At 63.5% G+C, this 57,671-nt stretch carries 46 protein-coding genes and 2 pseudogenes (2 of these 48 only partly in view); 28 read left to right on the forward strand and 20 right to left on the reverse strand.

Annotation, left to right across the window (positions count from 1 at the left end; genetic code table 11):
- Positions 1–573, forward strand: the 3' portion of a protein-coding gene (zapE, locus tag AC15MQ_RS01810) for a cell division protein ZapE (protein ID WP_287653094.1). The gene continues 540 nt to the left of window position 1, outside the view; the window shows 573 of its 1,113 coding nt (coding positions 541–1,113); its start codon lies beyond the left edge, outside the window; its stop codon occupies positions 571–573.
- Between the two features lie 24 nt (positions 574–597).
- Here the strand turns inward: zapE and AC15MQ_RS01815 are convergent, their stop codons facing one another.
- The 3 genes from AC15MQ_RS01815 to AC15MQ_RS01825 form a co-directional block, all read right to left on the reverse strand.
- The gene (locus AC15MQ_RS01815) at positions 598–1,509 is read right to left on the reverse strand and encodes a GGDEF domain-containing protein (protein ID WP_483079136.1); all 912 of its coding nucleotides are present in this window, start codon (positions 1,507–1,509) and stop codon (positions 598–600) included.
- A 115-nt stretch (positions 1,510–1,624) separates the two neighbouring features.
- Complete coding sequence (locus tag AC15MQ_RS01820; RefSeq protein ID WP_287670698.1) at positions 1,625–2,908, reverse strand: O-acetylhomoserine aminocarboxypropyltransferase/cysteine synthase family protein; 1,284 nt, start codon at positions 2,906–2,908, stop codon at positions 1,625–1,627.
- A gap of 142 nt (positions 2,909–3,050) precedes the next feature.
- A complete protein-coding gene (locus AC15MQ_RS01825) occupies positions 3,051–3,251 on the reverse strand; it encodes a CopG family transcriptional regulator (RefSeq protein WP_287653089.1) in 201 nt (66 codons plus the stop codon).
- 213 nt (positions 3,252–3,464) lie between these two features.
- Here AC15MQ_RS01825 and hyfB point away from each other — a divergent pair, with 213 nt between their 5' ends.
- From hyfB to AC15MQ_RS01905, 16 genes are all read left to right on the forward strand, one after another.
- Positions 3,465–5,495 (forward strand): hydrogenase 4 subunit B, encoded by a 2,031-nt coding sequence (gene hyfB, locus AC15MQ_RS01830; protein WP_483079137.1) that lies wholly within the window; start codon positions 3,465–3,467, stop codon positions 5,493–5,495.
- Positions 5,492–6,439, forward strand: coding sequence for a respiratory chain complex I subunit 1 family protein (locus AC15MQ_RS01835; RefSeq protein WP_483079138.1), 948 nt, complete (start codon positions 5,492–5,494; stop codon positions 6,437–6,439). Before hyfB ends, AC15MQ_RS01835 begins: the two co-directional genes overlap by 4 nt.
- Before the next feature lies 1 nt (position 6,440).
- Positions 6,441–7,100 carry a formate hydrogenlyase gene (locus AC15MQ_RS01840; protein WP_483079139.1) on the forward strand — a complete coding sequence of 220 codons (660 nt, stop codon included), beginning with the start codon at positions 6,441–6,443 and terminating at the stop codon, positions 7,098–7,100.
- Between the two features lies 1 nt (position 7,101).
- Entirely contained in the window at positions 7,102–8,556 is a 1,455-nt protein-coding gene (locus tag AC15MQ_RS01845; protein ID WP_483079140.1) for a hydrogenase 4 subunit F, read from the forward strand.
- Positions 8,557–8,613: 57 nt separating this feature from the next.
- The gene (locus AC15MQ_RS01850) at positions 8,614–10,128 is read left to right on the forward strand and encodes a hydrogenase large subunit (RefSeq protein WP_483079228.1); all 1,515 of its coding nucleotides are present in this window, start codon (positions 8,614–8,616) and stop codon (positions 10,126–10,128) included.
- Complete coding sequence (locus AC15MQ_RS01855) at positions 10,128–10,652, forward strand: NADH-quinone oxidoreductase subunit B family protein (RefSeq protein ID WP_287670703.1); 525 nt, start codon at positions 10,128–10,130, stop codon at positions 10,650–10,652. The genes AC15MQ_RS01850 and AC15MQ_RS01855 overlap by 1 nt, the downstream gene beginning before the upstream one ends.
- Positions 10,653–11,468: 816 nt before the next feature.
- The gene (locus AC15MQ_RS01860; RefSeq protein ID WP_483079141.1) at positions 11,469–12,269 is read left to right on the forward strand and encodes a hypothetical protein; all 801 of its coding nucleotides are present in this window, start codon (positions 11,469–11,471) and stop codon (positions 12,267–12,269) included.
- A gap of 177 nt (positions 12,270–12,446) precedes the next feature.
- A complete protein-coding gene (locus AC15MQ_RS01865) occupies positions 12,447–12,872 on the forward strand; it encodes an EVE domain-containing protein (protein WP_483079142.1) in 426 nt (141 codons plus the stop codon).
- Positions 12,873–12,874: 2 nt separating this feature from the next.
- Positions 12,875–13,366: a hypothetical protein gene (locus tag AC15MQ_RS01870; RefSeq protein WP_483079143.1), complete on the forward strand. Its 492-nt coding sequence runs from the start codon at positions 12,875–12,877 to the stop codon at positions 13,364–13,366.
- 27 nt (positions 13,367–13,393) lie between these two features.
- Entirely contained in the window at positions 13,394–13,633 is a 240-nt protein-coding gene (locus AC15MQ_RS01875; protein ID WP_483079144.1) for a DUF4160 domain-containing protein, read from the forward strand.
- The gene (locus AC15MQ_RS01880) at positions 13,593–13,862 is read left to right on the forward strand and encodes a DUF2442 domain-containing protein (protein WP_332336278.1); all 270 of its coding nucleotides are present in this window, start codon (positions 13,593–13,595) and stop codon (positions 13,860–13,862) included. Before AC15MQ_RS01875 ends, AC15MQ_RS01880 begins: the two co-directional genes overlap by 41 nt.
- A gap of 408 nt (positions 13,863–14,270) precedes the next feature.
- On the forward strand, positions 14,271–14,585 hold the full coding sequence (locus AC15MQ_RS01885) for a type II toxin-antitoxin system Phd/YefM family antitoxin (protein WP_483079145.1): 315 nt from the start codon (positions 14,271–14,273) through the stop codon (positions 14,583–14,585).
- A gap of 3 nt (positions 14,586–14,588) precedes the next feature.
- On the forward strand, positions 14,589–14,870 hold the full coding sequence (locus AC15MQ_RS01890; RefSeq protein ID WP_287670725.1) for a type II toxin-antitoxin system RelE/ParE family toxin: 282 nt from the start codon (positions 14,589–14,591) through the stop codon (positions 14,868–14,870).
- 161 nt (positions 14,871–15,031) lie between these two features.
- The gene (locus tag AC15MQ_RS01895) at positions 15,032–16,984 is read left to right on the forward strand and encodes an acyl CoA:acetate/3-ketoacid CoA transferase (RefSeq protein WP_483079146.1); all 1,953 of its coding nucleotides are present in this window, start codon (positions 15,032–15,034) and stop codon (positions 16,982–16,984) included.
- Between the two features lie 33 nt (positions 16,985–17,017).
- On the forward strand, positions 17,018–18,211 hold the full coding sequence (locus AC15MQ_RS01900) for an MFS transporter (RefSeq protein WP_483079147.1): 1,194 nt from the start codon (positions 17,018–17,020) through the stop codon (positions 18,209–18,211).
- 201 nt (positions 18,212–18,412) lie between these two features.
- On the forward strand, positions 18,413–19,246 hold the full coding sequence (locus AC15MQ_RS01905; RefSeq protein WP_483079148.1) for a diguanylate cyclase domain-containing protein: 834 nt from the start codon (positions 18,413–18,415) through the stop codon (positions 19,244–19,246).
- Between the two features lie 23 nt (positions 19,247–19,269).
- On the opposite strand, the gene AC15MQ_RS01910 is transcribed toward AC15MQ_RS01905, so the two are convergent.
- Positions 19,270–19,485, reverse strand: a complete 216-nt coding sequence (locus AC15MQ_RS01910) for a hypothetical protein (protein ID WP_483079149.1) — start codon at positions 19,483–19,485, stop codon at positions 19,270–19,272.
- Positions 19,486–20,381: 896 nt separating this feature from the next.
- Here AC15MQ_RS01910 and AC15MQ_RS01915 point away from each other — a divergent pair.
- Complete coding sequence (locus AC15MQ_RS01915) at positions 20,382–22,178, forward strand: caspase family protein (protein WP_483079150.1); 1,797 nt, start codon at positions 20,382–20,384, stop codon at positions 22,176–22,178.
- A 132-nt stretch (positions 22,179–22,310) separates the two neighbouring features.
- Here AC15MQ_RS01915 and AC15MQ_RS01920 read toward each other — a convergent pair whose 3' ends face one another.
- Entirely contained in the window at positions 22,311–22,472 is a 162-nt protein-coding gene (locus tag AC15MQ_RS01920; RefSeq protein WP_483079151.1) for a DUF4347 domain-containing protein, read from the reverse strand.
- 172 nt (positions 22,473–22,644) lie between these two features.
- On the opposite strand from AC15MQ_RS01920, the gene AC15MQ_RS01925 reads away from it, so the two are divergent.
- The 3 genes from AC15MQ_RS01925 to AC15MQ_RS01935 all read left to right on the forward strand — a co-directional run bounded on the left by AC15MQ_RS01925 (position 22,645) and on the right by AC15MQ_RS01935 (position 27,630).
- On the forward strand, positions 22,645–23,340 hold the full coding sequence (locus AC15MQ_RS01925; protein WP_483079152.1) for a hypothetical protein: 696 nt from the start codon (positions 22,645–22,647) through the stop codon (positions 23,338–23,340).
- Positions 23,341–23,431: 91 nt separating this feature from the next.
- Positions 23,432–25,288, forward strand: coding sequence for a tetratricopeptide repeat protein (locus tag AC15MQ_RS01930; RefSeq protein ID WP_483079153.1), 1,857 nt, complete (start codon positions 23,432–23,434; stop codon positions 25,286–25,288).
- Positions 25,285–27,630: a tetratricopeptide repeat protein gene (locus tag AC15MQ_RS01935; protein ID WP_483079154.1), complete on the forward strand. Its 2,346-nt coding sequence runs from the start codon at positions 25,285–25,287 to the stop codon at positions 27,628–27,630. The genes AC15MQ_RS01930 and AC15MQ_RS01935 overlap by 4 nt, the downstream gene beginning before the upstream one ends.
- 78 nt (positions 27,631–27,708) lie before the next feature.
- On the opposite strand, the gene AC15MQ_RS01940 is transcribed toward AC15MQ_RS01935, so the two are convergent.
- Positions 27,709–28,677 (reverse strand): ParB/Srx family N-terminal domain-containing protein, encoded by a 969-nt coding sequence (locus AC15MQ_RS01940; protein ID WP_287670772.1) that lies wholly within the window; start codon positions 28,675–28,677, stop codon positions 27,709–27,711.
- A 275-nt stretch (positions 28,678–28,952) separates the two neighbouring features.
- Here AC15MQ_RS01940 and AC15MQ_RS01945 point away from each other — a divergent pair, with 275 nt between their 5' ends.
- A complete protein-coding gene (locus AC15MQ_RS01945) occupies positions 28,953–30,317 on the forward strand; it encodes an SWIM zinc finger family protein (protein ID WP_483079155.1) in 1,365 nt (454 codons plus the stop codon).
- Positions 30,314–33,478 (forward strand): DUF6493 family protein, encoded by a 3,165-nt coding sequence (locus tag AC15MQ_RS01950; RefSeq protein ID WP_483079156.1) that lies wholly within the window; start codon positions 30,314–30,316, stop codon positions 33,476–33,478. The genes AC15MQ_RS01945 and AC15MQ_RS01950 overlap by 4 nt, the downstream gene beginning before the upstream one ends.
- 84 nt (positions 33,479–33,562) lie before the next feature.
- On the opposite strand, the gene AC15MQ_RS01955 is transcribed toward AC15MQ_RS01950, so the two are convergent.
- The 12 genes from AC15MQ_RS01955 to AC15MQ_RS02010 form a co-directional block, all read right to left on the reverse strand.
- Positions 33,563–36,406, reverse strand: coding sequence for an ATP-binding protein (locus AC15MQ_RS01955; RefSeq protein ID WP_483079157.1), 2,844 nt, complete (start codon positions 36,404–36,406; stop codon positions 33,563–33,565).
- Positions 36,403–37,476 carry a PDDEXK nuclease domain-containing protein gene (locus AC15MQ_RS01960; RefSeq protein WP_483079158.1) on the reverse strand — a complete coding sequence of 358 codons (1,074 nt, stop codon included), beginning with the start codon at positions 37,474–37,476 and terminating at the stop codon, positions 36,403–36,405. The genes AC15MQ_RS01955 and AC15MQ_RS01960 overlap by 4 nt, the downstream gene beginning before the upstream one ends.
- Complete coding sequence (locus tag AC15MQ_RS01965) at positions 37,473–37,889, reverse strand: hypothetical protein (RefSeq protein WP_483079159.1); 417 nt, start codon at positions 37,887–37,889, stop codon at positions 37,473–37,475. The genes AC15MQ_RS01960 and AC15MQ_RS01965 overlap by 4 nt, the downstream gene beginning before the upstream one ends.
- A gap of 10 nt (positions 37,890–37,899) precedes the next feature.
- Entirely contained in the window at positions 37,900–39,642 is a 1,743-nt protein-coding gene (locus AC15MQ_RS01970; RefSeq protein WP_483079229.1) for a DUF1156 domain-containing protein, read from the reverse strand.
- Positions 39,643–39,930: 288 nt separating this feature from the next.
- Positions 39,931–41,184 carry an IS4 family transposase gene (locus AC15MQ_RS01975; protein ID WP_326529172.1) on the reverse strand — a complete coding sequence of 418 codons (1,254 nt, stop codon included), beginning with the start codon at positions 41,182–41,184 and terminating at the stop codon, positions 39,931–39,933.
- Positions 41,185–41,418: 234 nt separating this feature from the next.
- On the reverse strand, positions 41,419–42,462 hold the full coding sequence (locus tag AC15MQ_RS01980; RefSeq protein WP_483079160.1) for a hypothetical protein: 1,044 nt from the start codon (positions 42,460–42,462) through the stop codon (positions 41,419–41,421).
- Complete coding sequence (locus AC15MQ_RS01985; protein WP_483079161.1) at positions 42,459–45,983, reverse strand: helicase-related protein; 3,525 nt, start codon at positions 45,981–45,983, stop codon at positions 42,459–42,461. Before AC15MQ_RS01985 ends, AC15MQ_RS01980 begins: the two co-directional genes overlap by 4 nt.
- Positions 45,984–46,009: 26 nt before the next feature.
- A complete protein-coding gene (locus AC15MQ_RS01990; RefSeq protein WP_483079162.1) occupies positions 46,010–46,903 on the reverse strand; it encodes a WYL domain-containing protein in 894 nt (297 codons plus the stop codon).
- Between the two features lie 354 nt (positions 46,904–47,257).
- The gene (locus AC15MQ_RS01995; protein WP_483079163.1) at positions 47,258–48,211 is read right to left on the reverse strand and encodes a metal ABC transporter substrate-binding protein; all 954 of its coding nucleotides are present in this window, start codon (positions 48,209–48,211) and stop codon (positions 47,258–47,260) included.
- Between the two features lie 16 nt (positions 48,212–48,227).
- Positions 48,228–49,109, reverse strand: a complete 882-nt coding sequence (locus AC15MQ_RS02000) for a metal ABC transporter permease (RefSeq protein WP_483079164.1) — start codon at positions 49,107–49,109, stop codon at positions 48,228–48,230.
- Positions 49,106–49,885: a metal ABC transporter ATP-binding protein gene (locus tag AC15MQ_RS02005; RefSeq protein ID WP_287670781.1), complete on the reverse strand. Its 780-nt coding sequence runs from the start codon at positions 49,883–49,885 to the stop codon at positions 49,106–49,108. The genes AC15MQ_RS02000 and AC15MQ_RS02005 overlap by 4 nt, the downstream gene beginning before the upstream one ends.
- A 14-nt stretch (positions 49,886–49,899) precedes the next feature.
- Positions 49,900–50,043 carry a hypothetical protein gene (locus AC15MQ_RS02010; RefSeq protein ID WP_332336260.1) on the reverse strand — a complete coding sequence of 48 codons (144 nt, stop codon included), beginning with the start codon at positions 50,041–50,043 and terminating at the stop codon, positions 49,900–49,902.
- A gap of 264 nt (positions 50,044–50,307) precedes the next feature.
- Here AC15MQ_RS02010 and AC15MQ_RS02015 point away from each other — a divergent pair, with 264 nt between their 5' ends.
- On the forward strand, positions 50,308–52,221 hold the full coding sequence (locus AC15MQ_RS02015) for a PhoX family protein (protein ID WP_483079165.1): 1,914 nt from the start codon (positions 50,308–50,310) through the stop codon (positions 52,219–52,221).
- 51 nt (positions 52,222–52,272) lie between these two features.
- On the opposite strand, the gene AC15MQ_RS02020 is transcribed toward AC15MQ_RS02015, so the two are convergent.
- Together AC15MQ_RS02020 and AC15MQ_RS02025 are read right to left on the reverse strand one after the other, a co-directional pair.
- Positions 52,273–52,479, reverse strand: coding sequence for an anti-sigma factor family protein (locus AC15MQ_RS02020; RefSeq protein WP_287670787.1), 207 nt, complete (start codon positions 52,477–52,479; stop codon positions 52,273–52,275).
- Positions 52,476–53,126 (reverse strand): sigma-70 family RNA polymerase sigma factor, encoded by a 651-nt coding sequence (locus tag AC15MQ_RS02025; RefSeq protein WP_350496836.1) that lies wholly within the window; start codon positions 53,124–53,126, stop codon positions 52,476–52,478. The genes AC15MQ_RS02020 and AC15MQ_RS02025 overlap by 4 nt, the downstream gene beginning before the upstream one ends.
- A 379-nt stretch (positions 53,127–53,505) precedes the next feature.
- Here AC15MQ_RS02025 and ald point away from each other — a divergent pair, with 379 nt between their 5' ends.
- From ald to AC15MQ_RS02045, 4 genes and pseudogenes are all read left to right on the forward strand, one after another.
- Complete coding sequence (ald, locus tag AC15MQ_RS02030; RefSeq protein WP_287670791.1) at positions 53,506–54,624, forward strand: alanine dehydrogenase; 1,119 nt, start codon at positions 53,506–53,508, stop codon at positions 54,622–54,624.
- A gap of 187 nt (positions 54,625–54,811) precedes the next feature.
- Positions 54,812–55,531, forward strand: a complete 720-nt coding sequence (locus AC15MQ_RS02035; protein WP_483079166.1) for a phospholipase D-like domain-containing protein — start codon at positions 54,812–54,814, stop codon at positions 55,529–55,531.
- 98 nt (positions 55,532–55,629) lie between these two features.
- Positions 55,630–56,744: pseudogene (locus AC15MQ_RS02040) on the forward strand (ISAzo13 family transposase).
- 19 nt (positions 56,745–56,763) lie between these two features.
- Positions 56,764–57,671, forward strand: a pseudogene (locus tag AC15MQ_RS02045) (DUF3427 domain-containing protein) (its annotated part continues 1,600 nt past the right edge of the window); the annotation flags it as partial.

A 57,671-nucleotide genomic window follows, 5' to 3' on the forward strand; every position in this document is an offset into this window, starting at 1 on the left:
GGCCTGCAGCGTGAGAACTTCCTGCCGACGATCGCGCTGATCAAGTCACGCCTCGACGTGCTGGAAATCGACGCCGGCGTCGATTATCGCTTGCGGACGCTGGAGCAGGTCGAGATCTTCCACTATCCGGCGGATGCCGCTGCCGAGCTGAAAATGGCCGACTACTTCCTGGCCATGGCCGGCGGCGAAGGAGTGCAGGGCGGCAACATCGAGATCCTGGCACGTCCGATACCGACGCTGCGACGCGGCAACGGGGTGATCTGGTTCGATTTCAAGGCGCTGTGTGGTGGTCCGCGGTCGCAGAATGACTACCTCGAACTGGCGCGTGGCCATCACACGGTACTGTTGTCGGGGATTCCACGCATGTCGGCGAGCATGTCGTCCGAGGCGCGGCGCTTTACCTGGCTGGTCGACATCTTCTACGACCACAAGGTCAAGCTGATTGCCACCGCCGACTGTGGGCCCGCCGGCCTGTACACGCAGGGCACGCAGGCCAGCGAGTTCTTTCGCACCGCCAGCCGCCTCACCGAGATGCGTTCGCGCGAGTATCTCGGTTTGCCGCATCTGTCGTGAGCAACGGGACGCACCGCCCGCCGCTCAAAAAATCTCCAGATCGACGCACAGCCGGTTGCCACCGGCTTCGCACGCGTTGGCCAGCAATGAGCGTACACGCTCGATAAGCACCGCCGCATCCTCGCCGGTGCATTCGGTGACGCCGCCGCTGATCGTCAGTGCCGGCTCGCCATCGCCCGGATGGCTGCTTTCGACCATTTCGCGCAGTCGTTCCAGGCCGTGCATGGCGTCGTTGACGCGTACGTTGGGCAGAATCAGCAGGAACTCCGCTTCGCCAAGGCGGCCCACCATGTCGAATTCGCGCAGGCCCCTGCCGAGCACGCGTCCGACATGGGCCAGTACGCTCTCAGCCGCCTGCGCTCCGTGTCTCGCGCAGAAATCGGAATAATGGTCGGGGGTCACCAGGGCCAGAGCAAACGGCGTGCCGTAACGCCGTGCCCGGCGATCCTCGTCGTCGAGCAGGAGTGAGATGTAGCGCTCGCTGAACAGTCCTGTGAGCGGGTCGTGCGTCGGCAGCGGCGGGTTTTCGGTTGCCAGCCGGTTGTCCTGGCTGAGGTCGGCCAGGGTCAGGAGAACGCGGCGCAGGCTGCCTTTCCCGGAAAACACGGGAAAGGCGCTGGCCTTGCACCAGGTGCGTGCGCCCGCAGGATCACGCCGGATGCCGACGGCGCGCTGACGAACCGGCTGCCGGGTCTGTATGACCTGCCTTTCGAGGCGGTCGCCGGCGGCCAGCGGCTGGCCGTTTTCATCTTCCCAGATGCCTGGCCCGGCGCCCAGCAGGTGGTCGGCGTGCGCATTGCGCAGGCGCAACGCGCCGTCGTCGTCGAACACGAGCAAGCCGATGTTCAGGCTGTCGAGCAGCGCTGCGTAGTTTCCGATTTCCGCATCATCGGCACGCAGGTCGACGAGCGGCAGGCGGTATGGACTGGTGGACATCGACTGAAACGACCCGTACAGGACGATGGTCGCATCCTAACCCAAAACTTGGCCGTGCGCTCGCCGCGACGCCCCTGGTGCGTTGCTGCCCCGGAAGAATCCAGGACAGCGCCGGTCAGGCGGCGGCCAGCGCCTGTTCCAGGTCGGCGACCAGATCGTCGATATGCTCGATACCGACGGAGAGGCGAATCATCTCCTCGGAGACGCCCGCCTTGGCCATTTCCGCCGCTCCCAACTGGCGATGCGTGGTCGATGCCGGATGGCAGGCGAGCGACTTGGCGTCGCCGATGTTGACCAGCCGGGTGAACAACTGCAGTGCATCCTGAAAGCGCGCGCCCGCCTCCGCGCCGCTGCAGTCGCTACCCTTGACGCCAAAGGTGAGGATCCCGGAAGCCTTGCCCTCCATGTACTTCTGGACCAGCGCATGGTCCGGATGATCGGGCAAACCGGCGTAATTGACCCATGCCACCTTGGCGTGGCCCTGCAGGTAAGCGGCGATCCTTTCGGTGTTGGCGCAGATGCGATCCATGCGCAGCGGCAGCGTCTCCAGGCCCTGCAGAATCAGGAAGCTGTTCAGCGGCGAGATGGCGGCGCCCATGTTGCGCAGCGGTACCACGCGCGCGCGCCCGATGAAGGCCGCCGGGCCCAGGGCTTCGGTATAGACGACGCCGTGGTAGGAGACGTCGGGCTCGTTGAGGCGCTTGAACTTCAGCTTGTGCTCGGCCCATGGGAAGCGGCCGCTGTCGACGATCATGCCGCCGATCGAGTTGCCATGGCCGCCGATATACTTGGTCAGCGAGTGTACGACGATATCGGCGCCATGCTCGAAGGGGCGGCACAAATACGGTGAGGGAACGGTGTTGTCGACGATCAGCGGCACGCCGTGGCGGTGCGCAATCTCGGCGAGTTGCTCGAAGTCGGTGATGTTGCCGAGCGGGTTGCCGACCGACTCACAGTACAGCGCCTTGGTCTTGCCGTTGATCAGTCTTTCGAAACTCGCCGGATCGGCGTGGTTGGCGAAGCGGACTTCGATGCCGTACTGCGGCAGGGTGTGGGCGAAGAGGTTGTAGGTGCCGCCATACAGCGTCGATGCCGAGACGATGTTGTCGCCGGCTTCGGAGATGGTCATGATCGCGTAGGTGATCGCCGCCTGACCCGAGGCCAGCGCGAGGCCAGCGATGCCGCCTTCCATCGCCGCCACGCGCTTTTCGAGCACATCCTGGGTCGGATTCATGATCCGGGTGTAGATGTTCCCGGCCACCTTGAGGTCGAACAGGTCGGCGCCGTGTTGCGTGCTGTCGAAGGCATAGGAGGTGGTCTGGTAGATCGGTACGGCGACCGCCTTGGTCGTCGGTTCGGGGCTGTAGCCGGCGTGGACGGCGAGCGTTTCGAGTTTCATGCAGCATCTCCCTTGGTGGTTGGCGCGGTGTCTGGACGAACGCGAATCTTAGCACTTCGAAATGTCGGTGTCGGCGGGCCAGGACGATAGTCGTCGTGTCGGGAAACCGCGCCGGCCCGGCCGGGCGCGCGCTTGGCGCCGCTCAGCCGTCGCGGTCGGCAGCAGGGCGTGCGCGCAGCCAGTCCGGCAGTTCACGGTCGCCGGCGTTGTCGATGACGTACTGGCGAATCAACTTGCGGACCACCTGTGACGGCGTCAGGTCATGCGCGGCGCAGATCTCCTCGAAGATTTGTTTCTTGCGAGGGTCGATGAGGATCGTGAGGCGTGCGGTGCGATTTTCCATGTGAGTGCGTTGTATGTTAATAAAAGTATCATCAGAATAGTATCAGGAACAAATGGTATTGCTCTCAAATTAAAACGGTAGCAGAATACGGGTCGGTTCGGCCGGGTTCGGTCAGGACAAACACTTGACAAGCCTCGTCTTCCTCGACTGCAAGCGGGTTTTTTCGGGAGGTCTGAACGGCATGATCCTTACCACCAGCGGGTGCCGCCGATCGTGACGGCCGGTGGGCTGCACGCCGCGACACTTTGGGTACATCTGGACTGGGTGCTGCTGGTCGTTGCCGCGTGGCTGCTGATCGCGGTGGTCGGCGTGTTTGCCTTGCGCCGTTTGACGCTGGTGGCGAGGGTCCTGTTTCCGGTCGGCGGCGCCGGCGGCCTGGCGCTGCTCGGCATTGCCCTGAGTGCGCTGCAGGGTGCTCCAGAAGTCGCCGTGCTGCCGATCGGATTGCCGCAGTTGCCGTTCCATTTTCGCCTCGACAGCCTGTCGGCGTTCTTCCTGATGGTCATCGGCGGCATTTCGGTGGGCGTGTCGGCGTTTGCCGCCGGCTACTTCCGCAAGGGCGAAGGCACGCCGCCCGGTTTGCTGGCCTTCGAGTATCACCTCTTTCTGGCGAGCATGGTGCTGGTGGTGCTCGCCGACGACGCCTACGCCTTCATGGTGATGTGGGAGACGATGGCCCTGTCCTCGTTCTTCCTGGTCACCGCCAATCACCGCATCGTCGAGATCCAGCGTGCCGGTTACCTCTATCTGCTGGTCGCGCATATCGGCGCCATCGGCATCCTGTTGTGCTTTGGCGTGCTGCAGGCGAACAGCGGTGATTATACCTTCGCCAACATGCGCGCCCAGCAGCTTTCCCCGTTCTGGGCGTCGCTGGCCTTCCTGCTGGCGTTGTTCGGTTTCGGCGCCAAGGCCGGCATCCTGCCGCTGCACGTCTGGCTGCCCGAGGCGCATCCCGCCGCACCCTCGCCGGTGTCCGCGCTGATGAGCGGGGTGATGTTGAAGACCGCGATCTACGGTGTGCTGCGCGTTCTCTTCGACCTCCTGCAGACGCCGATCTGGTGGTGGGGCCTGCTGTTGCTGACGGTCGGACTGGCGACGGCGTTGTTCGGCGTCGTTTTCGCGGCGGTACAGGTCGATATGAAGCGCCTGCTGGCCTATTCGTCGATCGAGAACATCGGTCTGCTGTTCTCCGGCATCGGCCTCGCGGTCCTGTTTTCCGCCTACGGCATGCAGCCGATGGCGGCGCTGGCGCTGACCGCGGTGCTCTACCATGTCGCCGGTCACGCCTTCTTCAAGAGCCTGCTGTTTGTCGGCACCGGCGCGGTCCTGCATGCCACCGGCGAGCGCAATCTCGGCAAGCTGGGCGGGCTGATCCGTTACATGCCCTGGGTGGCCTGGCTGATGCTGCTCGGCGTTCTGGCCAGCGCCGGCCTGCCGCCGTTCGCCGGCTTCGTCTCCGAGTGGTTGCTGCTGCAGAGCTTCCTGTTCTCGCCGGGCTTGCCGAGTGCCTTCCTGAACATGCTGATCCCGGTGGTGGCGGCACTGATCGCGCTGATCGCCGCGCTCGCCGGCTATACCATGGTCAAGTTCTTCGGCGTCATCTTCCTCGGCCAGCCGCGCGAGGAGCGGCTGGCGCAGGCGCATGACGCCAGCGGCTGGGAGCGGCTGGGCATGCTCTGGCTGGCCGCGGGTTGCCTGGTGCTGGGATTGTGTCCGGTACAGTTCATTGCCGTCATCGATCCGGTGACGCAATTGCTGGTCGGCGCCGGCATGGGCGAGGCGATCGCTGCCGGCAGCTGGCTGCTGGTGCCGGTGGCCATCGAGCGCGCGAGCTACGGGCCGGCGATCTTCCTGCTCGGGGTCGCGGCGAGCTTCGCGCTGGCTTTCCTGCTGGTACGCCTGCTGTACCACGGCCGTCTGCGGCGCGCGGCGCCCTGGGACTGCGGCTATCCGTGGCAGAACGCGCGCATGCAGGACACCGCCGAGGGCTTCGGTCAACCCATACGGCAGATCTTCGAACCCTTCTTCCGCATGGAGCGGGAACTGCCGAGCCCGTTCGACGCGGCGCCGCATTATCGTGTCCACGTCGGTGACCACTTCTGGCACTGGCTGTACCTGCCACTGGCCGCTCTCGTCGAGCGCCTGGCGCGGCTGATCGGACTGCTGCAGCAGGGGCGGATCGCGGTGTACCTGCTCTACAGCTTCGTCACCCTGATGATCGTGCTGGCGGTGGTCAAACAATGACCGGCCTCGGAGCAGTCTCGCAGCTGCTGGAAATCGTCATGGCGCTGTTGCTGGCGCCCTTGCTCGGCGGCTGGATCAACCAGTGGCGCGCCTGGCTGCAGAACCGCTCGGCGCCGGGCCTGCTGCAGCCCTACCGGATGCTGCACAAGCTGTTCAACAAGGAATCGGTGGTTGCCGAGCACGCCTCGCCGCTGTTTCGCGGCGCACCGTACATCGTCTTCGGTTGCATGGCGCTGGCCTGCGCGATCATTCCGACGTTGTCAACGGATCTGCCGCTGTCGCCGGCGGCCGATGCGATTGCGCTGGTCGGCCTGTTTGCCCTGGCGCGGGTGTTCATTTCGCTGGCGGCGATGGATGTCGGCACCTCTTTCGGCACGCTCGGTGCCCGGCGCGAGATGCTGATCGGTTTCCTGGCCGAGCCGGCGTTGCTGATGGTGCTGTTTTCGGCTTCGCTGATCTCGAAATCGACCTCGCTGACGACCATCGTCGAGACCCTGGCGCATCGCGAACTGGCCATCTATCCGAGTCTGGCTCTCGCCGGCGTGGCGTTCACCATGGTCTCCCTGGCCGAAAACGCGCGCGTGCCGGTAGACAACCCGGCGACCCATCTCGAACTGACGATGATTCACGAGGCGCTGATCCTCGAATACTCGGGACGTCACCTGGCTCTGCTCGAATGGGCCGCGAGCCTGAAACTCTTCGCCTACTCGTGCATCGGTCTGGCGTTGTTCTTCCCCTGGGGTATTGCCGAGGCCGAGGCGCCACTGGCGCTGCTGCTGGCGATGCCGGTGCTGATCCTGAAGCTGGCGATCGGTGGCGCGCTGCTCGCCCTGCTCGAAACCCTCAGTGCCAAGATGCGCATCTTCCGCGTCCCGGAGTTTCTGGCCACCGCATTTCTCCTGGCGGTGATCGGCATGCTGGTCAACATCCTGCTGGGCGGCTGAGATGACCGAACTCGTCGGACAACTGATCAATCTCCTGGCGGCGATCCTGCTGATGCTGTCGTTCGCGATGATCTCGCAGCGGCGAATCCTGTCGCTGATTCACCTGTTTACGGCACAGGGGGCGACCCTGGTGGCGGCGACGGTGCTGGTCGGTTATGCCACGCAGCAACCCCACCTCTACATTTCGGCGGGCATCACGCTGCTGCTCAAGGTGATCGTCATCCCGCTGCTGCTGCATCGCGTCATCACCCGCCTCGATGTGCGCTGGGATGTCGAGACGCTGATCAATATCCCGATGACGATGATCATCGGCATCGCGCTGGTGATCTTTGCCTTCAACCTGGCGCTGCCGATCTCCAAGCTGTCGGTCAGCCTGGCCCGCGGCACGCTCGGCATTGCGCTCGCCTGCGTGCTGCTCTCGTTCATGATGATGATCACCCGTTCGAAAGCGGTGCCGCAGGTGATCGGCTTCCTGTCGATGGAGAACGGGCTGTTCTTCGCCGCCACCTCGGCCACCTACGGCATGCCGATGGTCGTCGAACTCGGCATCGCCCTCGACGTCCTGGTCGGGATCCTGATCCTCGGCGTGTTCCTGTTCCATATCCGTGAACAGTTCGACAGCCTGGACATCAGCCACCTCGAAAAGCTCAAGGAAGACTGAATTGGCGACGCTGTTTTTCGTTCTCGGCATTCCCTTGCTCGGCAGCGTCGTTCTCGCCCTGAGCGGGCACCGCGACGCCGGACGCGAGATCAATGTCGCCTTCAGCCTGGGGACCTTCGTCGCTACTTGTGTGCTCACCACCGAGGTCATTGCCGGCGGCCCGCTCTTCGCCTGGAATCGCGAGTTCTACATCGATCCGCTGAACGTGTTCCTGGTCACCCTGACCGCTTTCGTCGGCCTCACCACCGCCATCTTCTCGCGCCCCTACATGCGTGTCGAACGCGATCACGGCAAGATGACGCCGAATCGCATGCGCCTCTACCACAGCATGTATCAATTGTTCAGCTTCACCATGCTGATCGCGCTGACGACCAACAATCTGGGGATCCTGTGGGTGGCGATGGAGGCGGCGACGCTGACCACCGTTCTCCTGGTCAGCGTCTATCGCACACCGGCGAGCCTGGAGGCCGCCTGGAAATACTTCATCCTCTGCGGCGTCGGCATCGCGCAGGCGCTGTTCGGGACCGTGCTGCTGTACATGGCGGCGGAAAAGGTCATCGGCACCGAGGGGGGCGCGCTGCTATGGACCAATCTCGACGCCGTCAAGGCGCAACTCGACCCGGCGATCATCACCCTCGCGTTTGCCTTCCTGTTCATCGGCTACGGCACCAAGGTCGGTCTGGTGCCGATGCACAACTGGTTGCCCGACGCGCACGCCGAGGGACCGACGCCGGTTTCGGCGGTGCTCTCGGGCCTGCTGCTCAACGTCGCGGTGTATGCCCTGCTGCGCTGCAAGGTGCTTACCGACGGCGCGCTGCACAGCCCCCTCGCCGGTCAGTTGATGATCGCCTTCGGCCTGCTGTCGGTGGTCGTGGCGGCCTTCTTCCTGTCGCGGCAGAAGGACGTCAAGCGCATGTTCGCCTATTCGTCGATCGAACACATGGGGCTGATCACCTTCGCCTTCGGCATCGGCGGACCGATCGCCAACTACGCCTGGCTGCTGCACATGACCGTGCATTCGCTGATCAAGTCGGGCATCTTCTTCGCGGTCGGGCACGCGACGCAAAAGGCCGGGACGCAGAACATGGCCGACATCCGCGGCCTGATCAAGGTCAGCCCGACCGTCGGCTGGGGCTTGATGCTCGGCTCGCTGGCGATCCTCGGCATGCCGCCCTTCGGCGTCTTCGCCAGCGAATTCCTGATTCTCACCACCGCCATGCGCGAGCAGCCGTGGGCCACCCCCTTCCTGCTGCTGGCGCTGGGCGTCGCCTTCGCCGCCGTGTTCAGCCGCGTGCAGCCGATGGTCTTCGGTGAAACGTCGGTCCGGCCGCTGGCGCACCCACCGGCACTGCTGCCGGTGTTTGCGCACCTTGGTCTGGGCCTCATGCTGGGTCTGTATATCCCGCCGTACCTGGACGACTGGTATCGACAGGCGGCGCGAATGATGGGAGGTTGAGGGGTGCTGATCTCCGACCTGGGTCTGGATGTCGAACGCCTGCCGGTCGCGCTGCCGATGTGGCGTGCCTCGGTCCGCGCCGAGACCTGGCGGGCGGTCGCCCAGACGCTGTCCACGGCCGGCGGACGGCTGTTGTCCCTGTGGGGCTCCGATCGCCGCCGCGGCGCCGCCGGCGGACTGGTCGTCTCGGCGGCCTATGTCCTTGCCGACGGCCTGCTCTGGCTGGATCTGCCGCTTGGCGAACGGAACCCAGGCTATCCGGACCTGGCGCCGTTCTTTCCCTGCGCGGCACGCATGCAGCGGGCCACGGCCGACCTGCTGGGGGTGAGCGCCGAAGGGGCCGCCGACCGGCGCGGATGGCTGGACCACGGCGCCTGGCCGGTGCAGGGGTTTCCACTGCGTCGGGAAGGGGGCGCAGCAACTCCGCTGCCGGAAGACCCCCTGGGCACAAGCGAGTATGCATTCGTGCGTGTCGAAGGCGACGGTGTGCACGAGATCCCCGTCGGACCGGTACACGCCGGCATCATCGAACCGGGGCACTTCCGCTTTGCGGTGGTTGGCGAGAAAGTGCTGCGCCTGGAACAACGCCTGGGGTATACGCACAAGGGCGTCGAAAAGCGCTTCACCGAACTGCCGCCGCTGCAGGCGCATCGCCTGGCCGGACGGATTTCCGGCGATTCGACGGTGGCTTACGCCTGGGCCTTCTGCATGGCCCTGGAGTCGCTCGCGGGTTGCGAGATCTCCGAGCGGGCCGGCTCGTTGCGGGCGCTGCTGCTCGAGCGCGAACGCGTTGCCAACCATCTCGGCGATCTCGGCGCGCTCGGCAACGACGCCGCCTTCGCCTTCGGACTGGCGCAGTTCTCGCGACTCCGGGAAGACTGGCTGCGCCTGTCGCAGGAGGCCTTCGGACATCGCCTGATGATGGACTGCGTGCTCCCCGGCGGCGTCGCGTCGGACATTGACGGCGTGGTCGCCAACCGCCTGTCACGCCAGTGCGACGTGATCGAACGCGAAGTGCTGGAATTGCGCCAGGTGTACGACGGGCACGCCGGCTTGCAGGACCGCTTCATGACCACCGGGCGGGTGACGCCGGAACTGGCCGCCCAACTCGGGCTTACCGGCCTAGCCGGCCGCGCCAGCGCGCAGGCCGCCGACCTGCGCCGCGACCAGTACTGGCCACCGTACGACCGGCTGGCGGTACGCATCGCCACGCGTCGCGAGGGCGACGTCGCGGCGCGCGTCGGCGTGCGTTTTGACGAGCTACTCGAATCCCTGCGCCTGCTGCGCCTGCTGCTCGCCAGGCCTGGCGCCGGCGCGACACAGAGCCCACTGCGTCTGCCCGAGCAGGCCGCGTTTGGCGCCGGCTGGGTCGAAGGCTGGCGCGGCGAGGTCTTCGTCGCGCTCGAATGGGACGGCGAGCGTGGCGCGCAGGCCATCCGTCGCTGCCACGTCCACGATCCCTCCTGGCAGAACTGGCTGGTGCTCGAACACGCGGTGATCGGCAACATCGTCCCCGACTTTCCGCTGATCAACAAGTCCTTCAACCTCAGCTACTCGGGACACGACCTCTGATGTGGCGCATCCTCAGACAGATCGCACGCCACGGCATTTGCAGCGAGGCCGCGCCCGCGTGCAGCGACGCCCTGCGCGCGCAAGGCGCAGAGATTCAAGACGAACTGCTGGCCATTCTCGGCCAGGCGCTGACCATTCGCCAGGTCGATGCCGGTTCCTGCAACGGCTGCGAGCTGGAAATCAACGCCCTGAACAATCCCTACACCAACCTCGAAGGCCTGGGCATCAAGTTCGTCGCCAGCCCTCGCCACGCCGACCTGCTGCTGGTCACCGGACCCGTGACGCGCAACATGGCAGAGGCCTTGCGCCGGACCTATGACGCCACCCCGGCACCGAAACTGGTCGTCGCCGTCGGCGACTGCGGCTGCGACGGCGGCATCTTCGGCGAGAGCTACGCGACTTGCGGTCGCGTGGCCAATGTCATCCCGGTTGATGTCGCGGTGCCCGGCTGCCCGCCACCGCCGCTCGAGATCCTGCGCGGGATTCTGACGGCGGTGCGCCGCTGTCGAGCGCCGTCGGCCTGAAGACAGGCGGCTGACGCTCCCCTCAATTTCTTCGGGAGCGGACCTGCAGACGATGTCCTGCTCAGTGATGCACTGGGTCAACTCAACTTCGGTCCAGACTCGCTCGGTGACCTCTGCGGCGGCAACGCCAATCCCAACGCCCCGCCGTATTGGCTGGGCGCCTGGGATCTTGCGCAAGTTGCGGCATCGGTGCCTGAACCCGGCACGGGGTTATTGATGCTTCCCACCATGCTGCTGGCCGACGGTTTCAGAAGAGCTTCGGGTGTGGGCGGGTCTTGCGGAGGGTAGTCCGGTCTCCCTGTGCTCGGTTCTCTGTGCGCCGCATTCCTGGAGTCGGCATGGCGCCATCGCACAAGCAAGCCAATCAGGTTAGCCAGTGCACCGCATTGACGGATACTTGATGGAACCCCGTGGGCTGATCGGTTGGCAGCGATCGCAGTAGCTGGCTGGTTGGGAGTCCTGATGTGCCAGTATCCACTTCGAGCGGTGGCGATGTCGCCGCGAAGGGGTAGAGGCATTCGCAGGGGGCGCAATAACCACCATGTCGCCGTGCCGCTTTACGCGGTTTTTTAGTACAGTGTCGCAACGCGGGCACACGACGCCAGTGCTGCTACGGAGAGGCCTTCAACGCGAACCATGATGCAGCATCAGGGAGCCGGCGCCGGAGTTGTGGCGCAAACTTGTCTCCCGATAAGCGCTCTCGGATAAGTTTTTCGATCTTCAGAGGCTCCTAGCCAGGCAAATACGTTCCTAAAAACACGAAAGACTTCTTACCTTACAGATCGCTTCACAAAGATAGCCACAAACTACCACGCGATGACCACCAACCTCTCCAAATACAAGTCCGACCTCGATAAGCTGGTCGCGCTGGGCAGTAAGATGCACCTCGACTTGGTATTTCGACATCGCGCCGAGGTCGGAAAGCTGTCGAAAGAACATCAGGAGATGTACGAGAAGGTCAAAGATGCATTTGAAGATAACTATCAGGCATGGTACACAGAGGCAGGCTCGGTCATCCGCCAGCTGATCCCGGATCGGTCGTCTGAGTTTCAAGAACTCTACAAAGGGGACGGGAAACGAAAGACAACAGAACTTCAGACATACCACATTCAGGATTGGTTAAATGGGGTTCGTGCAAACACTGCGAAAGGAACAGCCGACAAAATATTCAACGATCTTGCAATTGTGTCCTTACGGTTCAATACGCAGACTTTAATACTTAGTGCGGTTCAGGCAAGGTTTAAGAGTTCGCTATTCGACATAAAGCAGCTAGTACAGGCGGATCTATTTGACTCTGAACTCGACGCGGCACGTGAGCTCTCTAAGAATGGGTTTCACCGAGCCGCCGGAGCAGTCGCTGGCGTCGTCCTTGAGAAGCATCTTGGTCAGGTTGTGGCGAACCACGCCATCGCCACGAAGAAGCAACATCCAACCATCAGCGACTTCAATGACTTGCTCAAGAACGGCGCTATCCTAGATGTTCCAGCTTGGCGAAACATCCAGCGCTTGGGGGATCTGCGCAATCTATGCGATCACAGTAAACACCGAGACCCGACGAAAGAGGAGATCGCCGAACTCATTGATGGTGTTGACAAGATCACCAAGACGCTCTTCTAGCTAGCCGGTGATGGCTGACCCCTCGCTCGCCTCCGCGGCCCGGTTACCTCGAACGTTTGGCCGCGCGCATGAACTATTTCAACACGAGCGACGGTTGAAGATAATAGTGATTAACCAGAAACAGATCAACCATTTCTCGCAACAGTCGCCAAATGGATTTTATCAAAGCCAAAAAATATGAACTACTGGATCTTCCAAGGAAACCCAACCCGTTTTGACGTCGCTGATCGCAGTAAAGTTGACGATGGCAAACAGGAGACTTGGCTTGTAAGCCGCTACCGCGAACTGATGCACGCTGGTGATGTTGTTTTCCTCTGGCGATCGGGAGAAACGAGCAGACGCGGCATCTACGCTTGGGGAATTATGCAGGGGGAGCCGGAATACCACGAAAACTGGGGAGCGGGGGTCAGGATATTATACAGGAAGCGCCTTCCAGAACACATCCCGGCCTCCGTGATGCAAGCCATTCCACTACTCCGGGATCATCTTATATTCCGGATGGCAATTGGTACAAACTTTGCACTTTCCAAGGCGGAGGCGGCTGCCATCGAGGAAATTATTGGTCGCCGTTTCGGCCCGGATTACACACCGGGGGGGCATTAATCATGCGCGGCTGGCTTTTTGGAGTCTTCTTAATCGCTCTTCTGGTTTCGATCATACTAACTGCTGTTGGACTTCTTGCCAATTGGGGCATCTGGATAACAACCCCTTTGGTCAAGCAGGGCGAGAAGCTACCACTGCTGGAAAATCTTGTAACGGGTGTTCTCTTGGCAATCGTTGCGCTCCTACTTGAGTTGGGGAGAAGATGGTTCATTGCAAGAAACGCGAAGGATCAATTGGCAGATGCTTACGTACGTTTGGTCGCTGCAGCAGTGATTCTTCCAACAACTACTAAGGAAGAATCGGATACCAACTACACTTACATTACCGATTATATCGACCAAAACCTCGAACTTGAAAACGAGGAGTTGAAATCGGTGGTCTCAACGGGCGTTAAGTCAGCAATGCTTGAAATGATGCGAATTCGATATGGAGGCGCAGCAAGACCCCAGCGACAAATTGAAGTGCTGCCCGTAGATGGGGCCAGCGCGGCCTAAAGCAAACATACGAATATTCTTTCACAAATGAGTCCAACCGTTTTTCGAGAAAGCGGCTTCCGTTTTTATTTCTTCTCGCGTGAAGAGCCCAGAATGCACGTCCATGTGCAGGGCCAGAATGGAGAGGCAAAATTTTGGGTTGAACCCACGATTGAACTTGCCCAGCACGTCGGGCTTTCCCGGAGCGAAATCAACGAAGCACTTCGCCTGGTTCAGGAACACCAAAATGAAATCCGCAGCGCCTGGCTTGAACACTTCCCCAGTTGAAGTAACCAATATCTCTCGGCATGGTTTCTGGCTGTTGCTGGAGGACGAAGAATTGTTTCTTCCGTTCTCTGACTTCCCCTGGTTTCAGCATGCCGCTGTCGGGAAGATTCTTCATGTCGAGCGTCCATCAGCAAACCATTTGTATTGGCCTGAGCTGGATGTGGACTTGGCGGTTGAGTCTATTCGTTATCCCGAGAGATTCCCTCTGGTCAGTAAACCCGATGCCTGAATTGGGATGGATCGTGCGAAGAAAAGATCCATCCAATTGTTCGAAGAACCCGGGCCGGAGCGCTGGGCCCGCCTTCTGCAAACATGTTTTCTGGATTTACCCCAGAGGCATGAGCGCCGGAGTGCCAGGAGCGGGAAATTTCGGCGCGTTGCGGACACCAATTTCTGCTCCCGGTTTTACTCCGATTCTCTCTGTTCGAACCGTCTCGGCTTCACCAGCAGACAGGCGCAATGTACGGCGAAGCCGTTATTCGCGCTTTGTTCCTGTGCCGCTGGCCGAACGGAGAGAGGCGTTCCGGGTGAAATGAGGGCGAGGCCCTTCCCGCCCGGTCTGGCGCAGATTCCCTTGCACAGATGGCTCTTGTAGCTACAATAGACACATTACCATCCATCAATCAAGGATATGTCGATGAAATCCATGAGTGCACGCGATGCGAAGAATCATTTCGGCGAGTTCCTGGATGCGTCACAGCGGGAGCCGGTCGTCATCACGAAGAACGGCCGGCCGGTCGGGATCATGATTTCGATCGAGGACGCCCTTGATACGGTGCTTCCGGAAATGATCATCGACCGAGAGTCCGGCTACGATGGCTGGCTCTTCGAGAAGGTGGCTGGCACGATCAAGCGCGTAGAGACAGGGGAAACGGAACTCATCGAGCACAGCGAAGCGGTGAAGCGCGTGCGGGAGCGTCTCAAGGCGCGATTCAGTGAGCGAACTGCATAGGCCGTGCGCATCACCTGGACGATCGAGGCGCTTGATGATCTCGAAAACATCCTCGCCTACTACTACGAGCAGTCTTGGCCGGTTACGGCCGAAGCGGTCGAAGCCCGGATCGCTTTGGTCATCGAAAAGCTACGGGACTTCCCGGAGCGGATTCGCGCGAGTGACCGGATTCCCGGAGCGCGAGAATTGGGGATTCACCGTCTTCCGTACATCGCATTTGTCTGCGTCACAGTAGATGAAATCCAGGTGCTCAACATCGTCCATTCGATGAGGAAATTTCCGTAATTTGAGGCGAAAACCTGCAAGGAAACCCCGAAGGGAAGGCTCGTGCATGTCACGGATGGCGGTGTCGCATCGCGGCCGGCGCGACGCAGGCGAGGCCGCCGGTCGCCTGGCGCATGCACACTGCGGCCAACAATCACCTGGATGATCGAGAGGAAACCACCATGCGCAGCAAGATTGTCACCGCCGACGAAGCGATCGCCCTGATCCGTGACGGCGATACCCTGGCCAGTACCGGCTTCGTCCAGACCGGCTTCGCCGAAGCCCTGCTGTCGGCGCTGGAGCGCCGCTTCCTGGCCACCGGCAGCCCGCGCAACCTGGCCTTGTTCGCCGCCGCCGGTCAGGGCGACGGCAAGACGCTGGGGCTCAACCACCTCGGCCACGAAGGCCTGCTGCGGCGGGTGGTGGCCGGCCACTGGGGGCGCATGCCGAAGGTCGCGCAACTGGCGCTCGACAATCGCATCCAGGCCTACAACCTGCCGCAGGGCATCATCTGCCAGTTGTTCCGGGACCTCGCCGCGGGCAAGCCGGGTTCGTTCTCCAAGGTCGGGCTGCATACCTTCGTCGACCCGCGCTACGGCGGTGGCCGGGTCAATGCCGGGACCACCAAGGACATCGTCAGCCTGGTCGAGGTCGATGGCGAGGAGTGGCTGTTCTACAAGGTTGGCCAGGTCAATGTCGCCTTCGTGCGCGGCACCACCGCCGATACCTTCGGCAACATCACCATGGAACGCGAAGCACTGACCCTGAACAACCTGGCGATGGCCATGGCGGTGAAGAACAGCAACGGCATCGTCATCGCCCAGGTCGAGCGGATCGCCGAGCGCAGCGGCCTGCCGCCACGGCAGGTCAGGATTCCGGGGATTCTGGTCGACTGCGTGGTGGTCGCCGAGCCGCTGCAGCACATGCAGACCCTGGCCACCCAGTACAGCGCCGCCTATGCCGGCGAATTCCGGGTGCCGCGCGCCAGTCTGGTGTCGACGCCGCTGACCGAGCGCAAGATCATCGCCCGGCGCGCAGCCTTCGAATTGCCGCCCAACGGGATCATCAACCTGGGCGTCGGGATGCCCGAAGGGGTGGCGGCGGTCGCCGACGAGGAGCGGATCTCGCATCTACTGACGCTGACCGTCGAATCCGGGCTGATCGGCGGCATTCCGTCGAGCGGCGGCAACTTCGGGACCGGGGTGAACATGGATGCGGTGCTCGACGAGAACCAGCAATTCGATTTCTACGACGGTGGCGGCCTCGACATGGCGTGTCTGGGCATGGCCGAGTGCGATGCCACCGGCAACGTCGGCGTCAGCCGCTACGGCGGCCGCCTGACCGGCGCCGGCGGCTTCATCAACATCAGCCAGAACGCTCGCCTGGTGGTCTTCGTCGGCACCTTCACCGGCCGCGGGCTGAAGGTCGAGGTGGTTGACGGCAAGCTGCGGATCGTCGAGGAGGGCCGGCAGCGGAAGTTCCTCAAAGAGGTCGAGCAGATCACCTTCAACGGCCAGTACGCCTACGATCGCGGCAAGCCGGTGTATTACATCACCGAACGCTGCGTTTTCCGTCGGGTGCGGCGGGGGCTGGCGCTGATCGAGGTGGCGCCGGGCATTGACGTCGAACGGGACATCCTGCCGTACATGGCGTTCGAGCCGATCATCGGCGAATATGGCGAAATGGACGCACGCATCTTCAATACCAACCCGATGGGCCTGGAGGCGGAACTGCTCAACCTGTCCTTGCCGGAACGGGTGATCTACGATCCGGAGCGCAACATCCTGTTCCTCAATTTCGAGGGCATGCACGTGCGCGGCGCCGATGACGTGAAGGCGATCTGGGATATCTGCGAACTGCGCTGCCGGGCGGCCGGCAAGCGCGTCGGGGTGATCATCAACTACGACCGTTTTCGCATCAACCAGGACATGTACGACGCCTATGCGGAGATGGACCGTTATTTTCTGGCCAATTACTTCAGTCAGATCACCCGCTACGCCACCAGCGCCTTCCTGCGCTCCAAGCTCGGCGAGGCGTTCTCCGCGCGCAGCATCGCGCCGCATGTCTTCGAACGCCGGGAGGAGGCGCAGGCGTTCCTGGCCGGGCGCAATGGCGACGCCGGCCGCCGCAACTGAGCCGGTGAGCAACACCCACACAGAGGAACCGCCGTGCTGCCCGTGAACCGCGACGCCGGCAGGATTCCCCCCGCGATCTGGGCGCTGGGCTTTGTCAGCCTGCTGATGGATGTGTCTTCGGAACTGATCCACAGCCTGCTGCCGGTGTTCCTGTTCACGGCTCTCGGCGTCAGCGCGCTGACGATCGGCCTGATCGAGGGCGCGGCGGAAGCGACGGCGTTGATCGTGAAGGTTTTCTCGGGCGTGCTCTCCGACTGGTGGGGCAAGCGCAAGCCGCTGGCCCTGCTCGGTTACGGCCTGGGGGCGATCGCCAAGCCGTTGTTCGCGCTGGCCGGGGACGCCGGGATGGTGGTGGCCGCCCGGCTCATCGACCGCGTCGGCAAGGGCATCCGGGGCGCGCCGCGCGATGCGCTGGTGGCCGACCTCGCACCGCCCGGCATACGCGGGGCGGCTTTCGGTCTGCGCCAGTCGCTCGACACCGTGGGCGCCTTTCTCGGGCCACTGCTGGCGATCGGGTTGATGTTCGCCTGCGCCAACGATTTTCGGGCCGTGTTCTGGGTGGCTACCCTCCCGGCAGGCCTCGCTGTCGCGCTGTTGTTCTTCGGCGTGCGCGAGCCCGCGGGCGGGCCGGTCGCCAGACGTGTCAACCCGATCCGTGGCGAGAACCTGCGTCGCCTCTCGGGCGACTACTGGTGGGTGGTGGGCATCGGCGCGGCATGCACGCTGGCGCGGTTTTCGGAAGCCTTTCTGGTCCTGCGCGCCGCGCAGGGCGGGCTGCCTGTCGCCCTGACGCCGCTGGTGCTGATCGGCATGAATCTGATCTACGCGGCCAGTGCCTACCCCTTCGGGAAGTTGTCGGACCGCCTGTCCCACACCGGGCTGCTGGCCTGGGGACTGGTCGTGCTGATCGCGGCCGATGTGCTCCTGGCGTACAGCAACCACTGGGTCTGGGTGTGGGCCGGCATCTCCTTCTGGGGCCTGCACCTGGGCATCACCCAGGGCCTGCTGGCGACGATGGTGGCGGCCACGGCGCCGGCCGATCTGCGCGGCACCGCCTATGGCTTCTTCAATCTCGTCAGCGGACTCGCGATGCTGGTGGCCAGCGCCCTGGCCGGGCTGCTCTGGGATCGCGCCGGGGCCACATTCACCTTTCTCGCCGGCGCGGGTTTCAGCGCCATGGCCCTGATCGCGATGGTCGTCCGCGGCACGCGGTGCACCGAGTCATGAGCGTGAGGGAGCAAGACCCGGTTTCCGGTACCGGCCGGTTTTCCTGGTAACTGGAGCAGTGCGCCCATGTTGGCGGGCGCACAGACGGCGATGGTCTTCCGGCGTACCCTGCTGAACTCGATCGGGCGCCACGCTGGCTGACGGCAGTACGCTCCGGGACGGTGCAAGGAAGCATTCGACAGCGCGCGGAGGGCACAGACCATGAAGAATGAACCCGGATCAGTAACTCCCGATGTCGCCGTACACGCCAAAGCCCTGACCCGGGTGCTCGGGCAGAGCGAGCACGTGAAGCTCCTGGTGGAGGAGTGCGCCGACGAGTTGTCGTCGGTCAATCTGGCGCTCAAGGAGGAAGTCGCTGGACAGCATCAACTCCCGGGAATCGAGGAGGCCCTGGAAAAGACCGAGGCTATCGAAGGGAAGGTGCTGGAAGCGGCGGACAAGCTCTCGGTCGTGAACCAGGCTCTCGAAGTCGAGGTGGAGGCGCGGCACGTTCTCGAAGAGCGGCTGGCCGAGTTGACGCAGGAGGAAGAAGCGGCGCGGCATGCCGCTTTTCACGATGCCCTGACCGGTCTGCCGAACCGCGCCCTCTTCGACAATCGGCTGGCGCACGCGCTGGCCCAGGCCAGACGCCGCGGCTGGAGCCTGGCGGTGATGTTCATGGACCTCGACGATTTCAAGAAGATCAACGACGTGCACGGCCACGATGTCGGCGACGCCGTGCTGAAAACCGTCGCCGCGCGCTTGCAGGAAAGCACGCGCGCGGACGACACGGTCTGCCGCCATGGCGGCGACGAGTTCCTGTACCTGTTGGTGGCGTCCGGCGAAGTGGGCGACGTGACTCTTGTCGCGGAAAAGATCGCCCGAGCGATTGCCGCGCCCTGTCGGCTCGGCATCGGTGAGTTCCGCATCAGGCCGAGCATCGGCATCTCGATTTTTCCGAAGGACGGAGCGACGGCCTTCGAGCTGATCAAGCGCGCAGATGCGGCAATGTACGAAGCCAAAAGAAACCGCTCAGGGCATGCTTTTGCTCGCTGATCAGGGTGGCTGTACGCATTCGGTCAGAGAAATAGATCAGCAGCGGTCAGGGTGGTCACCCCGACGAGCTGAATCGCGAACTCCGCGGCGGTGTCGGCGTCGTTGTTGCCGTAGAGGACATGCGCGGTGGTGTCGAAGTACAGATCGCCGGGGCTGGCGAAGACACCGGAGAACGTCCCCCCAGCACCGGAGCGGTGAACGCCTGGTCGCCGGCGAGCGCCTCGGCATACGTCTTCCACGAGGCTTCAGTAATCTCGGCAATGACCTGCAGGGTGGGGGTATCCAGCCGGCCGCCGATGGCGAAGGTCTTGCCCGTGTCTTTACAGTGATTGAAGAGGTCGGCCTGGGTACGTGAAGTTTGCGGCGCGCACTGCCCGGCTGCGGCATCTCGGTGGCCAGCCAGCGGCCCAAACCCACACCGCGGATGAACTCGCCGAACAGCGCCAGCCCGGCATTGGCCGTCAGCCGTTCTTCCGTCGCTTCGATCTTGAACGGAAGCACCGACTGTGCCAGATTCATCATCGCTTGGCCTCCCCTGTTCATCCAGCGGGTGCTCGTACCGATGCCGATAGTCTACCGGAAAGCCTATATATACCGGCCTTCAACAGGTTCTATGCGGTTCGAATCACGGAATTTGGGGACAAGGCTACCGCTTTACAGAGATAGGCATCAACGGGTACTATCGGACAAGGGGCTGACAGTGAAGATGTTTTAAGCAGCCTAAACAAGCTCCAAGTCACTGCGATAAACCACGAACTACCGACGAATGGGCCGATTGCTCAAGATCTGGCAACATTAAATAATCTATTCAGTAATTCTCATTATGACTAAAGCAATCGGGCGATCTGGTCGGATAACGCCTTTTTGCTGTCCATGAGAGAGAGGGGTTTGGCCCCTAAGTATTTCTGATTTTAACGTGCTCAATGGGGATGGCCACGTGCAAACTGTTAGTTTGAAAACGGCACTAGCCGTATACGGGTGCAGTCTGGGGCTGGCTGGTTGCGTAGCGAACAAAGCCCAAGTTACTATGCTTCAGGCTCCGGAAGTCGCCGAGGCCTCTGCTTTCAAATCGATGTCAGTGGCTCGCTTTTCGGGGCAGTACGGCGATAGCCTAGCCGTTGCCATGGAAAGCGCCATGATGAATGCACGGGTTCAAGAAAAGCCCGTTTATCGTTCGGTCAGCCGAGCATCGGAAGGACGCTCCGTTAGCAGCGACACCAAGTCGCTGGCCAGTGCAGCTCGTGCTCAGGGGGCAGATGCCATTCTTGTCGGGGAAGTCACACAGGCCGTCGTACAGGATCAACGTAGCACCACGACCCAGTTTGTCTGCGACCAGACGGCAGACCCCAAAAAGTTGGTGAGCAAGTGCGTTTCCGGTCGCAACGTGACCATTCCGTGCATTGATCGCAGGGCCAGTATGCAAGTGCAAGTCCGGCTAATCAATGCCAAGACCGGTAACGCCGTCTTCAGCCAGGCCATTACCAAACAGGAGGGCAGTCAGGCCTGCGGTAGTGATTCGCCGAAGGACGGCCGGATGCTGCTGGGTAGCCTGCAAGCTGCGGTAGTGGACGAGGTCATGCGCAAGATCGTCCCCCACGAGAAAAATATGTCGGTGTCCCTGATGGATCCGGATGATCGCATCCGATCCTCGGCCAACAAGGATCGCTTTGCCGGTGCCATCAAGTTTGCCAACGGTGGTCGGATGGACAGGGCATGCGAAATGATGAGGGATGTTTACGAACAGGAGAAAGAATCCGTCGCTCTCAATTATGATCTCGGCGTCTGCGAAGAAGCAGCTGGGGCCTTCTGGAAAGCGAGCGAGCACTACCGTATTGCTGATCGTCTGACCAACGAGCCAAATAGTCTCATTACAGCCGCGCTGACCCGCAACGATCAGAACATCAAGAAGGCCGGCGCAATGGCCAATATTCGATCGGATCTGGTAAAGACGGATCGCCTGGAGGCTGGCGCTTCACCGCAAACGATCAACAAGCGTGACTCCCGGCCGTCAGCTTCTCAGGCGATCCCGAATGCCCCGCAGAACATCAGTCCCGACGCACTATTTCTTGGTCAACGAACGGCTCTGGTCATGGGTAATTCGAAGTACCGGCGCGGAGCACTGCTCAACCCGGTCAACGATGCCAGAGCCATGGCGATCGAGTTGCGAAAATCCGGCTTCCAGGTCATTGCAGTGGAAGATGCCGGCCTGGATAGGATGAATTCTGCCATTGAAGAATTTGGCAGAGCCATCAAACGAGGCGGGGTGGCCCTGGTTTTCTATGCAGGTCATGGCATGCAGGTCAATGGAGAAAATTACCTGATCCCGATAGATGCTGACCTGAAAAAAGAAACCGACATTCAATCCAAGACCCTGAATTTGGGGCTGATCCTGACCAAGCTGGAGGATGCCAAGTCTCAAGTCAACGTCGTTGTCCTGGATGCCTGCCGCGACAACCCCTTTGCACGATCCTGGCGTTCGGCTGGTAAAGGAGGATTGGCTTCCATTGATGCGCCTACCGGGACGGTAATTGCCTTTGCCACGGCTCCAGGCAAGACCGCTGCCGACGGCTCAGGAGCAAATGGCCTGTTTACCACTCACTTTCTGAGGCAGCTGCGGATTCCCAACCAGAAGCTGGAGGACGTGCTGAAAAATACCCGTAAAGGCGTAGCCGCCGAATCTCAGAACGAGCAGATTCCCTGGGATTCGTCTTCTCTGACGGGTGATTTCTACTTCAAGGTCAGCAACAGCGTCATGACAGCCAAGGCGGGACAGCCTCCTGAAACCGGTGGAGCAGAACAAACCACTGTGGCCACACGCAGTATAAAGATTGACGGGGCGGCAGATAAGTCTCAACCGGATGGCACAGCATCTGACAGTCCGGTAGGCGGATTGTTTAACTCCCTCAAGGGGATGTTTAAACCCCAGGATTGACAGCACTTGCAGCGAGGTCGCGAGGTAGCGAGGCCCAGGCTGTTACCCAAGACGGGAAATCCCCCGGCTTTGCCGGGGGATGGTTACTGATCTTCCTGCACGCGCATGGGGTATTCACCTCCCGTGCGGTGCTCATCGACAAGACCTGCGGGCTGCTGGCAGCTGGGCAGCCATCTGAAGCAAACCATCCGAAGCGCTATCCAGAATATGGACTTCGCTGACGCCAGCCAGGCTATTGGCCAGCCTCTGGTAGTCGGCAACGCGGGAATCGATGAAAACAAGGTTTCTGGACATGATGAGGTTGTCGGCTGGAACGTCGGCACAGGGGATGCCAAAGGCGTATCGTGATTTCGTGGGGAAGGCGCGGATCGCTATAATGGGCCGATAGTACCGCAGGTGATGAGCATTCGTTCACACCCCGACGTTGCCCTTGGGCGCTTCCGCCAGTTCAGATGGACCTGACGCCATGACCGTTTCCGCTCCGCCAGGCCTCCTGAAGCGCTGGACCCTGCTCGTGGCCGGCAGCGTCGCCTGCGGCGCGCTGTCGGCCGTCGACCTTGCCGAATGCGAGCGGCTGCCGATGCCGGCGGTGAGCGTGCAGTTGATGGAGAACAAGGTCGGTTTCAACACCGAGTTCGGCTATCGCTCGCTGACCAGTATCGGCGGCGACAAGGTGCGCCCCGGCAGCCAGGTGCTCGGACTGACCCGGGCGAATGCCGTCGCCCGCTTCAATCTGAACATGCCCGCCTACCGCGACGCCGGCCAACGCTACGAGTGTGCGAGCCCGCAGATTACGCTGACGCTGGGTTTCAACCAGATCACGGTCTATGTCGGCAAGGAGTTTCCGAAGGGGAGCTGCGCGTACAAGGAAATCCTCGCGCACGAGATGCGGCATGTGAAGGCCTATCAGGCGCACCTGACCAGCGTGCAGAAGGAAGTGCAGGGCGGCATCAGCAATCGTTTTGCTACCGGCAGCGTGTGGCGCGGCGCGGTCGGCGCGAGCTACGCGCGCGTGCTCCAGGAACTCGACGAGCGTTGGCTTCCCTACGTCAATCGGGAAATCGGCAAGGTCGAGGAACCGCAAGCCCTGATCGATACCCCGGAAGAATATGAGCGCCTGCAGAATGCCTGCAATGGCGAGGTCAGGAAGGTGCTGCAGTGATCGTCGGCGACGAACGACGGGCTGTCGCGGTTGCCGGCAAACCGGCGATCGGTTATGGTGCGCGTCTCGTCAATGACAAGCGATTTCCCCGATGCTGCCTGTGCAGGTCTTCCCGCGTCGCCGCTGTCCCCGCTGTCCCCGCGCTTCCGGCTGGCCGGGCACGCGCGCGCTGCTGCTGTTCCTGAGCGTCGCGCAGCCGGCGTTCGCCGCTTCGCCGCAGGCCCTTTTCGAACCGCTTGCGGGGCAGGTGCGCGAACTCGAAGTGGCGGCAGCCGACGGTCGTCTGCTGGCCACGCACTCGGCGGTGATCGTCGATGCGGAACGGGTGGTCGTCCAGTGCGACCTCGTCGAAGGGGCGCCGCTGCTGCGTCTGCGCGCGGCGAGTCGAACCCTGGTCGCGCGCCCGCTGCACGCGGATGTGCGCCGCAATCTTTGCCTGCTCGACGTTCCCGGCTTGTCCGGGCGGCCGGTGGAACTGGCGACCGCGCTGCCGTCCGCCGGCGCGCGGGTGCTCGCGGTGAGCAACGCGCTCGGGCTCGGCATCGGCGTTTCCGACGGTGTCGTCGCCGCGATCCGCGAGAGCGGCGGCGAGGCGCTGATCCAGCACACGGCGCCGGTTGCCCCAGGGTCGGAAGGCGGCGGCCTGTTCGACGAATCCGGCCGGCTGCTGGGGGTGATTCGTTATCGCAGGCTGGATGGGCAGAACGTGAATTTTGCCGCGCCGGCCGCGTGGATCCCGGAGATCGCCGCGCGTGCCGCGGCACAGACCGAATTGCGGGAGTGGCGTGGCCAGGCGGCGGCTTTCGAACGTGACGCGCGCTGGGCTGAACTCGCCACGCATGCAGCCGAGCGTACCCGACGCGCGGCCGACGAACCGGAAGCCTGGTTCTGGCTGGCCTGGGCGAAAGAGGCGCAGCGCGACTGGCCGGCGGCCGAGCAGGCGTATCGCGAGGCGGCGCGGCGTGCTGCCGGCGACGTGACGGTGGGGCTGGGACTGGCGCGTGCGCGCATCAACCTCGATCGGCTCGACGAAGCGCTGGCCACGGCCCGCCAACTGCTCGCCGTGCAGGCCGAGGACACGCGCGTCTGGGCGATGATCGGCTGGATCGAGATACGCCGCAAACAACCGCAGGCGGCGGCCACGGCGCTCGACGAGGCGATCCGGCTGGCGCCCTGGAATACCACCGCGCTGTACCTGTCGGCGACGCTGGCGGCCGACCACGGCGACTGGCCGAAGGCCTTGCGGCTGTTCCGGCAACTGACCCGCGCCGAGCCGGCGAACGCCTTGTGGTGGATCAAGCTGGCCGAGGCCCAGTACCGCGCGCAGGATTACCAGCGGGCGCTGAACGCCGCCGAGAAGCTGCTGGCGCTATCGCCCGAGCATGCCGACGGCTGGCTCTGGAAGGGCGCCGCGCTGTCGGCGCTGGGGCGTCGCAAGGAGGGCATCGATGCGCTGCGGGCGGCACTGGCGCGCGGCCCGCTGAGTCCGGCCTGGGCGTGGATCTTCCTGGGCAACACCTATTACGCGTTGCGCCTGTATCCGGAGGCGATCCAGGCGTACCGCGAGGTGGCGAAATTCGAAGCGCAGGCCGAGTCAGTCCAGGACAGCCTCGGGGTCGCACTCAAGGACGGCGGCCAGTTCGATGAGGCGCTGCGCCTGTTCGAGGCGGCGAGGCTGAAGCGCCCAGAGGATCCTTTCGTCTGGCGGCAGGTCGGCTACGTCAATGGCCTCATGGGACGCAGCGAGCCGATGATTGCCGCCCTGGAACAATCGCTCCGGCTTGATCCCAAACAGGCCCGGGTGTGGCGGGCACTGCTCGAAGGCTACCATGCCGCCGGCCGGCCCGCGGATGTCCGCCGCGCGTATGCGAAGTTGCTCGAACTCGACCCCGGCCAGGCCGAAAGGGCCTATCACGATTACCTGCTGCCCTTCGAGGCCGGGCGATGAAGGCGCTCTGCTGCCTGTTGCTGGCGCTGGCCAGCGCCGTCGTCCACGCCGATCAGGCGCAGGAGGTGCTGGCCAGGGTGCGCACGCAGGTGCTGCTGGTTGCCGCCCTGAACGCGCGCGGCCTGGTCGAGAGCGAGGGCAGTGGGGTGCTTGTCGCCGCCGGGCGGGTGGTCACCAATTGTCATGTGGTGGCCGAGGCGCAAGCGGTGCGGCTGACCACCGCGGACGGGCGCCAGCTCGCCGCCCGCGTGCTGCGCGAAGATGTCGGCCGCGACTTGTGCCTGCTCGAGGTCGCCGATGTGCCCGCGCCGGCCTTGCCGATGCGGCCGCTGGCCGATGTCCGACAGGGCGAGGCGGCTTATGCCGTCGGCAATCCGCTCGGTCTCGGGGTGGCGGTCAGCGCCGGTCTGGTGTCGGCCATCGACCGGCGCAGCAGCGAGCCGAGAATCCTCACCAGCGCCGCGGTATCCCCGGGGTCGAGCGGTGGCGGGCTGTTCGACGGCAGTGGGCGCCTGCTCGGGATTACCAGCAGCGTGCTCGAACTGGGGCAGAACGTGAGCGTGGCGATTCCCGCCGAGGCGATCGCGCGTCTCGAGCGCGAGGGTCGCACGCCGTCGCCCCCGGCGCCGGTCACAGCCGAGCCGGACTGGCTGCAGATCGCCGAAGCGCTGCGCCTGCGCGCCGATTGGGCGGGTCTGCTGGCGCATGCCGAGCGCTGGCAGCAGTACTATCCGACTTCGGCGGATGCCGTGGCTGCGGCCGGGCTGGCCGAGGGCAATCTCGACCGCTGGCCGGCCGCGCGCGAGCACCTGCGCCGCGGTGTCGCGGCCGCCCCATGGCATGCGCCGAGCAGCGGCTATCTGGCGCGTACGCACCTGGCGCTCAATGACCCGGCGGCGGCCGAGGCCGAAGCGCGGCGTGCGACCCGTCTCAATCCGGCCGCGGGCTATTACTGGGGACTGCTCGGCGAGGCCCTGCGCGTCCTGGGGCGCAACGACGAGGCGGCGAGCGCCTTCGCCACCGCTTTGCGTTTCTCGCCGGGCGAAGCCTCGGTGTGGGAAGGCTGGGGCGATCTGGCGGCCACCGCCGGCCGCGGCGACGACGCGGCGGCGCGCTATCGGGTTGCCGCGCGCCTGGCGCCCGAGTCGGACGGCCTGCGCCGCAAGCTGGCGCAAGCGCTGGCGCTGCGTGGCGAAGGCGCGGCCGCCGGCCGGGAACTGGCGGCCATCAAGGACCGTGGCCAGTCCGACGACGCCAAAGTGTGGAACACCGTCGGCGCCGGCGAGGAGAAGGCCGGTCGCTACCGCGAGGCGGAGCAGGCGTTCCGCAAGGCGCTGGCGATCGATCCGGCGCAGCCCGAGGCCTGGTTCAACCTTGGCCTGGTCCTGCGGCGCTCCGGGCGTGACGCGGAAGCCACACAGGCCTTCGAGCGGGCCCTGGAGCTGAATCCGCAAATGACCGTGAGCATGATCATGCTGGCCGAACTGCGGCAGCGTGCCGGTCGCCTCAGCGAGGCGGCGGAATGGGCGGCACGCGCCTGCGCGCAGGCCGATGCGCAGGCCACGGCGGCGTGTCGCGTACTGGCCGGCATCGCCAACGAGCGCCGCGACTGGACACAGGCCGAACGGGCCTACGAACGGGTCGTCGCGCTCGACGGCAGGAACGCCGACGACTGGGTCGCGCTGGCGCAGGCGCGGCTGGCACTCGGCAAGGCGCAGGAAGCGTTGCTCGCGCTGAACCGAGCGCTCGAACTGAACCCGCAGCACGGCGTCGCCTACCAGGCGCTCGCCGCCGCGCACGGCCGCCGCGGCGAGTATGCCCAGGCGCTGGAGTATGCCGAGCGCGCCACGCAACTCGAACCGACCGATCATCAGGCCTGGAGCAACAAGGGTTACAGTCTGCTCAAGCTGCAACGCCCCGCGGAAGCGGTGCCGGCGTTCGAGACGGCGTTGCGCCTCAAGCCGGATTTCAGCAACGCCTGGATCAACCTCGGCGAGGCCAAACTCGCGCAGCGCCAGGCCGGCGAGGCGATCGTCGCCTTGCGCAAGGCGCTCGAGCTTTCGCCGGGGGCCAGCGATGCGCGGCTGTATCTCGCCTCGGCGTACGTCAGCACCGGCCAGTTCGCGCTGGCCCGGGAGCAACTGACACCGCTGGCCGAGAAAGCGCCGCAACTGGTGCAGGCGTGGGTGTTGCTGACCGTCGCCAACGCCGGGCTCGGCGACCGCGACGCGGCCACTGCCAGTTATACGCGGCTGAAGTCGCTGAATCCTGCGGCCGCGACGGCGTTGCGCACCCGTCTGGCCGCGTTGCCGGGGAACCAGGCGGTGAACCTGCCCGAGTAGCGCTCGCGGCCGTGATTTTCCGCGCGGCAGGGGCCGAGCCGCCAGTGCGTGGCGTCCGCCCCTGCCTTTACGGTGCGCCTACTTGCAGTGTTTGGGTTGCGCGATGCCGGTCTGAACGGCCGGGTTGTAGCCGGCGCCTTCGCCTACCGCCTGTTGCGCCGCGGGTGCCGCCGCCGCCCGCATCGCCGCCGGCAGGGCCTGGGTCAGCTTGTCATACTGACTGTCGAGGCAGGTGGTATTCAAGGGCGTTTGCTGTGAGCACGACGCTTCTCCGGCCAGCGCATCCTTGACCTCCTGCACATTGGCCAGGTAGGCGCCCCACTTGAACTCGAGGAAATAAGCGTCGGCGCAGGTCACGTTCGGAAACTTGTCGGCGCAGCTCGGGTCGTCATCGTCCTTGGCGGCCCCGGGAGGATCGCACTTGACGTAGCCACAGCTCCCTCTCACCCAGGCCGAGAGCGTCCGCAGCGGATCATCCTGCAAGGTGCCGATGCTCCTGGGCAGTTGCGCGGGGGTGATGTCCTTGCCGTCGGGAGCCTTCAGCCAGGTGTCGTGCTGCGTGACCATCTGCTGCCAGAACGCATCCTCCTTCATGTTCGACCAGTCGGCGAGCAGGAAGGCATAGACCTTCTTCTCCTTGTCCTTGATATCGGCATTCCAGACGGCAGTGGACAGGTGGTGGTGGTCGGTCAGGTAGAACACGCCGCCCGGGCCGCGCACCATCGGCACCCAGCGATTGTCTGCAAGCAGATAGTCGTTGAGTTTTCCCTTCCTGGCGTTGCTCGATATCTTTTCCGCCTTGCACTCCACGGCATCCATTCCCACCGCGGATTGTGTCGGACGCAGCGCCTGCACGTCGATGACGCAGCCGCGCTTCTTCTTTTCCTTGAGCGTGATGATTCCCTCCTCGTCGGGCCGGGCGACCTTGGTATTCTTGCCGCATGCGGGGATTGCCGAGTCCCCGTCATGTTTGCTGCCCTTGGCCTCGGCGGTGCCCGCCAGGCCGATCGCCAGAAATCCCGAAAGCATCATCGTGAGTGCGCGCATCTCTTCCCTCCTTTGTTAAACCAATGTGAAACAGAAAAGATCCTCCTGGGCATTCAGTCGCCCGCGCGCAGTATCGATGGCGTCGCGGGCGAAGTCAATCTCATTCTTATTGCGTAATCAGGCATCGATCACCAGGCCGCCGAGGAGTGTGCTGCGGCGAGAGTGAGAAGAAAAAACTGCGAGAATGTCGTGTGCGGCGCCGGGCACCAGGAAACGCCGGCAGTGCGCAGCCATGGGTCCGCAGCCATGGCTCATTTCGCGGAGCGATCAACAGCATGTCGGCAAGCGCCTTGAACTATACCTATCGTTATCCCTACGCGTCGGGCGTCGTCGGCGCGGCCGGCGCGCAGTCGCTGCGGCTGGCGACCTGTTCGTCGGGCCACGAACACCCGCCGTTCTTTCAGGGGCGCATCGAACAGCCGCGCAGCGTTGCCGACATGCTGCTGGCGCTGCTCGATGTCGTGCGCAGCCACTATTTCCTGCCGCGGCCGCCGCAGATGGACCCGGTGGTGACCAGCAACGAGGCGATGCTGCGTTTCGAGGGGTTCAGCGGCTGCTGCGGGGTCTACGTGCGCGTCGATCTCGATACCGCCGGGCTGCAAGCCGAGCGGCTGGGCCGCGGCACCACCAACGTCGACTTCAACCTCCCGATGCGGGCCGCGCTGATGCGTTTGCAGGACAACGAGCGGGTCGAGTTTTCCGTCGGCAGGGAAGCGTTCGCCCTGAGTCACGGCACAGAAAGCGTCGTCGAGAAGAAGGTCAGCCTGCCGCTGCGCTGGATCAAGGGCTTCAGCGAGGTGCAGGCGTATCAGCCGCGGCTGCTGCTGATGGCCGACGTGAACGGTGTGGAGGCGCGCCACTTTGCCCGGAGCCTGCCGTTGGGCAGCGTTCCTAGACAGCCGTCATTCGCCGTTCAGTCCGGCAGCGGCTTGCGTCTGAGTCAGCGACCGGCCACCGGCGCGGTGCGGATCAGCGGCCTGCAACGCCTGCGGACCTTGCCGGGGCTGGTGCAGCGGGCCGAACGGCTGCGCCTCTGGAGCGCCGCGACAGCGGGCGCTTCGGCCTGGGAGGTGATCTTTCCGGTCGGGCGGGTGACCCTGCTGGTCAGCCCCGAGGCGCAGCGGGGCTTCTCGGGTGAAGGCCAGGTGCTCGAAACGCTCGCCGGCAGCGCCTGGCAGCAGGCGTTGCCGCGGGTCCGCGCCGAGTTGCGCTGGCAGAACGAGATCGACGTCGGCCGCGTCGCCGCGGCCACCCGGCTGAGCATCGCCGAGGTCGAGGGCGCGCTCGCCGCGCTCGGCGCGCGCGGACTGGCGGGCTACGACCGGGCGAGCGGCCGCTACTTTCATCGCGAACTGCCGTTCGACCTTGACCGCGTCGAGGCCTTGCAGCCGCGCCTGCTCGATGCCCGCGAACTGCTGGCCGGGAGCAAGGTGCGGCTGCTGCAGACGATCGACGTCGGCAGCCATGACTTCGCGGTCGATGGCCGCGAGGTCGTCCACCATGTGCGCCTGCGCGCCGGGCAGGATCGCTGCTCCTGTCCGTGGTTCAGCAAACTGCAGGGCGAGCGTGGTCCCTGCAAGCATATCCTGGCGGCGCGGCTGTTCCTCGATGGCGCTGCCGAGGTGCCGATTTCATCATGAACGAGCCGGAGTTGGCGGCGCTGATCGCCAGACAGTCGCCCGAGCAGGTGGTCGACGCGCTGCTGGCCTTGCCGCTGGAGGCCCGCCGCGCGCTGGCGCCAATTGCCGCCGAACTGTTGAAGGCGGTCGACAGCGGACGCCTGCTGAACGCATGGACGGGACTGCTGCCCGGTTTGCCGACGACGCGCACCGGCGGCCTCGGACGCCGCTGGAACGAGCACCACGCCAAGCTCGCACTGGCGGTGCTCACGCTGTGTCCGATCGACAAGGCGCGGCGTGTGCGCTGGCTCGGCCTGCGCGACGCGGACGCGCTGTTGCGGCGGGTGTTCGTCGCCCGCGACCCGGCCTGGCGCGACGCCTGGCTGCGTCACCGGCTGCGCGACGAGTTCCCCGGCGTCGGGTGGAGCTTCGTTCGCGGCCTGGTGCGTGACGGACTCTGCGCACGCCCCGAGGAAGAAGGCTATGTGCGGTTGATGGTTGGTGGACTCAATCCGGGATGGTTCCGCAACGGCGAGAGCCATGTGCCGGTCAGTGCCCGCCTGCTGGCCGACCCCGGTCTGCTCGAAGTGGAAGTCTGGCGACTGTTCGAAACCGATACCGCCGCTTTCAGCGACGCCTGGCTGCGCAACAACCCGCGGCGACCCGAGAACTACGAAAGCTGGAGCGACGCCTTGCTGCGCCTTGCCGACGAGGGCCGGCTCGACCGCCAGCGCCTGCTCGACGCGAGCCTGTCCGGATTGTGGAAGAGCACCAGCAGCAACGTCCTTTCCGGCTATCACCAACTGCATCTGCGGCTGGCGCCGACGGCTGCAGAACTCGATGCGCGCGAAGCGCAGTACCGGGACCTGCTCAGCCATCGCACCGGTCATGTCGTTGGCTTTGCCCTTCGGCAACTGGCGTCGATCGCCCGCCGCCGGCCACTGGCGGCAACGCCGACGTTGACCACCATGCTGCCCTTGTTCAGCCTGCCGGCCAAGGCGCACGCCCTGGCCGCGCTGAAGCTGGTCGGCCGGATCATGCAGCAGGCCGACCAGGAGGGGCGCGAGGCTGCGATCACCGACGCCGCGCACGCGGTATTGTTCGAGGCCTTGCGGCATCGTGAGAGCGAGGTCCAGGAGGCCGCGGCGCAACTCCTGGCGGCCGGTGCCGACGCCTGGGACGCCGCTCGGGTTTCGCAATGGCTGCGCGTCGACGGCGAGATTTCTGCGCATGCCCGCGCGCAACTCGCCAACCTCAGCGGTGCGGCGGCCGTGCCTGTCGCCGCCGCGTCGTCGGCGGGGAGTGAGGCGGCCGGCGCCGCCGAGCGGCAATGGCAGCTCCGGTTGCAGGCCGTGCCGGTGCGCCTGCAGACTCTCGGCGGGCTGGCCGGAACGGTCGATTTCTCGTCGCCGCCGCCGCCGTTGGCCTTTGCCCTGGGCGAACTGCCGATCCTGGCGACGTGCGAGCCCTTGCTGCCGATCGCCGGCGTTGATGAACTGATCGACTGCGTGGCGCACGCGATCGAGCGCGTGGCCTCGGTCGACGAGGTCGAACGTCTGGTCGATGGCATGGGCCGTCTGTTCGACGAGCGGCCCGCCGATTTTGCCGCCCGCACGCAGGCGCTGATTCAGCGCATCCATACCGGTGCCGCCGCCGACGCGCGCGGCCTGGTGCTGCCGGGGGCGCCCAACGGCCTGCGCGATCTGGTACTGACCTGGCTGGAGGGCGGACTGCGGCACACCGCCTATCCCTTCTACTGGCGTGTCCGCGGACCGGTGCGCTTCATCGATCAGCGCCTGCGCGAACTGGCCCGACATCTCGACCGGCACGGTGCGCTGGCGCCACTGGCGACCCCCACGCATAGCCACGGCTGGCTCGATGCGCGCACGCTGGTGCGGCGTCTGGCGGTCTACGAGCAGGAAAATCGGCGGCCGCTTCGTCATGATCTGCTGCAGGCGCTGTTGCGCCTGGCACCGGACGGCCGCGCCGACGCGCTGGGCGAGGCCCGGGAACTGCATGGCGCCTGGGCTCCGGCGTTGTGCTGGGCGCTCGGAGGCGAGGCTGGCCCGCAGCGGCAGGAGCGGGCGCAGGCAGCGCTGTGGGTCGCGGCGGGGCGCGCCCGCTGCCCTGGCGGCGACCTCGGCCTGGCGCTGGAACCACTCGGATTGAAGGTCTCCTGGCCGGATGTGCTGCGTCCCGCGAGTTATCGCTGGCAAGCCACGACGCGCACGCTGCGTCGCCAGCGCCGCGAGAGTGCCTTGCCCTGCCTGGATCTCGAGGTCCTGCCCGCCAACGCCGGCGAACCGCTGCGGCCGACGCCGGCCTGGGGGGCTGCGGCCAGGCTGCGTCAGGGCTTGCGCGGCCTGGGTGCGCTCGTGCGCCGGCTGCGGCGGGTCATGCCGGCGCTGGCGTTGCGTAGCCTTGATCCGAGCCTGGTGTTGCCGACCTGCCTGCCGCACGAAGCGGCGGCGCACCACTCGCTGTCTGTCGGCCATGCCGCGCCCTGGATGCTCGAATGGAGCCGCATCCTCTGGCCGCTGAACAGCGAGGCCTTTCTGGCGCAGGGCGCGCAGCGGATGGTCGAACGCCTCGACCTCGCCGCCGCCGCCGGCGAGCCCCTGCACGCCTATCTGGAGCCGCTGTTCGAGAGCGAGCGACCGTGGTCGGAACTCGGCATGCTGGTGTTGTGGCTGGGCATGGCCGGTCGTGACGGTGACCTGCGTGGCCTGGCGACGGATTTGTTGATTGCCGGGATCGAAGACGGCCGCGCGCATCCCGGCGAGTTGGCCGCCGTTCTCCGCAAACTGGCTGCCGGCGGCTGGCTGAAAGGCCACCGTCTGGTCCAGACGCTGGCCGAAGTCGCGCGCGTGTCGCCACTGCATGCCTGGGCCGTGGCCAGCGTCATCGAAGCGGCTCTGGAGGTGTTCCTCGGCCAGAGCAGCCGCGCCAACGCGGCCCTCGAACTGCTGCTGGAGTTGTTGCTGGCCCTGCACTGCGGCCCGGCCGAAGCGACGGCGCAACGCCTGCTCGCGGTCAGCAGCGGCAAGGCCGGAGTCGCCGCCGGGCGCATCGGCGCCCGGCTCGGTCAGCCGACGCTGGCATGTTCGCCGGTGGCCTTGCATCCGGCCTGGGAAGCGCGGATATGCCGCATCGAGCGCTGGGCGAACCGCGCGGAAGCCTGAGCGAGAGGATTTGATGGCGCCGAGAATCCTTTGGCATACAGGCTGCGTTGGCTTGCGTCATCTTCTGGATTCCATCCCGACCGATTACTCGCTTTCCTCAAACTCCGCATTCTTGAACCGCAGCACGTTGCAGTTCTCCTTCACCGCACGCTGCAACCCGTCATCGAAGCCGGTTGCCGCTTCGGCCTGAATCTCGATGGCGATACGGACCTTCACGCCGGGGCGCGAGGTGAATTGCAGGACGACTTCGTCGACCAGATCGGCGAACTGCTTTTTCGCTTGGATGGCATCCAGTTCGATGCTGCCGAAGAAATGTTTCTTCGTTGCCTGCGCCGCGCCGCCGCCCGTCGGATAGGTCGACTTCGCCGAGTCCTCGACACGCGAGCCAGTGGTCGCCGTCGCGGGCGCATCGCTTGGCTTCGGCCTTGCCGCCTCTTCGGCAGCACGTTGAGCCTCGGCGAATCCCGCTGCCGTCACTGCCTCAATCAGAATCAGCGACGAGTCGAAGAACGGCGAGGTGCGCTTGCCGTAGGTGAAGCCGAGGTAGCGGTCCTCGTCCTTGCCTTGGGCGAAGCCGAAGAAATCGCGGCTATCGGAGCCAGCGGCCAAGGTCGATTGGAAAACCGTGTCGTCGCGCAAGCGCGGCAAGTAAAGCTGCTGGCAACTTTGCTGCCACACGTTCAGGGCATTCGCCTCCCGCACGCCGTCTTTCCAGAACCACGTCTTGAGCAGGGCCGCCAAGTGGATCGGTGCCCACTCGGTAATCAGCAGTTCGTTTTCCTTGAGGACGCGCTCGATCTCCTGCGACAGATTCTGCGCGCCGGGATTGACCGGGAAATGCTCCCACTGAATCTCGGACAGCCCCGCATTTTTTACCCCTGCGGGCCGCGCCTCCTGCATCGGCGCGAGCAGCCATTTGTAGGTCTCGCGGATCATGCGGCGCAGCGCCTCACTGGCATCGTCGAGACTCTTGCTGGCCTGCCTCGACTGGAACTGGTCGAGGTTGAGCTTCATCTCCTTGATGTCGTTCACGATGGACTGCCACGCCAGCGTCGAGCGCACCTGATCCTTCAGGCGGCTGACCGAGTCATAGTCGGCGGCGAGGAAGATCAAACGGTTCTGCTTGAAGCGCGGCTGATCGCCCCGGTTTTTCAGGATCACGTTGGCGCGGTCGATGGCGAGGCTGTGGTTGCCAACCCCGCCGCTGCGGCTGAAAGCGGCATCTGGCGGCAGCACCACCAGGCGCAATTGCCAGTCATCGGGGATGTCGCTGCTGGCCGTGAAGACATGCGTACCGCCGAACACGCCGGAAGCGAAGCTACGCTGTACGCGGTCACGGATTGCCGGGAACACATCTTCCTTGTCCTGGAAGCGCCGCTTCCGCTCTTCCATTTCACGGCGCAGGTTGGGTCGCGTGTCGAACCAGAAGCGGTTGTTGCCACTGTTCAGGTAGTGCAGTCGGTCGCCAAGGCGGCGTAGCGCGTCGCGATACACACCCACTTGCTGTCCCGGTTGCGCTACGCCGAGGACGACGCGCTCAAGCTCAAGGCCGCGCACCATCTGGTTGGATGTGCTCGGCGCACTGCCCAGGAAGATCGCCCGTGCCGAACGGCGACATGCCTGCACGGCGCCGAGCCGGGTATCGCGGTTTTCGATCTCGGTCGTTTCGGCGCGCTCGCCATCCACGTCGCGCTCGACCACCGGGTCCCAGCCTTGCGGCAGGTAATAGATGACCTCGTTGCGGGTGTCGGCGTCTTGCAGCGGGAAGCTGCCCGGCATGATGAGCGGGTCTTTGTCGTTGTCCTTCCAGATCCGGTGAATCACCTTCGCCATCAGTTTCAAGACACCCCGCGTGCGCTGGAAGTTATCGAGTGAAGACCAATCCTCATACAGCCGGTCGAACACCTCGGGATGAATCGGGTAGGCGTGCATCAGGCGCTCGAAGTAGCGGCTCTCCTGTGTCTCATGCGGGAAGTCGGTGCCGCTAGCCGTGTAGAAGTCGGCGAAGGCACGGCAGACCGATTCCGCCGCCAGCTTGTCGTTGATGCTGGTAAACAAACGGCGGCGCACGATCTCGAACGCTTCTTCGGTCGCCACCGGCTTCCACAATGCCTGAATGCGGCCAAAGTAATGGGCCAGCGAGGCCAGCGCCTTGACGCCGCGCTGGCTGCCCGCTTCCTTGTCCGATTCGGGCAGCGAGGCGAGCAAAACCGCCGTCGGCACCGCCTTCAAGGCTTCGGTCAGCGCCTGAATGAAACTCAGGTTGGAATCGAAGGTGCCGCCGGTCAGCGCCTTGCCTTCCTCGAACTGGCGCACATAGGCCACCAACTCGTCGATCAGGATCACGCAGGGCGCGTAGCGGCTGAGCAGGGTTTCCAGTACCGCCTTGCCGGGCGACGTACCCGACGCATCGGCATCGGCCACCAGCGCGTAGCCTTCGGCCTTGCCAAGTTGCCATGCCAGATCGCCCCACAGGGTTCGGCAAGCATGGCCGTCGCGCACGGTTGGCTGGTTCGGGGATGACTTGATGCCGTCGAGAACGGCCACGCGGGCACGCGGCAACTCGGTTACACCGGCTGTATCGAGGATAGCGGGAATGCCCGGCAAGTCGCTCGCCACCGCCTCACCCTTGGCAAGGTGATAGACGGCCAGCATCGTATGCGTCTTACCGCCGCCGAAGGCTGTTTGCAACTGGATGACCGGATCGCCACCCTTACCAGCAAGGCGCTTCACTACCGAATCGAGCAGCAGGCGCATACCTTCGGTGATGAAGGTACGCTGAAAGAACAGCGTCGCATTTTGATACTCGGGCGTCGCCGTACCGTCGTGCACCCGCGACAGATCAGCGGCAAATTCGGCCTGCTGGAACGTGCCTTTGAGGACATCCTCGTGCGGAACGGCGATCTCGCGCCAGGGTTTCAGGTTCATGCGTCTTCTCCATTTCCCTCGGGCACATGCGGCAAGGCGCCGGCTGCTGCCTGCTCACGTGCTCTTTGCACGATGCGGTGCAATTGCGCCCGCAACAGTTTCATGTCCGGAATCTTGTCCAGGTATTCCGCCACCCGGATATTGGCGCTGACCAGATCGAGCAGTTCCACCTGCTCGGTATCGGCTTCGGCGCACAGAATCAGGCCGATGGGCGACTCCTCGCCTTCGGCCCGTTCGTACTTGTCCAACCAGCGCAGATACAGTTCCATCTGGCCCTTGTGGGCGGGCTGAAACTTCTCCAGTTTCAGTTCCACGGCCACCAGCCGCCGCAAATGCCGGTGGTAGAACAGCAGATCGAGATAAAAGTCGTCGGCACCCACACTGACGCGCTTCTGCCGGGCAACAAAACTGAAGCCTGCGCCCAGTTCCAGCAGAAAGCGTTCCATGTCGCGCAGGATCGCCGCTTCCAGATCGCGCTCGCTGTAGCCATCGGACAGTCCGAGAAAATCCAGCATGTACGGATCGCGAAACACCAGATCAGGCGTCATCTGCCCGCCGGCCCGGAGTTTTTTCAATTCGGCATCGACCAGCGCCTCGGGTTTCTTGCTCAACGCCGTGCGCAGATAAAGCTGGCCGCCGATGCGCTCGCGCAATGTGCGTACGCTCCAGCGCTCGATGCGGCACATTTCGGCGTAGAACTCGCGTTCCAGTGGCTTTTTCAGCGGCAGGATTTCGACGAAATGGCTCCAGCTCAATTCTCGCGACAGTGATACGACAATGTTTTCGTCGGTGAATGCTTCGGCGAATTTCACCATCCGGGCGAGATTGCGGGCGCTGAAGCCCTGCCCGTAGTCGGGTACCAATTTTGCCGACAGTGTCGGCAAAATCTCCTCGCCATATTGAGCACGCTGACCTTGCAGGACTTCCCGCAGGATGCGCTCGCCTAGCTTCCAATGAAGCATCGTCAAGGTGCTGTTGGCCGTTTGCGCGACATGCAGCCGGGCCTGCTCGATCAGGCCACGAATCTCATCCAGCAGCAAACGATCGGGGTTCGCGGGTACCCGCTTCATCGCAACCCCAGATCGAAGTCCCTCGGCTCAAACGTCACCGAGGCATCGTGATAGCGGCCGTGAAGAATGGCATCGCGCATCAGCCGAACAAGCTCAGGCGAAACGCACTCCTTCTTGCGACGACCAGCGGCGTCTCGCGCTTCCCCGGATTCCCGCTCCACGCATTCCCTGATACCTTCGGTCGTGAGCACGAAAGCATCATCGACGACATCCAATCGGCCTGAGCTCAACCAGTAATTGATTGCGCTCAGATCGTTGATGAAACGCAAGGCCGCCTTATTCATCCGCCGATTGGCGCACAGATCAGGAACGCGCTCGACGCCTTGCGCCACCAAGAAGCTGGCAATCGTATGAGCGCTCAACTCCTTTTTATTGCTTTCAAGCGAAGTACCGATTCGATAGATCGTGGTCATTGGGGCGTCCTCAAATATCCAACTGCGCCTGCGAGCCGACAAAACCGGCGTCGCCGGCGGCTTGCTCGATGCTTGACCACGCCGTCACCAACTCGTTATAGGCGCGGGCTTCTTCCGCCCAGCCCTTGCGTTCGCACAGGGTATAGAGACGGTAGGCCAGTGCCCGCATCGGTTCGGCTCGGGCCGGCATGCGTGCCAGCAAGGCACCGGCTGCCGATTCACCCTGTTGGTTGAGGGCGCGAATCAGTTGGTGCAAGGCTTCCCAAACCGGCGTGCGGGTATCGGTTTCCGGGCTCCAGTCGGCAGGCAACTCAGCCCAGCGCAGCAGACGCAACTTGCCGGCACCACTCTCGATCACGCCCGCATCCTGCAAACCGCCAACGCTGGTTCCCTTGGCGCGGGCCAGCACGTCGGCTTCGCCGTACTTGCCCTCGGCCCAGCCTTGGGTCTCGAACCAGTGCAGGCAGAACTGCGTGTCGTGGTCGAAATCGTCCTCGGCGAAGAAGCGGTTGATAAGTTGCAATGCGGTGCGCACGCTCATCGGCTTGCCGTCGGCCTCCAGAACGGCGGCGTACTGGCTGAAGATTGCCATGCCGGGGCCGATGATGGCTTGTGACAGGTCGACCGGGGCTACGGGTGAGTTGACGCCACCGAGGGTCATGTCGAGTAGTGCCTCGGGCAGTTGAGCATTGAGTTCGCGCAGGAATTCGCGGCGGCTGACGGTGGCCGCATCTGCGGCACGCTTGCGACAGACCAAGATAATGCTTGAGGCAAGAACGTTATTACCTTGTCCAATCATGCGCCCAGCCCCTTCTGTCCTCATGGGCCAAGTACCAGTCAGGGCAAAACCGGCACGCAATACGGCTTCGAGGAAAGTCTCCCATCCGGTACTGTGGGTGCCTGCCTCGCCCTTGGTTTCGGCTTGTTTGAAGGCGTAATAAATCGTGACCGGAAACGCTGGATGGGCTTGCTCTGCAAGGTTGTGCATGGCACGAGTCATACCATCAAGAAAAAACGCTTCCGCTTCGTCCTTGCCACCGTGCCGGTAAGGCGTTGCTACAAGCTCTTCAGATTTAGGCACTGCCAACGTGGCATAGAGACCAGGGAAAATTGGCTTCAGGCTCTTGCGTAGCCAAACGTAAAAGAAGTCGGAAAGGTCGGCATAGCCAATGTTGTCGTAATAGGGCGGATCGGTCGATACGACCTTGTTGGTGCTTATGCTTTGTGATGACGCGTCCGCTTGCTGAGCGCGGCCTTGTCCAACTCGTGGAAATTCACGAACGGCCATTGCACCTTTGTCAATTGCTGTTTCAAAGCTACCACCTGCATCGGCAAAAGTGTTGGCCTCGGCGAAATCCCAGACCATCGGGATGGCCTGCCGAGCAAAAGTTTCTCGAAAGGCACCTCTATCGTTCATCCATGAAGCTACAGAGGAACCGATATTGCTAATTTTGCTGACGGCAAACGCCAAGTAAACTCCAACCGCCTGCGCATACGCCTTCGCGCCAGCGCCGACTTTATCGAGTGGCAGGTCGTGGTTAATTCGCAAAGCGGCGTTGCCCTGATTTTTTCGCGAGTTATCGTCATGCTCCAACGCTGCGAGCGCGTCCAAGCGACAGCGCTCGATGGCCTCGGTAACCAAATCGGAAAAGGTTGTCAGTGCAACCAGTTGGCGCTGTGTGAAGAGGTCGCCGAACTTGGTTAGTCCGTAGTTCGGCGTTTTGAAGTCGCGTGGGTTGTTCGGAAGCTCCATTTCTGGTGACCATTCCGGACTCGCGCTTTTCGCAATCGCAATCTGTTCTGGGTTCGGCGACAAATACACTCGACCTCGCACGCCTTCCGCCACAATCGCCATGAGGCGCTGCCCCATTCGATCAGCCTTACCTTCCGAGCGAATGTGGTTGTAGTCGATGGGTGACTTCGATAGCAGGCAGATGAAGGCCGCTCGTTTCCCTGCGGTCGTGCCTCCCGCAGCACTGGCCGGAGGTGTTCCCACCCTGACTTTGAATTGATAGGTATCGCCCAACGGTGTCCGGTTGCTTCATAGGTATGCCAACAACAATGGCCTCAACTGGGCCTCATAGAGCGCCTGGGAGGCTGGTTTGTGAAAACAGTGCTTGAAGAAGCGCAGGACTTGGCGGCTCACCTTCGAGGTGTAGCGGAATACCGGGGTGCTCCAGTCGGGGCGATCGGTCCCGTCGGTCGCGGAGGTCTGGCGCCGGTCCTGCTTGCGCAACGCTTTCTCGTCCGCGATTCCGTGCTGGCCCATTCTGCGGTGCAACAGCAGGGCCACCAAGAGGCTGGTGACAATGGCCAGGCGGACCTGATTCTCGATGGCCGCCAGGCTGGCGCCCCAGGCCTTGGCCAGGCTGAAGTCGTTCTTCCAGGTGTCAAAACACTTCTCCTCCTCCCAGCGGCGCGAGTAGAGGAAGGCGATGACGCCGGGTTCGAGCTTGAACTCGTTGGTCAGAAACTCCACGAGATGGCCACGCGGGCTGCGGAAGGTGATCAGGCGCCAGTTTTGGCGGGAACTGCGCAAGGTGATGCGCAGATCCTTGAGCACCCCTTCGTTAGTCGGCACGTCCGCCACCGGCAAGGGCTCGGTGGACTCGATGCACAGGCTGCTTTTCATGCGCGTGATCAGGGTCATGCCCAAGCGCTTTTTCCGGCTATCCCAAAACGCCGCGTCGATGAACGCGCGGTCGACCAGCCACAGCGCACCCTTGTGACGGGTCATGGGTTGCGCGGATTGATCGTAGTCGCGCAACAGCGCCGTCTCGTGGCGACTGCGGGTATCGACGTGCACGTCGGTGGGACAACCCAGGCGCACGTCGTAGAAGCTCAACAGCGCGTGTCCCTTGGGATTGTCCTCGCCGCCCTGCCGGGGCGTACACCGCCCGTAGTGTGCGCTTTCGCTCTGATACGTCCCATCCATCGCATACACCGGGCGCCCTTGCAGGGCAGGGAATTGCGCCAGACGATCCGGCAGCACCGCCCGTGCCTCGCCGAGCAACGGCGCCATCGCTGCCTGCAAGACTGCGCGGCGGTGGCGCGAGGACAGCGCGTCCGACCAGGTGGAACGTGCCAGCGGGGCGCGCAGCGCCGTTCCCGGCTCCCAATGCAGCAGCGACTGCACCTGCTCGCGCAGCGTGCGCATGCCTTGCAGGTGGCGCAGTACTCCCAGGCCGATAAAATCCGCCATGCTCAACACCCGCGATACCGTGTCGGTACCGCGTATCTGCGCCAAGGCACGAGCCACCGGCGCCAACAGTTCTCCCAAGACGGTTTGATTCATGAGGCTGTCCATGACTGCAGTTAATCGTTCGGTATCCACGCGAGGCTCCAATAAGCTGTTGTTTATACAGCATAAATTGAGGGCATTTTGCTAAACCTGTGTCAAGTGTTTTTTGCGATATTTTTGAAAATATTTTTCCGTCCCATGATCTGTTCCATAGGGAGCGTAGATTGCGCACCGGCCTTTTCCTATTAAACGATCCCATTATCTGCGTATAGCGGGGCTGACGCTGTCTCATGGGCAAGCTTGCCTGCTTCGGCTTGAATCACAGCCGGACACCGTTGTGTGTTCCATATCGCCGGTATTCGGCTCGTTGCACCACTCACAGCGCTCGACGTGATCGGTCCAGTCAAAGCAATTGGCGCAGAAATAGATGTCTCCACGCTTCACGACTGTGTGATACCCATCGCAGCTTGCACAGTTGGCAGGCTCCCAACGGTCGTCACCGTCTGCGATGCCCATGTGTGCCGCATCGTGATCGGTCAGCGCGTTCACCAAATCGTCGGGATCAATTGCCCCACCACAATGCTCGCAGGTCGCATATCCCTCGTTCGCGATGACGATAGGTTGGTCGCAGTGCGGGCAAGCAATCGCTACTTGAATCTCGGTGTGGTCGCACACCAAGCAGCGCAGAGATGCAATCTGGTCATCGACAGCATCCGGCACGGCTGCCTTGAAACCGCAAGCACTGCATGCCTTCGGTCTGTTGCCCGCCTTACGCGCTGCATCCAGGTCGGGCTTAATCGCCTTGAACTTAGCACTCAGGTACTTTCGATGCGCCTTCATCGCCCGATCCGCCCGCGCTATGTCATCGCGAAAATCCCGGAAATATCCTTCCCAGCGGTTCAACAGCCGATGCAGATGAAACCAAGAGCGGCAATGCTCCGCGACGATTTTTGCCCTTGCGTCGCCATCGTTTTCCACATCAGCATGGAAGAAATGGATCATCTTGTTACGGTGATTAGCCAAGGTGCGGAAGCTGTTGAACGCATCGTCAGCGATATCCTCAACCGCAATGTCCCGAATACGAGTTCGCGCCTCATCCATCGTGACTGATGCGAAGTCGCCTGCCATGAACTTTCCAAGATTGGCCTGCTCAGGCTTGGAAACGATCAGCGACCAGTGCTCCACCATCAGCCGGGCCTTGAGCAGCATCTCCACCGCAGCACAGAAGTGGATAACCGAGTACTTGGGAGCCTTGTCAAAGTCGTCGATGGCGCGCTTCAAGAAATCGAAGGCATTGCGGGCCAAGGAATCAAAAATGTCGTGCTGCTTCATACGACACGCTCCGCTTTCGCAAGTAACTGATCGAGGTCCAGATTGATGCTGGTCACCGCCCAATCCGGTTCTTGCGTGAAGGGCTTGGTGACGTAGTACGGGCCTTCATGGCTATTGCCATCGACAATCACAATGGCGAGGACGAGTTTGTCCTGCTGGTTGAGGCAGTAAAGGATTTCGTTGCGGGTCACGGTGATCGTGCTTTGCCCCTTGGCTCGCCCCTTCACTTCGATATGTCGCGAGGCCGGCAGCTTGCCGTCGATGGCTTTCGGCAGGCTGGTCAGGTCCCAGCCACATTTCTCGGCGGATACGTCGATGACCTCATGGCCGAGGGCGCGCTCGGCATCCATGACGGCTTTCATGGCGACGGCCTCGACGCGTGCACGTGCATCGGCATCAGCGGTCCAACCGGGCTGGCCTTTGCGCTGTGCCAACAAGCCAGCGGGAATGACCAGCGCACCACCGACGACAACGGGCGTTGCCGAAACCACGTGGCGCATGGCGAGCAATTCTTTCTCGCGAGACTCCCGCCGGGCGGTCAAGTCGTCGATGGTGCGGCGGACGTTCTCAAGCGTCAGACGAACGTCCTTGCCGGCGGCAATGTCGTCTTGCAGCTTGATGTAGCGATCCGACCAGAAGTTGATTTCCTTCACCAGCCGCTCATGAACGGCGGCCAGGGTCTTGTCGACGCTCTTCTCACGGCGCGTGCGCACCTCGTCGAAATGCTCGGGCACCAGATGCGTCGAGGCGTGGGCCAACGCCTGCTGTTCGAGGTTCTGTGTAATCCACGGCGCAGCGAGTACGTCCTCGATCAGCGACATGTCGGCTTTGCCGATGGGTTCAAGGTCGAGGTGCGGTGCCCAGCCGGCGTTGATGGCGCCGCCCTGCGGGTCGATTTCGACGAACTGCATGCGGCGGGAAACCACGTGTGCAGCTTCACCCCCCTCCTTGACCGAGTGGTCGATGATGAACATGACCTTGGGCGTCAGGCCCATATCACCGGCGTCGACGAGGATGGCGCCTTGCTTGAGCTTGTTGCGATGAAGCTCCAGCACAAGGTCGGTCACGGACTGCATGATCGGGTGACCGGGATGCACGAGGCTCGCCATCGGTGCGCCGATTCGGTCGGTCAGGCGAACGTATTGCTTCTCGAAGCAAACGCGCTCGTAGCGGCGCAGCACCGGGTCGGCGTTGCGACGGTCACGCCCGGTGATTTGGCGGTCGCGTTCGCGGATGTTGGCCGGTACGTGCGTGATTTCGTAGCGGCCTTGCTCGCGCAGCTTGAGGTCGCCGCCGAGTTTCTGGAAGGCTTGATTGAAGAAGGAACGAATGAAGTACGGTTGCAGCTTGCGCGCCTCCGCTTTCTCCATTTCCTCCTTGACCGCGAACAGGCGCTTTTCGTCCATGACCTCTTCGCAGAGGGCGTTGCGCTTGATGATGGCTTCGAGGTGCTGGGTGTCGAGTGCGCCTTCGACCTTGCGATGCAGGCGGGCGCGAATCTCGGGGTCTTCGCCGTAGCGGATCGCTTCGATGAGCAAGTCCTTCAGGCTCTTGTCCTCGAAGACTTCGCCAAGGATGTCGAACACGCGACCGCCCAAGGCTTCGCGCTCGACTTCCAGCTTCTCGAACAGGCGCTGGAATACGTCGCCCTCGCGGGTTTCAGCGGCGACCATGTTCCACAGATGACAAACCTCTGTCTGGCCGATCCGGTGAATACGGCCAAAGCGCTGTTCAAGGCGGTTCGGGTTCCACGGCAGGTCATAGTTGACCATCAGGTTGGCGTTCTGAAGGTTCACGCCTTCGCCGGCGGCATCGGTCGCCAGCAGTACCCGCGTGGGCGGGTCGTTGCGGAATAGCTCCTGAACCTTGCGGCGCTCTTCACGTTTGACGCCGCCGTGGATCATTACGACAGATTCCTCGCTGCCGATCAGGCCGCGAATCTTGACGGCGAGGTAGTTGAGCGTGTCCCGGTGCTCGGTGAAGATGATGAGTTTGCGCTGCCGGCCATCGGCATCGCGCATTTCCGGCGTGTTCTGTAGCAGCTTGGAGAGTTCGTCCCACTTGCGATCCTGGCCGGAATGCACGACTTGCCGGGCCTGTTCCTCCAAGCCTTCGAGGATGATGATCTCGGCTTCGAGTTCCTGAATGGTTTGCGCCGCCGTGGCCTGATCGACGACGGCTTCCTCGAAGTTTTCGTAGTCATCTGGCGACAGCGAATCGGCGGAGTCCCAAATATCGTCGGACACATTGCCGAAGCCGTTCGGTCCCACGGTTTCGGCGAGGGACTGCCCGCGCTGGCGCAGCTTTTCTTCTTCGACCCTGCGCTTGAGCTTGTTGCTGCGGCGCTTGAGTGACTGGTAGATCGCCTCGGGACTCGACGCCAATCGACGTTGCAAGGCCGTCAGCGCGAAGCCGACCGTGCCCTTGCGTTGGCAGTCGAGCTTGTCGGCCCGATTCATTTCCTCTTTGACGTAGTCGGTAACGGCGCTGTACAGGGCCGCTTCGGGGTCCGACAGCTTGTAGTTGGCCGTTCGCGCCCGACGCTCGGGGAACAGTGGCGAACCGTCGAACTTCAGCAGATCTTCCTTGACCATGCGGCGCATGAGGTCGGTCACGTCAACCTTGTGCGCGCCGTCACGGAACTTGCCGTAGAAGCGGTTCGAATCCAGCAGCGACATAAACAACTGGAAGTCCTCTTCCTTGCCGTTGTGGGGCGTCGCGGTCATCAGCAGGAAGTGACGGGTGATCGAGCCGAGCAGTTCGCCCAACTGGAAACGCTTGGTTTTGTTGACCTTGTTGCCGAAGTAGCTGGCCGAGAGCTTGTGCGCTTCATCGACGACGATCAGGTCCCAATGCGAGAGGCGCAGCTTTTCTTGCAGGTCTTCGGCGCGGGACAATTGATCGACGCGGGCAACCAGCAGGTCGATGTCGTCGAAGGGGTTGCCGCTGCGCGACTGTTCGACCTGTTCGCGTGAGAACAGCGAAAACGACAGGCCGAACTTCTCGAACATTTCATCCTGCCACTGCTCGACGAGACTGCCCGGCGCGACGATGAGAACGCGTTTGGCGTCGGCCCGCATCAGCAGTTCGCGAATGAAGAGGCCGGCCATGATGGTTTTGCCGGCGCCGGGGTCGTCCGCCAGCACGTAGCGCAGGGGCTGGTGCGGCAGCATGGATTCGTAAACAGCGGTGATCTGGTGCGGCAAGGGTTCGACGTTGGACGTATGCACGGCCATCATCGGGTCGAACAGGTGCGCGAGATTGATCCGGTAGGCTTCTGCCGCCAACTTGAATTCTTCGCCGGGGGCATCGAAGGCCCACGGGCGACCGGCCTCGGCGAGTGACAGCTTGGCCTCGTCGGTGCGGAACAGCATGCGCTCGTGCAGCTTGCCGTCCGAGGTCTTGTAGTAGAGGGTCAGCGCGTTGTCACCGACCGGCTCTGTCGTGACGACGCGAACGACCTGACCTGGCTCGATGCCGGAGATGGCCGCGTTCTTCTTGATGTCTTCAAGCTTGAGCATGTAATTGGTGTCCCCGCGCGATGCGCTCAGGCTTTCTCCGATTGTTCGTAGCCCGGCGCCAGCACCAGATTGGTCACGCCATAGAGGGCTTGCCGGTTGCGCAGCCAAAGGTGGAACTCGGAGCCGCGCAGGCTATGGTTCTCGGTGCAGTCGACGTTCCAGCGACGCAGCAGGTAGCCGGCGAGCGCTGCGCGAATCAGCACCTTGAGTTGCCCATCCTCCATGCCGTACTCGGCCTCGATGGTGTCGGGGTGCTGCACGTTGGCGGGATGTGGAACCAGTTCGAGGTCGACGATACGGTTCCACTGGTTGTCGCGGGCCGGGATTTCATGCTCGCCAACCTCTCCGGTCAGTACCTTGGCGTCGGCGATACGTGCCAGAACGAAATCGCGGAACTCGCCGCTGCGTCGGTCAAATGCCCGAACGTGCCAGCGCTGGCCGTTGTCGGCCAAGGCGAACGGCACTATCTCGCGTGTGGTGAGGCCGCTGGTCAGCGCACGGTAGGAAATCTCGACCGGTGACTTGCTGTAGATGGCTCGCGTGACTACCGACAGGGTATCGAGGTCGATCTTGCTCGATACGACCATGCCCTCACAGGGGAACGGCGAGCGTAACCGTAGCGGCTCGGCGTCGCCAAATCCTTGCGACAACCAGGTCAGCACGCGATCCGCCGAGAAGGCGAATACCGGGCGGAACCACTCGCCGCAGCGATACGCCTTGCTCTTGGCGTCGTAGTCGAGGTTGCGCGGGGCCAAATTCTTGTACGCACCGAGGTCTCGCGTCGCGGCTGCCGTCTGGATGCCGAAGCGGGAAACAAGGTCTTGGCGTCGAAACTCCCCGACGAAGCGCAGCCGCAACTCGATGAACGCTAGGCGGTCACGCTGCGATTGGGTCAGTTCCGACAATTGCTGAGTGGTCATGCTGGATGGTCTCGTGGCAGTCGAAGGGCAGCATATCCGCTCCGTATTGATAAATCAATGCGACGTAAAATGATCTTGATACGGGATTTTTTAGATTCCTGCTGCGGCGTCAGTCCGGGAAGCAATCGCGGCATTTCGGAGCAGCCACCCCCAGCGGCTGCCCATCGGCCCGGAGAAAATTCTCCAGTTTTCAACGAGCGGGAGCATTTTCCATGGCGGAGATCCGCGTGGTGACGGCACTGATCAGCAAGCGCGCCGAACTGGCTGGGCTGCTGATCGAGCATCTTCAGAAGGAAATGGGCGTCTGGCGGGTGATCTGGCCCGCCTTGACGCCACCCTCAAGCTGTTATCGCCTTATTCGGCAAGCGCCGTGGCGAGGGTGTGCGCGTTCTGGCGCATCATGCCCAGGTAACTGTCTGCCGGACTGCCGCGCTTCGACAGGGAGTCGGAGTACAGCGTGCCGCCGATGCGCGCGCCCGATTCACGGCTGATGCGCTCGAGCAGGCGCGGGTCGGCGATATTCTCGATGAACATCGCCTTGATCCTTTCCTGTCGGATTTGCCGGATCAGGGCGCCGATGTCGCCGGCCGAAGGTTCGGCGTCGGTGCTGATGCCGACTGGCGCGATGAAGCGGATGCCGTAGGCGCGGCCGAAATAGGCGAAGGCGTCATGCGAAGTGACGACCTTGCGCTTCTCAGCCGGCAAGGCGCCGAAGGTGGCGCGCAGTTGGCTGTCCAGGGCGCCAATTTCCTTGTTCAGACGGGCTGCGTTGGCCTGGTATAACGACCGGTTGTCGGGGTCGGCGTCGCCGAGTGCGGCGGTGATGTTGTCGACGTAGCGACGTGCATTGGCCAGATCCTGCCAGGCGTGCGGGTCGAGGTCGCCGGTGTGATCGTGCGACGCGTGCTTGCCGGGCTGCGGGCGTGCCTGCCGCAGCGTATTGACTCCCTGGCTGGCGACGACCAGCTTGCCGCGATAGCCGGAAGACTTCACCAGGCGGTCGATCCAGCCTTCAAAACCGAGTCCGTTGACCACCACCAGTCGAGCGCGTGAAAGTGTCTTGGCGTCGCTCGGGGTCGGCTGGTAAACGTGCGCGTCGGCACCGGGGCCGACCAGCGTGTAGACCTGCACACGCTCGCCGCCGATCTGCTGCGTGAGGTCGCCGAGAATGCTGAAGCTGGCGACCACCGCCAGCGCTTCGGCAGCCGCAGCCTGGCCGGCCATACCGGCGGCGGCGATGGCCAGCAGCGTGCTCGCCGCCAGCCGGCGCAGGGTGTTCCGGAAAGTGTCGTGCAGCGTCTTGCGCATGGTCTTCCTCCAGGGTTCAGCGTTCGAAATGCCAGTTCGACCGCCAACGGCTGGCCAGCGGTCCGAGCGGTCCGATCGCCAGCGACAGCAGGTACGCGCCACCAAGCGTCAGCACGATCGCCGGGCCGGCCGGCAGATTGGCGTAGTACGACAGCAGCAGGCCGATCAGTGAGCCGCTGAAGGCGATGACCACGGCGATCAGCAGCAGCGGACCGAGGTTGCACACCCACAGGCGCGCGGCCGCCGCCGGCAGGATCATGATTCCCACCGCCATCAGCGTGCCGAGCGCATGGAAGCCGGCGACCAGGTTGAGCACCAGCAGCACCATGAAGCCATAGTGCGCCACCGGTGCGAGGCGGCTGATTCTTGCCAGGAACAGCGGGTCGCAGGCTTCGAGCGCGAACAGGCGCAGGCCGAGGGCGAGGGCGACGACCGACAGCGAGGCGAAGCCGGCGAGCAGCAACAGCGCCGCGTCGTCGAGCGCGAGCACGCTGCCGAACAGCACATGCAGCAAATCGACGCTGCTGCCGCGCAACGAGATGATCAGCACGCCGGCCGAGAGTGAGAGCAGATAGAAGGTGGCCAGGCTGGCGTCCTCCTTGATCACCGTATTGCGCGCCACGCCGCCCGCCAGAACTGCCACCGCCAGGCCGGCGACCAGACCGCCGAAAGTCATTGCCGGCAGCGACAGACCGGCGATCAGATAACCGACCGCCGCGCCCGGCAGGATCGCATGTGACATGGCATCGCCGGCGAGGCTCATGCGGCGCAACATCAGGAAGACCCCGACCGGCGTCGCGCCGAGTGACAGCGCCAGACAGCCGGCCAGAGCCCGACGCATGAAGCCGAACTCGATGAACGGTGAGAGCAGCGGCAGTGACGACAGCATCTCGCTCATGCGCCCTCCCGATCGGAGCGGCAGACCGCGGCGTGGGGATCGTCGCCGCGACCTTCGGCGATCGCGCGGGCGTGCTCCAGGTTGGTGTCGCTGAGTACGCCGGCGGTGTCGCCACGGGCGATGACTTCGCGCGCCAGCAGCAGCGTTTCGGGGTATTCCTGGCGCACGTGTTCGAGGTCGTGCAGGACGGCGATCACCGTCCGGCCTTGCGTGTGCCATTGCCTGACCAGCGCCGCCAGATCGCGGACGCTGGCGGCGTCGATCGCCCCGTAGGGTTCGTCGAGCAGCACCAGCGGTGCATCCTGGAGCATGACCCGCGCGAAGAGCGCACGCTGCAACTGGCCACCCGAAAGCGAGCCGATCGGACGCGTCTCCAGTCCACTCAGGCCGACATCGTCGATGGCCTGCGCGATGCGCTGCCGGCGCGCGCGGTTCAGTCCGGCAAAAGCGCCCATCTCGCGCCACAGGCCCATGGCCACGAAGTCATGGACGATGATCGGGAAACTGATGTCGAGCGTTGCCTGCTGGGTCAGGTAGGCGATCTGCCGGCGGTGCACGCCGTGCAGTTCGATGCGGCCCTGCAGCGGACGCAACTCGCCGGCGATACCCTTGAGGAGCGTCGACTTGCCGGCACCGTTCGGGCCGACCACGGCCAACAGGCTGCCGGCCGCCACTTCGCCGCGCAGGTGGTGCACCGCCGGGTGGCGGTTGTAACCCAGCGTCAGGTTGTCAAAACGCACGACTGCCGGTGCGCGCACAGCGGCTGGCCGGGGCATGGGCAATCGAGCGTTCAATCGAGAGCCCAGAGCACGGTGGTCCACAGCAGCAGCAGCGCGCCCGCGGCCCAGAGCAGCCGCGCGGCAGCGCTGGCGCAGAGCACCGGATTGGCCTGTGGGTTCCTCGCGGAATGGCGCGGCGGGACGACTGAAGGCATCGGGTTATCGGCGAGCGCAGTGGGCGGTGGGGTCGATGAAGAGCGCGGATCTTGCCTCGTTCGCCATCCAAATGCAACACTGTTGCGAAATGTGGCGGGATTTCCGGCACTCCCGGCAGCATCCCGTCCGACCAGGAGCGCTGGAGTCGTCGGTGGCCGCAGCACACTCGGCACGGACTTCCCCAACCGGGCCGCGGCGTCGCCATCACAACGCTTCCCTGCGCGATAATCCACCCTTCCGCCCACGAGAAAACAACGCCGGTCATGCCCGACGATCCGATCAGCAACGACAGCACGAACCCGCACTTCGAGCAACTTCTGGTCGCGTCTTCGACGCTGTCGGCGAGGCGTCGCCGCCTCCTGCAACTGGGACTCGGCAGCGCGGCCCTGCCGTTCCTGGGGCTGCCGCAGCGGGTTGCGGCGAGTGCTCAGCCCGGCATGCGCTTCCAGCCTCTGGCGGCGTCGAGTGAAGACCGTGTGCGCGTCCCCGAGGGCTACCGCGTGCAGATGCTCTACGCCTGGGGTGACCCGGTTTCGGACGCTCCGGGCTTCCGGGGCGATGCCGGCAACAGCGCCGCGGAACAGGCCGAGCAGGCCGGAATGCATCACGATGGCATGCATTTCTTTCCCTTCGTCAGGCACGGCCAGCCGTCGTCCACGCACGGCCTGTTGTGCGTCAACCACGAATACACCGACGAGGGCCTGCTGCACCCGGATGGGATGGCCGACTGGAGTCATGCCAAGACGCTCAAGTCGCAGCATGCGCACGGTGTTTCGGTGATCGAAGTCGAACTTGCAGGGAGCGGCAGGGACCTCGCCTGGCGGGTGCTGCGGCCTTCGGCATACGCGCGGCGGATTACCGCGCGCACGCCGATGCGCATCGACGGTCCGGCGGCCGGCGCAGCCGCCATGCGCACCCGTGATGACCGCCGCGGCAATGTCGTTTTCGGTACGCTCGCCAATTGCGCGATGGGTGTAACCCCCTGGGGCACCTACCTGAGCTGCGAGGAGCATTTCAACGCCTGTTTCAAAGGGCTCGACCAGCCGACCGCGGCGCAGCAGCGTTATGGCCTGCGTGAGCGGGGCGGCGGAATGCGCTGGCACGAGCATGACCGCCGCTTCGACGTGGCCAGCGAGCCGAACGAGGCCAATCGATTCGGCTGGGTGGTCGAGATCGACCCGTGGAACCCCGCCAGCGTCCCGGTCAAGCACACGGCGCTAGGGCGTTTCAAGCACGAAGGGGCGATGCTCACGCTGGCCGGCGATGGCCGGGTGGTGGTCTACATGGGTGACGACGAGGCCTTCGAATACCTCTACAAGTATGTCTCCAGGGATCGATTCGACGCGAGCAGGGCCGGCGGCAGCCTGCTCGCCATCGGGACCCTGCACGTCGCCCGTTTTGGCGCCGACGGCCGGGGTCACTGGATTGCGCTGCAACTCGGGCAGAACGGCCTCACCCAGGCCAATGGCTTTGCCGACCAGGCCGATATCCTGATCCGCACCCGTCAGGCGGCCGATCTCGTCGGGGCGACGAAGATGGATCGTCCGGAGTGGCTGGCGGTCCATCCCGGAAGCGGCGAGGTTTATTGCAGCTTGACCAACAACCGTCAGCGGGTCGACGTTGACGCCGCCAACCCGCGCCGCGGGAATGTTTTCGGGCACATCATCCGCTGGCGCGAGGAGGGGGGTGACGCGGCTGCCGGCAGCTTCGGCTGGGACATCTTCGTTCTCGGTGGGGACCCGCAGCACGCCGACCCGGAGAAGCGGGGCAACAGCCGCGGCGACGCCTTCGGCAGCCCGGATGGACTGTGGTTCGACCGTGACGGCCGCTTGTGGATCGCCACCGACGTTTCCGGCAGTGCCATGCATCGTGGCGACTACGCGCGCCTCGGCAACAACCAGTTGCTGGTCGCCGATGTGGTCAGCGGCGAAGTCAGGCGTTTTCTCACCGGGCCCAGGGGCTGCGAGATCGCCGGGCCGACGGCAACGCCGGACGGTCGCAACCTGTTCATCAATGTGCAGCATCCGGGCGAGCTGCCCGGCGGCCGCTCCGACCCGACCAGGCCGCTGGCTGGATCGGGTTGGCCGGCGAGCCAGTTTGCCAATGTCACCGGCGGTCGACCACGCTCGGCGACGATCGTCGTCAGACGCGACGATGGCGGCATGGTCGGCGTTTGAGTCGGGCTCGGCGTAGCGTCTGACCCTGGCGGGCAGCGGCGCGCGCCGGTTTCAGTTGGGTGGCGGGGCCGGCGGCGGCGTGTCGTCCACCGCCACCTCGTGTCGACAGGCCTGGCGCAGGAAAGACAGCTGCCGACGGTAGTTCCGGCAGCCGAGGCAGATCAGCAGATGCAGGCGCAGTGACCAGCGCCGGCCGCCGGAGAGATCATGATCCATCTCCTCCGACATCAGTTTGACGGCTTCCCTGCAGTTCATCATCTGGGCTGTTCTCCGGCGTTGAACCATTGCTGATCCAGGCACATGCGCAGTCCCATGCGCGCCCGGTGCAGAACGACCCAGCAGTTGTTGCTGCTCATCGCCAGTTCGGTGCAGATTTCGTCGGTTTCCAGGCCGAGCATCTCGCGCATCATGAACACGCGTGCCGTCGCTGCCGGCAGGCGGTTCAGACAGCCATCGAAGATTGCCCAGAAACGCTGGTTCTCGAAACTCTTTTCCGGGTCGCCCCAATCCGCCGGTCGGCTGTCACTGTGCCAGTGTCCGTTGGCGCTGAACAGCGGGTCGAAATCGGCGTCATCGATCTCCGTTTCGGGTGCCTGATAGCTGGGCTCGCGCACTCGCCGCCGGATGATGTCGACGATCTTGTTCCTGAGAATCGAAAACACCCAGGTCTTGAGCTTGGCCCGCTCGGCAAAGCGGTCGGCTCCCTGCAGGGCGGCGAGCATCGCCTCCTGCACGGCGTCTTCGGCGCTGGCCTGATCGCGCAACTGCAGCACCGCGAAGCGCAACATTTCGCGCTGGAAGCCGGCCATCTCGGCAGCGATGCCGGCGGCGGCCGCCGGCAGGGTGCGGCTTCCCGCCGCCGGCGATGGTCCCGGATCGGCACGCCCGCGAGCGTTGGGGGTCATGGCGCTGCGCTCTCCTCTGAACATGCACACGAGTCTGGCACGGGTTCCGATCTCTCCAAAAAGTGGCCTCCAGTCATGCAGGGACCGCCGCCGGGCCCCTTGCACTTCGATGCGAAGGGGGAAGGGCAGGTCACCGGACCTGCTGCCGAAGCCGTGTCCGCACAGGACGGGAACAGGGTTCGCAGTCTATACGCAGTTGCCGGGGCTTGGAACAGCCACGGGTGCGCTGGCTGCCGGGTGTGCGGAGAGCTGCCGCGCGTGCCCTTCCGCTCGCCGCCTGCCATGCCGTTGAACTGGCGCGTGGCGACCCAAAAATGCCGCCATTGCGAACGAAATGCAATAAGATGAGCAGCCCCCAACTACTGGCAAGGAGACTCAGATGCACATCGGCGTACCCAGGGAAATCAAGAACCACGAATATCGTGTTGGACTGACCCCGTCATCGGTTCGGGAGATGGTCGAGCATGGTCACCAGGTGACGGTTGAGAGCGGCGCCGGGACAGGCATCGGCGCGACCGACGAGGTGTACCGCAAGGCCGGCGCGGTCATTGCCGATACCGCCGGGGAGATTTTCGGCACCGCCGAAATGATCATCAAGGTCAAGGAGCCGCAGGCTGGCGAGCGAGCGATGCTGCGCGAGGGCCAGATTCTGTATACCTATCTCCACCTCGCTCCCGATCCGGCACAGTGTGCCGACCTGGTCAGCAGTGGCGCGGTGTGCATCGCCTATGAAACGGTGACGCAGCCCGGTGGCGGCCTGCCGCTGCTGGCGCCGATGTCGGAGGTCGCTGGCCGGCTGTCGGTGCAGGCCGGCGCCTACTGCCTCGAAAAGGCGCATGGCGGCATGGGCGTCCTGCTGGGCGGAGTCGCCGGCGTGCCGTCGGCGCGGATCGTCATCCTCGGTGGCGGCGTCGTCGGCTCGAACGCGGCGCAGATCGCCGTCGGCAGCGGTGCGCAGGTGGTGGTCATCGATCGCAACCTCGACGTCCTGCGGCGCATGGACCGTCTGCTCGGGGCGCGTGTGATCACCGTGTTTTCCAACCGCGACAACGTCGAACACCATGTGTTGCGTGCCGACCTGGTCATCGGTGGCGTGCTGATTCCCGGCGCCGCGGCGCCCAAACTGGTGACCCGGCAGATGGTCGACGCCATGAAGCCGGGGTCGGTGATCGTTGACGTCGCCATCGACCAGGGCGGCTGCTGCGAGACGGCCAAGGCCACCACACACGCCGAACCGACTTACATGGTCGGCAAGGTGGTGCACTACTGTGTGGCCAACATGCCCGGCGGCGTGCCCCGCACCTCGACCTACGCGCTCAACAATGCGACGCTGCCTTTTGCCCTGCAGATCGCCGACAAGGGCTGGCGGCAGGCGCTGCAGGACAACGTTCACCTGCGCAATGGCCTGAACGTCGCTTTCGGCAAGGTCACCTGCCGCGAGGTGGCAGAAGACCTGGGTTACCTCTACCACGATGCACTGTCGGTGATCGCCGGCTGAGCTTTGGCCGGGCGGAGGGCAAGGTGGGCGGCGTAAAGTCCGGATTTCTCCTGGAGTCGCCGGTTCGCGTCGGGCACCCGTTACGATTTTGCCTGGGCGCCGCCCGTGCACGTGACGAATAGCGCCGAGAGCGTCCTGACATGAAGCGCTCGATTCACGTTCTCGGCGGCGACGGTCTGACAAGATCATGAACCCTCATGACGGCCTCTATGACGAGGTGGTCTCCAGTGCCCTGTGGGGTGCGCTATTGAAGACCACCGGCGAGGGTGAGCGCACCCTCGATCCGCTTGCCGCTGAGGATGTTGCCGGGCGCTTATCCGATGCACTGGCCCGCCAACTCTCGCGGATACTCGAGGACCTGGGAGGCACCGGGGAAGAGAGGGCACACCGGCAATTGGAACTGGTCAATTCGATCCTGACGGATGTTCGCCATCGGCTTGGCGGTCATGGCAATCAGATCGATACCGTCCACGCGCCATTGCAGCTGCTACATTCCATCCATCGGCGTACTCCGCCACGCGTACTGCCCGATACCGGTTTGGCCATGCCTTGGCTGTTTACCGCGGGCAAGGGTTCGCCCTCGCTACTGAGTGAGTTACGCCGCGAGCTTGCTGCCTGCGATGAAGTGGATATCCTGGTCAGCTTCATCACCCATTCCGGGGTGCGCAAGTTGCTGGACATTTTGCAATCGGTGACGTCCGTCGGGGCGGATGGCCAGCCGCGCAGCCGCTTGCGTGTGTTGACTACCACTTACACTGGCGCGACCGAGATTCAGGCTGTGGATGAGTTGGCCAGATTGCCGGGGTGCCAGGTTAAGGTGATATCCCCAATTCTTCATACCGTTGTGTGCGATACTTTTAGCCGATTCTGCGATTGGAGGTCTTGCGAATGGGAGTCGCCACGGTAGCGGAAAGGAAGGTTTCTCTTGAAGCCGAGCACCTGGAAGATATCCGGCTTGCTGCGAGCAAGATGACGGGGGCGAGGCGCAGGGCGTTTCAGGCGGAGATGGCGTTGAAATATTGTAGTGGCAGTGCTCGGCGTGCCGAGGAGGTGTTCGGCTGGAGTCGGCAGGCCGTGCAGCTCGGTCTGCATGAGAAACGTACGGGTATCATCTGTCTGGGGCTGCACGCGTTCTGCTGCGGTGCGAAATTGTGGGAGAAGAAACACCCCGAGGTGGCGCAAGCCCTGTGGGAACTGGCGGAAAGTCATGCGCAACAAGACCCGACTTTTCGCACGACCTTGTCGTTCACCCGCCTGACCGCGGAGGAAGCCATCAAGCAGTTGCGAGCGCAGGGATTTGCGGACGATGTCCTGCCTTCCCGAAGCGGTATGTCGAGAGTGTTGAACCGCAACGGGTACCGGTTGCGCCCGGTGCTCAAGGCCAAACCCCAAAAAAAGTCCCTGAAACCGACGCCATTTTCGCCAACATCCGGGAACGTGACCGCGATAGCCAAGACGAAGCCGTCATGCGCCTGAGCATGGACTGCAAGGCGACGGTGAAGATTGGCGACTACTCGCGTGGCGGCAAGACGCGGGGTGACCACCGGGCTGCCGACCACGACATGGGGTGCGAGGAAAAACACACGCCGTTTGGTGTCGTCAATGAAGACAGTGGGTCTCTCCATCTGTCCTTCGGAAGCTCGGCGAAGACCAGCGATTTCATCATCGACAGTCTCTACGCCTGGTGGGAGCGTCAAGCACCCGAGGAGCGTGCTCGCGTCACACACCTCCAGATCAAGGCCGATAACGGACCGGAGAGCAATGGCCGGCGTACGCAATTCCTCAAGCGCATGGTCCAGTTCGCCGATCACATCGGCAAGTCCATCCGCCTCCTCTACTATCCGCCATACCACAGCAAATACAATCCGGTGGAGCGTTGCTGGGGAATCCTGGAAAAGCACTGGAACGGTGCCAAGTTGACCGATACCCAAACGATGCTGGAGTGGGCCAAGACCATGACCTGGAAAGGCGTTCATCCCGTCGTCGAACTGAGCCGCACGGTCTACGAGAAAGGAGTCACGGTGGCCAAGGAGGCTATGCAAGCGGTCGAGTCCCGTCTGGAACGTCACCCGCTCCTACCCAAGTGGGACATCTTGATCCGACCAGTCGGCACGGTATGAACTATCGTAGAAATCACCTAAAGTTTCTCTGGACGGCCGCCGGACCCGGTTGCATGCAAAGGCATGGTTATTCAGGCGCAAGACCGGCTTCGGCTCGGCTTATGTGGGCAGCGCCAACCTTTCGGGTGCGGCCTTGGCGGGAGGGCTCGAATGGACAGTCAAGTTTACCGAGCGTGGGCAGTTGGAGTTATTCGAACGTGCCAAGGCACATTTTGAAACGCTCTGGGACGACAACGAATTCCAAGCATATGATCCGGCAGATAGCAGGCATCGCCGAGCCCTGAGCGACGCGCTAACGCGGGAATCGGGTTACGACATCGTAGCGCGACCGACCTTCTTCGATCTGGAGCCGAAGGCCTATCAACAGGAGATGCTCGATCAGTTGCTGATCGAGCGTGAACGCGGCCGGCGGCGAAATCTGGTTGTGGCGGCCACCGGTACAGGCAAGACAGTTGTCGCCGCTTTTGACTATCGGCGCGAGTGCGAACAGAAGGGCGGAAGACCACGCCTGCTATTCGTCGCGCACCGGTTGGAAATTCTCAAACAGGCAATGCGCACCTTCCGGGAGGTGTTGCGCGACCACTCCTTCGGCGAATTGCTAGTGGGAGGCACGGAGATTGATCACTTCGATCATCTATTCGCCAGCATTGACAGTCTCGCATCTCGCAATCTGGTGCAGCGCTGTGGTGCAGACTATTGGCATGTGGTGGTGGTCGACGAGTGTCATCGTCTCGCCGCAGAGCGCTTCCATAACTTCGTCAGCGTTGTCCGACCACACATTCTCCTGGGTTTGACGGCAACTCCCGAACGCAGCGATGGGCAACCCATTCTGGGATATTTCGACAATCGACCGGATGGCGCTCCGGCGGTTGAACTACGGCTCTGGCATGCTCTCGATCTACAATTTCTGAGCCCCTTCGAGTACTA

It is taken from the genome of Candidatus Accumulibacter propinquus (genome assembly GCF_056856495.1).

Coding starts and splice junctions, on each gene's coding strand:
- ald (WP_287670791.1), top strand. CDS start 53,506: ATGCACATCGGCGTACCCAGGGAAATCAAGAACCACGAATATCGTGTT.
- AC15MQ_RS01925 (WP_483079152.1), top strand. CDS start 22,645: ATGACCGTTTCCGCTCCGCCAGGCCTCCTGAAGCGCTGGACCCTGCTC.
- AC15MQ_RS01865 (WP_483079142.1), top strand. CDS start 12,447: ATGAACTACTGGATCTTCCAAGGAAACCCAACCCGTTTTGACGTCGCT.
- AC15MQ_RS02010 (WP_332336260.1), bottom strand. CDS start 50,043: ATGCCTTCAGTCGTCCCGCCGCGCCATTCCGCGAGGAACCCACAGGCC.
- AC15MQ_RS01895 (WP_483079146.1), top strand. CDS start 15,032: ATGCGCAGCAAGATTGTCACCGCCGACGAAGCGATCGCCCTGATCCGT.
- AC15MQ_RS01970 (WP_483079229.1), bottom strand. CDS start 39,642: ATGGAGCTTCCGAACAACCCACGCGACTTCAAAACGCCGAACTACGGA.
- AC15MQ_RS01850 (WP_483079228.1), top strand. CDS start 8,614: ATGTGGCGTGCCTCGGTCCGCGCCGAGACCTGGCGGGCGGTCGCCCAG.
- AC15MQ_RS02005 (WP_287670781.1), bottom strand. CDS start 49,885: ATGCCCCGGCCAGCCGCTGTGCGCGCACCGGCAGTCGTGCGTTTTGAC.
- AC15MQ_RS01825 (WP_287653089.1), bottom strand. CDS start 3,251: ATGGAAAATCGCACCGCACGCCTCACGATCCTCATCGACCCTCGCAAG.
- AC15MQ_RS02000 (WP_483079164.1), bottom strand. CDS start 49,109: ATGAGCGAGATGCTGTCGTCACTGCCGCTGCTCTCACCGTTCATCGAG.
- AC15MQ_RS01920 (WP_483079151.1), bottom strand. CDS start 22,472: ATGTCCAGAAACCTTGTTTTCATCGATTCCCGCGTTGCCGACTACCAG.
- AC15MQ_RS01980 (WP_483079160.1), bottom strand. CDS start 42,462: ATGAAGCAGCACGACATTTTTGATTCCTTGGCCCGCAATGCCTTCGAT.
- AC15MQ_RS01885 (WP_483079145.1), top strand. CDS start 14,271: ATGAAATCCATGAGTGCACGCGATGCGAAGAATCATTTCGGCGAGTTC.
- AC15MQ_RS01815 (WP_483079136.1), bottom strand. CDS start 1,509: ATGTCCACCAGTCCATACCGCCTGCCGCTCGTCGACCTGCGTGCCGAT.
- AC15MQ_RS01965 (WP_483079159.1), bottom strand. CDS start 37,889: ATGACCACGATCTATCGAATCGGTACTTCGCTTGAAAGCAATAAAAAG.
- AC15MQ_RS01875 (WP_483079144.1), top strand. CDS start 13,394: ATGAGTCCAACCGTTTTTCGAGAAAGCGGCTTCCGTTTTTATTTCTTC.
- AC15MQ_RS01935 (WP_483079154.1), top strand. CDS start 25,285: ATGAAGGCGCTCTGCTGCCTGTTGCTGGCGCTGGCCAGCGCCGTCGTC.
- AC15MQ_RS01870 (WP_483079143.1), top strand. CDS start 12,875: ATGCGCGGCTGGCTTTTTGGAGTCTTCTTAATCGCTCTTCTGGTTTCG.
- AC15MQ_RS01820 (WP_287670698.1), bottom strand. CDS start 2,908: ATGAAACTCGAAACGCTCGCCGTCCACGCCGGCTACAGCCCCGAACCG.
- AC15MQ_RS01955 (WP_483079157.1), bottom strand. CDS start 36,406: ATGAACCTGAAACCCTGGCGCGAGATCGCCGTTCCGCACGAGGATGTC.
- AC15MQ_RS01945 (WP_483079155.1), top strand. CDS start 28,953: ATGTCGGCAAGCGCCTTGAACTATACCTATCGTTATCCCTACGCGTCG.
- AC15MQ_RS02025 (WP_350496836.1), bottom strand. CDS start 53,126: ATGACCCCCAACGCTCGCGGGCGTGCCGATCCGGGACCATCGCCGGCG.
- AC15MQ_RS01995 (WP_483079163.1), bottom strand. CDS start 48,211: ATGCGCAAGACGCTGCACGACACTTTCCGGAACACCCTGCGCCGGCTG.
- AC15MQ_RS01840 (WP_483079139.1), top strand. CDS start 6,441: ATGACCGAACTCGTCGGACAACTGATCAATCTCCTGGCGGCGATCCTG.
- AC15MQ_RS01860 (WP_483079141.1), top strand. CDS start 11,469: ATGACCACCAACCTCTCCAAATACAAGTCCGACCTCGATAAGCTGGTC.
- AC15MQ_RS02015 (WP_483079165.1), top strand. CDS start 50,308: ATGCCCGACGATCCGATCAGCAACGACAGCACGAACCCGCACTTCGAG.
- AC15MQ_RS01940 (WP_287670772.1), bottom strand. CDS start 28,677: ATGCGCGCACTCACGATGATGCTTTCGGGATTTCTGGCGATCGGCCTG.
- AC15MQ_RS01855 (WP_287670703.1), top strand. CDS start 10,128: ATGTGGCGCATCCTCAGACAGATCGCACGCCACGGCATTTGCAGCGAG.
- AC15MQ_RS01990 (WP_483079162.1), bottom strand. CDS start 46,903: ATGACCACTCAGCAATTGTCGGAACTGACCCAATCGCAGCGTGACCGC.
- AC15MQ_RS02020 (WP_287670787.1), bottom strand. CDS start 52,479: ATGATGAACTGCAGGGAAGCCGTCAAACTGATGTCGGAGGAGATGGAT.
- AC15MQ_RS01930 (WP_483079153.1), top strand. CDS start 23,432: ATGCTGCCTGTGCAGGTCTTCCCGCGTCGCCGCTGTCCCCGCTGTCCC.
- AC15MQ_RS01960 (WP_483079158.1), bottom strand. CDS start 37,476: ATGAAGCGGGTACCCGCGAACCCCGATCGTTTGCTGCTGGATGAGATT.
- AC15MQ_RS01915 (WP_483079150.1), top strand. CDS start 20,382: ATGATGAATGCACGGGTTCAAGAAAAGCCCGTTTATCGTTCGGTCAGC.
- AC15MQ_RS01880 (WP_332336278.1), top strand. CDS start 13,593: ATGAAATCCGCAGCGCCTGGCTTGAACACTTCCCCAGTTGAAGTAACC.
- AC15MQ_RS01975 (WP_326529172.1), bottom strand. CDS start 41,184: ATGAATCAAACCGTCTTGGGAGAACTGTTGGCGCCGGTGGCTCGTGCC.
- AC15MQ_RS01835 (WP_483079138.1), top strand. CDS start 5,492: ATGACCGGCCTCGGAGCAGTCTCGCAGCTGCTGGAAATCGTCATGGCG.
- AC15MQ_RS02035 (WP_483079166.1), top strand. CDS start 54,812: ATGAACCCTCATGACGGCCTCTATGACGAGGTGGTCTCCAGTGCCCTG.
- AC15MQ_RS01985 (WP_483079161.1), bottom strand. CDS start 45,983: ATGCTCAAGCTTGAAGACATCAAGAAGAACGCGGCCATCTCCGGCATC.
- AC15MQ_RS01905 (WP_483079148.1), top strand. CDS start 18,413: ATGAAGAATGAACCCGGATCAGTAACTCCCGATGTCGCCGTACACGCC.
- AC15MQ_RS01950 (WP_483079156.1), top strand. CDS start 30,314: ATGAACGAGCCGGAGTTGGCGGCGCTGATCGCCAGACAGTCGCCCGAG.